The organism is Saccharothrix luteola, assembly GCF_020859565.1.
Taxonomy (GTDB): Bacteria; Actinomycetota; Actinomycetes; order Mycobacteriales; family Pseudonocardiaceae; genus Actinosynnema; species Actinosynnema luteola.
In genome coordinates this window covers 3058-58973 of sequence record NZ_JAJHUO010000035.1, presented here as the reverse complement: position 1 = coordinate 58973, position 55916 = coordinate 3058, and the positions used below count along the sequence as shown (strand labels likewise).

Genomic DNA, 55916 nt, shown 5'->3' with positions numbered 1-55916 from the left:
GATCGTGGCGCTGGTCGGCCTGCGGCTGGAGGTGCTGTCGACCGAGGCTTACACGGTCGTGGTGCTGGTGTCGGTCGTGACGTCGCTGATGGCGCCGCCGACGTTGCGGTACGCGGCACGGCGGATCGCCGTGACCGACGAGGAGCGCGAGCGCGAGAAGGCGTTCGGCGGTGTGCAAGTCCTATCGAGAGTGGAGCCCCGATGAGCAACACCGACCAGCGGCCCCTGCTGCTCGTGGTCGCGACCGGCATGCGGTTGTACCGCGAGTACCTGCTGCGCTCGATCAGCGCGGAGTACCGGGTGCACCTGTTCCTGACCGCCGAGCCCGACTGGGAGAAGGAGTACGTGTCCGGCTGGACCGTGCTGCCCTCCACCACCGACGGGCCGGCCATGGCGGCGGCAGCGGCGGAGATCCACGCCGGCACGCCGTTCTCCGGGGTGCTGTGCTGGGACGAGGTGCGCATCCACGCGACCGCGTTCGTCGCGCGGGCTTTAGGGCTGCGCAACGGCGACCCGGACGTGATCTGGCGCCTGCGCGACAAGGGCGGCACGCGGGCGGCGCTCAAGGCGTCGGGCGTGCCGCAGCCGGAGTCGATCCCCGTGAAGACCGTGGACGAGGCGGTGGCGGCGGCGGCCGAGGTCGGGTACCCGGCGATCCTCAAGCCGCGCGGTCTCGGCGCCAGCCTGGGCGTGGTCAAGGTGCACGACGAGGACGAGGTGCGCGCGAACTTCGCGTTCACCGAGGCGGCGCGCGGGCCGGAGCCGGTGGTGTTCGACACCGACCAGCCGATCCTGGTCGAGGAGTTCGTGTCGGGTGAGGAGATCAGCGTCGACTCGGTGGTGCGCGACGGTGTCGTGACGCCGCTGTTCGTCGGCCGCAAGGTAGTCGGCTACCACCCGTACGCCGAGGAGATCGGCCACTTCGTGGACGCCTCGGACCCGCTGCTGACCGACGACGTGCTGCTCGACGTGGCCCAGCGGACGCACAAGGCGTTGGGCTTCACCGACGGCATCACGCACGCCGAGTACATGCTGACCGCCGAGGGTCCCAAGGTCATCGAGGTCAACGGCCGCCTCGGCGGCGACATGATCCCCTACCTCGGCCTGCTCGCCACGGGCGTCGACCCGGGCCTGGTCGCGGCGGGCGCGGCCACCGGCGGCGCGGTGGACGTCGCGCACGCGCACGACCGCGTGGCGGGCATCCGGTTCTTCTACGTCGAGGAGGAGGACACCACGCTCGGCTCGCTGGCGTTCGACTCCGCCAAGCTGCCCGAGGGCATCGACCGCGTCGTCACGGTCGCACAGCCGGGCGCGGTCGTCTCACCCCCGCCCAAGGGCACGGTGTGGGGCCGCATCGCGTTCGCCATCGCCACCGGCGCCTCGCGCGACGAGGTCGCCGCCCGGCTCGACGCGGCCGACGCCGCGCTGGACGTGACGAGCGCCTGATGACCACCGCGAAGAACACCGACCAGGGCATCTGGCGGACGTTCGTCGAGTCGCCGGCGGCCGTGAAGGCCGTGCTGGCCGGCGTGTTCGTGAACAAGGTCGGTGGGTTCCTCAACATCTTCCTCGTGCTGTTCCTGACCGCCCGGGGGTTCTCCGCGGGCCAGGCGGCGACGGCGTTGGGCGTCTACGGCGTCGGCAACGTCATCGGCGTCCTGGTCGGCGGCGCGCTGGCCGACCGGCTCGGCGCGCGCAACTCCACCGTGCTCAGCATGGGTGGCGCGGCGGTGCGCACCCCCCCGCAGCTCTACCAGCCCGACACGCCCCAACACCCCCCGGGATCTGCTGGGGGGGGGGGGGGCGCCCCCCCCCCCCGCTGCTCTACCTGCCGGACTACGCGCTGCTCGTCGCCGCGGTGGCCGTGCTCGGCGCGGTCTCCCAGGTCTACCGGCCCGCGTCGGCCACCCTGCTGTCCGAGCTCACGCCCGACGACCGGCAGGTCATGGTCTTCGCCATGTACCGGTTCGGCCTGAACCTGGGCACGACCGCCGCGCCGCTGATCGGCTTCGGCCTCTACCAGCTCGGCGGTGACGACTACGGCCTGCTGTTCTGGGGTGAGGCGGCGGTCGCGGCGGCGTACGCGCTGGTCGCCTACCGCGTGCTGCCCGCCAGGACGGGGGCGAGGCAGGCGGCGGGCGACGAGCCGGCGCCCGCGGGCAGCTACGTCGACGTGCTGCGCGACCGGCGCTTCCTGGTGTACCTGGTGGCGACGTTCTTCCACGCCGTGGTCTACGTGCAGTACCTGTCGACGCTGCCGCTGGACGTGCAGGCGTCCGGGGTGCCGATCTTCTGGTACACGTTCGCGGTCGCGGTGAACGGCGGCGCGGTCATCCTGCTCGAACTGGTGGTGACCAAGAAGACGCAGCACATGCGGGCCAACCTGGTCGTCGCGGTCGCGTTCGTCGTGATCGGCGCCGGCTTCGCGCTGTACGCGCTGCCACTGGGCCCGGCGGTGATCGTGGCGGGCACGCTGGTGTGGACGCTGGGCGAGATCATCGGCGGCCCCATGCTGTTCGCCTACCCCGGCATGGCCGGCCCCGCCCACCTCAAGGGCCGCTACATCGGCAGCTTCCAGTTCGTCTACGGCCTCGGCGCCGCCGCCGGTCCGATCGTCGGCGGGTTCCTGTTCCTCCAGCTGGGCCACGGCGCGTGGCCCGTGCTGGCGGTGGTGGAGCTGGGCGCCGCGGTCGCCGTGTACGCGGCCATCCGGAACCGGGCGGGAGGGGCGGACGGTGGGTGACTTCGACTTCCTGACAGGCCGTTGGTCGATCCACAACCGCAGGCTGCGGCGGCGGTTGGTGGGCAGCGACGACTGGGAGGAGTTCGCCTCCTCGTCGGAGGTGCGCCCGATCTTCGGCGGCGCGGGGAACGTGGACGAGATCACGTTCCCCGACGGGACGTCCGGCCTGACCGTGCGGCTGTTCGACGCCGCCACCGGTCGCTGGTCGCTGAACTGGGCGAGCAGCGACTCGGGCGTGTTCTTCCCACCGCTGTTCGGCTCCTTCACCGACGGCGTCGGCACGTTCCACGGCGACGAGGTGCAGGACGGCGTGCCCGTCCGCATCCGCTTCCTGTGGCACCGCATCACCGGTGACTCGGCGCGGTGGGAGCAGGCCATGTCGGCCGACGGCGGGCAGACGTGGGAGACCAACTGGTACATGGACATCACGCGCCGGGCGTGACCCCGTGCGGAAGGCCCCCGTCCCCGGATCTTGAGTTCTAGGGATCGTCGCAACACCCCGAGTGTTCGGGGACGCGATGGACTTCCAGATCCGGGCCGACAGGACGGCGCAGGGGCGCAGGAAGCTCACCCGTGAGCGCGAGGCTTACTTTGCGCTCATGGATCAGGGGCTGAGCAACGGCGAGGCATGTCGCCGTGTCGGAGTGCATCCGAGAACCGGCCGCGAGTGGCGCAACGGGCGGCCGGAACTCGGCGCGAAGAACCGCCGCCCCCGTCCGCCCGCGCTGGTTGTCCGGCACCGGGCGGACGAGGGTCGCGGTCGGTTCCTGTCCCAGGACGAACGCTTGCGGATCGCAGACCTGGTGCGCGGCGGGGCGGGCGTCCGGACCATCGCGCGCGAGCTGGACAGGGCGCCGTCCACGATCAGCCGCGAGCTGCGCCGCAACAGCCACTCCGCCAGCGGCCACTACGGCCCGCACGTGGCGCAGGACCGCGCCGACAAACGCCGCAGACGCCCGAAACCCGGCAAGCTCGCGGCAGCCCCCGAACTGCGCCGGGTCGTCCAGGCCGGACTGGATCGGAGATGGAGCCCGGAGCAGATCGTGCGACGGTTGCGGCGGGACTTCCCCGACCGGCCGGAGATGCACGTGACCCACGAGACGATCTACCAGGCCCTCTACGTCCAGGGCCGCGGCGAACTGCGCCGCGAGCTGACCAGGGCGCTGCGCACCGGGCGCGCGATGCGCCGCCCCCACCGACAGTCCGCCGCGCGCCAACCCCGCATGTCGTCCAACATGGTGATGATCAGCGAGCGGCCCGCCGAGGTCGCAGACCGGGCCGTCCCCGGCCACTGGGAAGGCGACCTGATCATCGGCAGGGAGAGCAAGTCCGCGATCGGCACCCTGGTCGAACGCGCCACCCGCTTCACTCTGCTGGTCCACCTGCCCCACGGCCGCACGCCGGACAAGGTCCGCGACGCCCTGGTCGAGACCATGCGCGGCCTGCCCGTCCACCTGCGTCGGTCGCTGACCTGGGACCAGGGCTCGGAGATGCACCTGCATCACGAGTTCACCCTGGCCACCGACGTCCCGGTGTACTTCTGCGACCCGCGTTCACCCTGGCAGCGAGGTAGCAACGAGAACACGAACGGTCTGCTGCGCCAGTACTTCCCCAAGGCGACCGAACTCTCACCGCACGACCGCGAGCACCTGACCGCCGTCGCGGCGGAACTCAACGGCCGCCCACGCAAAACGCTCGGCTGGGACACCCCAGCCGAGCGCTTCGCTACCCTTCTCGCCACCACCACCTAGCAGCGGTGTTGCGACCACCCCTGGAATTCGCCGATCGAGGACGGGGGCCTTCCCGCGTGATCAGGCCGCGACGGGCTCTTCGGCGTCGACGGCGTTCGGGTCGGGTTGCAGGGCCACCAGGACGACCGCGCCGAGCGTGAGCGCGACGCTGGCCAGGATGACCGGCAAGTAGCTGCCGGCGGCGTCGGCCAGGACCGCGCCGAGCTGGCTGCCGACCGCGACCGCGACCATGTGCAGCGCCCACAGCACGCCGATCGCCGTGCCCTTGCGCCCGCGCGGCAGGATCTTCGCGATCCACATCGTGGTGGCGACGACCGTGACGAGGTAGCTGGCGCCGAACAGCGCGCCGAACACCAGCACGGTGAACTCGGCGGCGAAGAACGGCGCGATCATCATCGACGCGGCGCGCAGCGCGTAACCGCCGATCAGCGTGGCCCGGATGAGGCCCTTGTCGCACAACCGGCCCGCCACCAGCGAGCCGACGATCTCCAGCCCGCCCAGCAGCACGAACGCCGCCGAGCTGGTCACCGGCGCGACGCCGTGGTCGTGCATGTGCGGGAACAGGTGGACGTCGATGAACGCCATCGTCGTGCCGCACGCGAAGAACGGCAGGATGAGGCCGCGCACCCGCTTGTCCGCCAACGCCATCCGGATGCCCGCCCAGAAGCCGTGCTCGGCCGGCGCGGACGGCGCGGCGTTGCGGTTCGAATAGCGAACCAGCAGCAGCGACAGCGGCAGCATCACGACCAGGAACACCACGCCGACGCCGAGCAGGATCTGCTGCCACGACGTGACCGCGCCCAGGAACGTCCACAGCGGCACCAGCACCATGAACCCGACCGCCGCGCCGTTGGTCAGCACCGCGTAGAGGAAACCGGCGTTGCGGCCCTGGAACAGCTGGTCGGCCAGCACGCCCAGCGGCACGAACGACAGCATCGTGCAGCCGATCGCGCCGAGGATGCCGTAGGTCGGCACGAACACCCAGATGTCCTTCGCCAGCGCGCAGACCACGAGCACCACACCGGTGATGCCCGCGCCGATCGCCAGCACCGGCACCGCGCCGATCCGGTCGGCCAGGTGGCCCACCGCCGACGACGCGAGCGCCGTCACGACGGCGAACAGCGTGGTGCCGACCGCGAGCGTGCCGCGGCTGACGTCGAAGTCCTCCGCGATCGGCAGGAACAGCACCTGGACGGTGGACTTCATCGACGAGCCCGCCGTGGAGATGACGAAGCTGACGGTGGTCGCGAACACCGCGAACGCGGTGATGCCGGACGCGACTCTCGGCACGGTGCTCATGGTTCTCCAGATCCTCCCGCGGTAGCCGCCCGCCGGGCCCGTTCATGCTGCCACGCGCCTTGTCCTGCGAAAACACCGCTTCCGCTATCGCAGTTTGCGCCGAACAGCCCAATCCGGGCGGACGTAAGACAGAACACGCGGCACCCGCCCATAGGAAATCCCGATGCCGGCGACCGGAGGCACTCCCGCTGGGCCGGTCGCAGGCATTCGCTTCACCTATCCTGTGGCCGTCACGAGGCCGGTCGACGTGGAGGCTCGGGAGATGTCGAGGATCGTCAAGGCAGTCATCGCCACGGGCAAGGGCGAACCGGTCCGCAGCCACGACATCGTCGTCCCCGATCCCGGCCCCGGCGAGGCGACCGTGCGCGTCCTGGCCTCCGGCGTCTGCCACACCGACCTGCACTACCGCGACGGCGTGATCGGCGACGCCTACCCGTACCTGCTGGGCCACGAGGCGTCCGGCGTCGTCGAGCAGGTCGGCCCCGGCGTGGACAACGTCGCGCCCGGCGACTTCGTGGTGCTGAACTGGCGCGCGGTCTGCGGTCGCTGCCGCGCGTGCCGCCGCGGCCGGCCCGAGGCCTGCGTGGACGACCACACCGCGAAGACCAGGATGACCCTCACCGACGGCACGCCGCTGCAACCGGCGTTGGGCATCGGCGCGTTCGCCGACCTGACGCTGGTGCACGCCGGCCAGTGCACCCCGGTCTCGCCCAAGGCGGACCCGGCCGTCGCCGCCCTCCTGGGCTGCGGCGTCATGTCGGGCCTCGGCGCGGCGATGAACACCGGCGGCGTCACCACCGGCGACACGGTCGCCGTGATCGGCGTGGGCGGTGTGGGCTGCGCGGCCGTCGCGGGCGCCAAGCTGGCCGGCGCCACCACGATCATCGCGGTGGACCTCGACGAGCGGAAGCTGTGCCACGCCCGCGTGCTGGGCGCGACGGACGTGGTCGACGCCCGGCAGACCCCGGACGTGGTGGCCGCCATCCGCGCCCTGACCGACGACCTCGGCGCGGACGTGGTGATCGACGCCGCCGGCACGCCCGAGACGTGGCGGCAGGCGTTCTACGCGAGGGCGCTCGGCGGCACGTTCGTGCTCGTGGCCCGCCCCGACTCCGGGATGCGCCTGGAGATGCCGTTGCTGGACACGTTCCTGCGCAACGGCACCTACCGCACGAGCTGGTACGGCGACTGCCTCCCGTCACGCGACTTCGCGCCGCTGGTCGACCTGCACCTGCAGGGCCGCCTGCCCCTGGACCACTTCGTCACCGAGCGCATCGGCGTGGCCGAGGTGGAGCAGGCGTTCACCGCGATGCGCTCGGGCGACGTGCTGCGCAGCGTCGTGGTCTTCGCCTGAGGACTGATTTAGCTTAGCCTAACCTCCATGCCCCGGTACTCGACGTTGGACCAGTTGCAGCTGAAGGTGCTCACCAAGGCCGTCGGCCTGGTCACGGCGACGCCCAACCAGCGCGACGTGTTCGACCAGTTCGTCATGACGGTCGCCGCAGTCGCCGACCTCGCCCCGCACCTGCGCCGGGTGACGTTCCGGGCGCCGGAGTTCGCCGAGTACCACGTGACCGGCCCGGACGAGTGCTTCGGCCTGATGGTGCCGCCGGCCGACCGGCCGTTGACGATGCCGAGCGCGGACCGCATCAACGTCCGCACGGCGATCCGCGCCCTGCCCGCCGAGGACCAGCCGGACCTGCGCTGGTACACGGTCCGCGCCCACCGGCCCGAGCTGACCGAGGTCGACGTGGACTTCGTCCTGCACGGCGACGCCGGGCCGGGCACCCGCTGGGCGACCCGCGCCGAGGTGGGGCAGTCCGTCGGCTTCCGCGCGGGCAACTCCGGCTACCGCGCCCCGTCCACCGGCACGGTCCTGCTGGCCGCCGACGAGACCGCGCTGCCCGCCCTGTGCGCGATCCTGGAGTCGGGCGTGCCCGCGGACGCCCGGATCTTCGCCGAGGTGCCCGACGGGGACTACCGCGTGGCCGTCGACGCACCCGTCACCTGGCTCCACCGCGGCGCCGACGCACCCGGCTCGCACCTGCTCCGCGCGGTGGCCGACCTGCCCTCCCCCGCGCCGGACTACGCCTGGGTGTGCGGCGAGTCGACCCTGGCCACCACCGTCCGCCGCCACCTGGTGAAGGAACGCGGCGTCGACCGCCGTTCCGTGATGTTCAGCGGCTACTGGAAGCTCGGCGCCGCCCGGCTGTGACCGTGCTACCACCCGCGCCGGGCGCGTCGGTTGCCCACCTGCTCGTCACGGCTGCGGTAGACGATGTAGGGACGGGTCAGGTAGCCCAACGGCATCGAGAACACGTGCACCAGGCGGCTGAACGGCCAGAACGCGAACAGCGCCCACGCCACCAGCGCGTGCAGCTGGAACCCGAGCGGCGCGGCGGCCATCAGCTCCGGCTTCGGCCGGAGGTAGAAGATCGACCGGAACCACGGCGACACCGACTCGCGGTAGTCGTGCGGGTGGTCGGTGAGGTTGCCGAGCACCGTCGTGCCGAGACCCAGCACGATGGCACCGACCAGCAGCACGTACATCACCTTGTCGTTGCGCGTGGTCGCGGAGAACACCGGGCCGACGGTCCGTCGGCGGTAGACCAGGATCGCCGCGCCCGCCAGCGTGCAGGCGCCGGCGAGCACCCCGAGCACGACCGCGACCACGTGGTAGGCGGTGTCGCTGATCCCGATCGCCTCGGTCCACGACTTCGGCACCAGCACGCCGCCGACGTGGCCGAGCACGACGACCAGGATGCCGAAGTGGAACAGCGGGCTGCCCAGCCGCAGCAACCGGCTCTCGTAGAGCTGCGAGGAGCGGGTGGTCCAGCCGAACTTGTCGTAGCGGTAGCGCCAAAAGTGGCCCACGACGAACACCGCGATGGCCACGTACGGCACGACGACCCACAGCATGATGTCGAGCGTGCTCGGCTCGGTCATCGCGGGCCTCCTCGCGGCATGTACTCGGGTGGGGCGAACGGGGCCAGGCCGACCTCCTCCTCGGGAGGTCCCTCCGCGACCAGCCGGGCGATCGCCTCGTGCTCGTGGCGGCCCAGGGGAGGCAGGGTCGCCGACACCGACTCCAGGACGTGCGCCCACGGCGAGCCGGCCTCGCGCAGGCCGAGGCGGATGAGCTCCAGCCCGGCCCGGTGCTCGCACAGCAGCCGCAGCCCGCTCGACGGGTCGCCGGTGGCGGCGAACTCCAGCACCACGGCGAGGTGGTCGGGCAGCTCGCCGTCGTCGAGCTCGAGCCCGGCGGCCCGGTAGGCGTGCTTGAACCGCAGCAGCGCCATGCCGCGCTTGCGCGTGTCGCCGTAGGCGAAGTAGGTCAGGTAAGGGCTGAACCGCTTGCGGTGGTCGAACGTCGCCACGTAGTCGGCGGCGAGGTCGGTCGGCGAGGTGGCCACCACGTGGTCCAGGAACGCGTCCAGCGGCGTCGCGAGCGGCACGGGCACCGTCCGGGTCGCGGCGCGCAGCAACGGCAGCCGGGCGAACGACTGCTCGTCGGGGTAGCCCAGCAGCAACGACTGGACCTGCCACGCGGTGGCTCGCTGCGCGTCGGTGACGGTCACGGCTTCGGCTCCACCTCGCCCGCCGGGTCTCCCCCACCCGGCCGATCATCCGCACCCGGCCGCTCCGCCGGCGGGAACAGCCCGTCCGGGCGGCCCTTGCCGTCCCAGTTGAGCAGGTTGACCCGGTTGCCCTTGTCGACCGGCGCGGCGGGGGTGTCGGACGTCTGCCGGTCGCGCAGCATCCGGAAGTTCTCCACCGCGATCGGCGACGTGCCGCCGGAGCACTCGCCGAACGGGCCGGAGCCGCCCATGCCCGGCCCGCCCTCGTAGTCGAGGCTGCACTCGGTGGCCAGTTCCTCCAGCCCGTGCGCCTGCTCGGCGTGCGCGGGCGGGATGACGTAGCGCTCGTCGTACTTCGCGAGGGCGAGCAGCCGGTACAGGTCGTAGACCTGCTCGCCGGTCATGCCGACCTTCGCCGCGATGGCCTCCTGCGGTTCGCGGCCGAGGTTGATGTCACGCATGTAGCTGCGCATGGCGGCGAGCTTGCGCAGCACGGCGTCCACCGGCTCGACGTCGCCGGCGGTGAACAGCCGGGCCAGGTACTCGACCGGGATGCGCAGCGCCTCGACGGCGGCGAACAGGTTGCCGTGGTCCTCGGCGTCGTGGCCGGTGTCGCGCACGACGTCGACCACGGGCGAGAGCGGTGGGATGTACCAGACCATCGGCATCGTGCGGTACTCCGGGTGCAGCGGCAGCGCGACCTTGAACGTGGTGATCAGCGCGTGGATCGGCGAGCGCTGCGCCGCCTCGATCCAGTCGCGCTGGATGCCGGCGCGCTCGGCCTCGCGGATGACGACGGGGTCGTTCGGGTCGAGGAACACCCGCCGTTGCGCCTCGCACAGGTCCTTGTCGTCGGGTGTCGAGGCCGCTTCCAGCACCTTGTCGGCGTCGTAGAGGACCAGCCCGATGTAGCGCAGACGTCCCACGCACGTCTCCGCGCAGACGGTGGGGATGCCGACCTCGACGCGGGGGAAGCAGAACGTGCACTTCTCGGCCTTGCCGGTGCGGTGGTTGAAGTAGACCTTCTTGTACGGGCAGCCCGACACGCACATCCGCCAGCCGCGGCAGCGGTCCTGGTCGACCAGCACGATGCCGTCCTCGGCGCGCTTGTAGATCGCGCCGGACGGGCACGACGCGGCGCACGAGGGGTTGAGGCAGTGCTCGCAGATGCGCGGCAGGTAGAACATGAACGTCCGCTCGAACTCGAACTTCACCTTGTCGGCGATGCCTTCGAGCATCGGGTCCTTCTCACCGTGGTCGGGCGAGCCGCCGAGGTCGTCGTCCCAGTTCGCCGACCAGGTGATCTTCGTGGGCTCACCGCTGATCAACGACCTCGGCCGGGCGACCGGGGTGTGCTCCTGGAGCGGCGCGCTGGTGAGGTTGTCGTAGTCGTAGGTCCAGGGCTCGTAGTAGTCGTCGAGGCCGGGCATCTTCGGGTTGCTGAAGATGGTGAGCAGCTTGCGCAACCGGCCGCCGCCCTTGAGCTTCAACCGGCCGCGCTTGGTGAGCGCCCAGCCGCCGCGCCAGCGCTCCTGGTCCTCGTAGCGGCGCGGGTAGCCCTGCCCGGGACGGGTCTCGACGTTGTTGAACCAGACGTACTCGACGCCGGAGCGGTTGGTCCAGGCCTGCTTGCACGTCACCGAGCACGTGTGGCAGCCGATGCACTTGTCCAGGTTCATCACCATCGCCAACTGGGCCATCACGCGCATCAGTACCGCACCTCCTGGCCGCGACGGCGGATCACGGTCACCTCGTCGCGCTGGTTGCCCGTCGGGCCGAGGTAGTTGAACGCGAACGACAGCTGGGCGTAGCCGCCGATCAGGTGCGAGGGCTTGATCAACAACCTGGTCAACGAGTTGTGGATGCCACCGCGCTTGCCGGAGGTCTCCGCGCGCGGCACGTCGATCAGCCGGTCCTGGGCGTGGTGCATGTAGACCGTGCCCTCCGGCATCCGGTGCGACACCACCGCCCGCGCGACCACGACGCCGTTGCGGTTGACCGCCTCGATCCAGTCGTTGTCGGCCACGCCGATCTTCGCCGCGTCCTCTTTGGACAGCCAGATGGTCTGCCCGCCGCGCGACAGGCTGAGCATGAACAGGTTGTCCTGGTACTCGGAGTGGATGGACCACTTGGAGTGCGGCGTCAGGTACCGCACGGTGACGCCCAGCTCGCCCCGCTCGCCGACGCGGGGTTCGCCGAACAGGGCGTGCATGTCCAGCGGTGGCCGGAACACCGGCAGCTGCTCGCCCAGCTCGGCCATCCAGTCGTGGTCGAGGTAGAAGTGCTGGCGGCCGGTGAGGGTGTGCCAGGGCTTGAGGCGCTCGACGTTGATCGTGAACGGTGAGTAGCGGCGTCCCCCGGTCTCCGATCCGGACCACTCGGGCGAGGTGATCACCGGCACCGGCGCGGCCTGCGTGTCGGCGAAGGTGATCCGCTTGCCCTCGTGCTCGGCGGCGAGGTCGGCCAGCGGCGTCCCGGTGCGCTGTTCGAGCGTGCGGAAGCCCTGGGTGGCCAGGTGGCCGTTCGTGGTGCCGGACAGGGCGAGGATCGCCTCGCACGCGTGCACGTCGCGCACGAGCGACGGTCGGCCGTCGGCGGGGCCGCCGCGGATGGCGCCGTTCTGCTGCCGCAGGCGCTCCACCTCCCGTTCGACGCGGAAGGTGACGCCCTTCGTGGTGGCGCCGAGCGAGTCGGCCAGCGGGCCGAGCGCGCCCATCTTGGCCCCGATCGCGGTGTAGTCGCGTTCCACCACCGCGAGCTTCGGCATGGTCACGCCGGGGACCGGCTCGCACTCGCCCGCCTTCCAGTCGCGCACCACGCCGTGCGGGGTGGCGAGCTCGTCTGGGGTGTCGTGCATCAGCGGTGTGGCCACGACGTCCCGGCGCACGCCCAGGTGCTCCTGCGCCAGCGTGCTGAAGACCTGCGCGATGGCCTGGAACGCGTCCCAGTCCGTGCGGGTCTGCCACGGCGGTGCGATCGCCGGGTTGAACGAGTGCACGAACGGGTGCATGTCGGTGGTGTTGAGGTCGTGCTTCTCGTACCAGGTCGCGGCGGGCAGCACGACGTCGGAGAACAGGGTGGTGCTGGTCATCCGGAAGTCCAGTGACAGCAGCAGGTCCAGCTTGCCGACCGGCGCCTCGTCGTGCCAGACCACGTCGCGCGGCCGGTGCTCCGGCGGGGTCTCGGTCGCGCGCAGCGAGTGGTCGGCGCCCAGCAGGTGCTTGAGGAAGTACTCGTTGCCCTTGCCGGACGAGCCGAGCAGGTTGGCCCGCCAGATGCTCAGCACGCGCGGGAAGTTCTCCGGCGAGTCGGGGTCCTCGCAGGCGAAGCGCAGCCGGCCGGCCTTCAGCTCCGCGACGACGTGCTCCCCCACCGGCAGCCCGGCCCGCTCGGCGTCGTCGGCCAGGTCGAGGGGGTTGCGGTCGAACGTCGGGTAGGACGGCATCCAGCCCATCCGCGCGGACTGGGCGATCACGTCGGCGGTGGTCCTGCCCGCGAGCCGGCCACCGGTCGTGGCGGAGGCGAGGGTGTCCGCGCCGAACCGGTCGTAGCGGAACTGGTCGGTGTGCAGGTACCAGTACGCGGTCTGGATCATCTGGCGCGGCGGGCGCGACCAGTCCAGCCCGAACGCGAGCTGCGACCACCCGGTGACCGGACGGCACTTCTCCTGCCCGACGTAGTGCGCCCAGCCGCCACCGTTGACGCCCTGGCAGCCGGTGAGCGTCGTCAGCGCCAGGAACGCGCGGTAGATCGTGTCCGAGTGGAACCAGTGGTTGGTCCCGGCGCCCATGATGATCATCGACCGGCCGCGGGTGTCCTCGGCGTTGGCGGCGAACTCCCGGGCGATCCGGGCGGCGGCGCTCGCCGGGACGCCCGTAATCGCCTCCTGCCACGCGGGCGTGCACGGCTGGGTGGCGTCCTCGTAGCCGCTGGGCCAGACGCCGGGGAGGCCGTCGCGGCGCACGCCGTACTGCGCGAGCAGCAGGTCGAACACCGTGGTGACCAGGTGCCCGCCGACGTGCCGCACGGGGACGCCTCGGCGCGCGGTCGTCGCCGCACCACCCGGTGAGTCGAACCGCGGCAGCTCCACCTCCACCGACTCGCCGCCGTGCGCGGACAGCAGCGGGTCGACGTCGCCGAGGTCGAGGTTCCACCGGCCCGCGCCGTGCTCGCCGAAGCGGAAACCGAGCGAACCGCCGGGCACCGCGGGCCCACCGGAGGCCGAGTCGAGCAGGACGGTCTTGAACGCCGCGTGCTCCTGGCCGGCGTGGTCGGGCAGGTCGGCGGCGGTGAGGAACTTCCCGGGCCGGTGGACGTCGCCGTGCCGGTCGAGGCGGACCAGGAACGGCAGGTCGGTGTAGCGCTTGGCGTAGTCGGTGAAGTACGGCACTCGGCGGTCGACGAAGAACTCGCGCAGGATCACGTGGCCCATCGCCATCGCCAGCGCGCCGTCCGTGCCGGGCTGGGCCGCCAGCCACTCGTCGGCGAACTTCACGTTGTCGGCGTAGTCCGGCGACACCGCGACGACCTTCTGCCCCCGGTAGCGCGCCTCGGCCATCCAGTGCGCGTCCGGCGTGCGGGTCACGGGCAGGTTGGAGCCCCACATGACCAGGTAGCCGGCGTCCCACCAATCACCCGATTCAGGGACGTCGGTCTGGTCGCCGAACACCTGCGGCGAGGCCACCGGCAGGTCCGCGTACCAGTCGTAGAACGACAGCATCGCGCCGCCCAGGAGCGACACGAACCGCGCGCCCGAGGCGTGCGACACCATCGACATGGCGGGGATCGGGGAGAAGCCGGCGACCCGGTCCGGCCCGTAGGCCTTGATCGTGTGCACGTGCGCGGCGGCGACCATCTCGGTCGCCTCGTCCCACGACGCGCGCACCAGGCCGCCCCTGCCCCGCGCCGCCTTGTACCGCCGTGCCCGCTCGGGGTCCTCCACGACGTCGGCCCACGCCAGCACGGGATCGCCGGTGCGCGCCTTGGCCTCCCGGTACATCTCCAGCAGCACGCCCCGCACGTACGGGTACCGCACGCGGGTCGGCGAGTAGGTGTACCAGGAGAACGCGGCGCCGCGCGGGCAGCCGCGCGGCTCGTACTCCGGGCGGTCCGGGCCCGCGGACGGGTAGTCGGTCTGCTGCGCCTCCCACGTGATGATCCCGTCCTTGACGTAGACCTTCCACGAGCACGACCCGGTGCAGTTCACCCCATGGGTGGAACGCACCACCTTGTCGTGGCTCCACCGGTCCCGGTAGAACTCGTCCGCCTGCCGCCCGCCGATCTCGTGCAACGTCCGCAGGTCCGGCGAGATGTCGGCGCGGGTGAAGAACCGGCGGGTGCGCACCAGGGCCTCGGCCAGTGCGCCGTCCAGCCCGACGCCGGCCGGAGGCGGTCCGGTCCCGGTGCTCACGTCGTCGCCCCTTCCCCCGGCGTGGCCGCGCGCACGGCACGACGCACGGCGGTCGCGGTGAAGAGGAGCGCGGCCAGGGCGACGACGGCGAGCGCGGCGAGCCCGAGCGCGTACGAGGACAGCGCGCCGTAGAGGGCGCCCATCACCAGCGGCGGCACGAACCCGCCGAGCCCGCCCGCCGCACCGACCACGCCGGTGACCGAGCCGACCTTGTCCGCCGGCGCGAGCAGCGCGACCAGCGCGAACACCGCGCCGCTGCCCGCGCCGAGCGCGGCGGCCATGGCCAGGAACGCGATCGTGCCCAGCGGCACCAGCCCCGGCGTGAACGCCTGCACCGCCGCGCCCGCGGTCACCACGGCCAGGCAGGCGACGAGCACCCGGGCCGGGTCCGACCGGTCCGACAGCCAACCGCCCACCGGGCGCATCACGACCGCGAGCAGCACGAACCCGGCCATCCGGTTGGCCGCGTCCGCCTGCGTCAGGCCGTAGGCGGCGCCGAGGTAGGCGGGCAGGTACACCGAGAACGCGACGAACCCGCCGAACGCCACCGCGTACAGCGCCGACGCCTGCCACGTGAGGGGCAGCCGCGCGGTGGCCAGCATCCGGGCGGCCACCGACCCGGTCGGCACCGTCCGCCCCGGCGCGTCGCGCAGCAGCACGGCCGCGACGACCGCGTAGACCGCCAGCACGACCGCCGTCACCACGAACGGCGTCGCCACGCCCCACCGCTCGACCAGCTTCACCGTGGTCAGGGCGCTGATCGCGGTGCCGCCCATGCCCGCGCCGAAGATCCCGATCGCCAGGCCGCGCCGCTCGGGCGGGAACCACAGGTTGACGAACGGCACGCCGACCGCGAACGCCGTGCCGCCCACGCCCAGGAAGAACCCGCCGACGAGCAGCGCGGCCAGCGACGTGTGCCCGACCAGCCCGAGGAACAGCACCGGCACGATCGTCACCGCCGAGACCAGCGGGAACATCACCCGGCCGCCGAACCGATCGGTGAGCGCGCCGACCGGTATCCGCCCGACCGACCCCACCACCACCGGGACCGCGACCAGCAACGCCTGCTGGAACGCGCTCAGCCCCAGGTCGTCCTTGAACCGCGGTCCCAGCGGGCTCAGCAGCGCCCAGGCCCAGAAGTTCAGCGCGAACCCGACCGTGGCCAGCCCGAGCATCAGCGCCCGCCGACCGGTCGTCGGCGGTCGGTCGTCCGTGGCCGGCACTGCTGACAAGCCCATCACCGAGTCCTCGTCCGTGCGCCTGGTGCGCCCGGCCATCGTCACCTGGACTCGGTGTCGTCGCACTTCGGCGGACTCCGCGGCACCTACCCGGTGGTCACGCCCGCCCGGTGGTCACAGCAGGCCGCGCCGGTAGGCGGCCACCAGTCGGCGCGGCACGGTGAGCCGGCGGCCGTCGAGGGTGGTCACCGGGACGAGGTCCGGCGCGGTGGCCTTCCACCGCGACCGGCGGTGGCGGGTGTTGCTGCGCGAGGTCTTGCGCTTCGGCACGGCCATCAGCGGGCCCTCTTCCCGTAGCGGCGGTTGAACTTCTCCACGCGGCCGGCGGTGTCCATGACCCGCTGGTTGCCGGTCCAGAACGGGTGGGAGTCCGCGGTGATGTCGACGGTGATCAACGGGTAGGTGTTGCCGTCCTCCCAGTCGATCGTGCGGGTCGACGTGGCCGTGGACCGGGTCAGGAACGCCTTCCCGGTCGCCTGGTCCTGGAAGACCACCGGGTGGTAGTCGGGGTGGATGCCCTGCTTCACAGCTCCTCCATCTGGTCGTGCCACTCGGCGAACGGGTCGACGAACTCCAGTTCGTCGCTCAACGCCGACTCCTCGTCGGTCACCAACGCCTCGCGCAGCGCCGCCGTGATCTCGTCCGGCTCGGCGGAGGCGGTGATCACCACCAGCTCCTGCGAGCGGTCACCGTGCTCCGCGTCCCAGCACGCCGCCGCCGTCGCCCGCCGCTCGTCGTCCACTTCGGACCAGTCCTCCACGGCCGCCAACCACGGGCCGAGCATGCCGACGTTCAGCGCGCCGCCGGCGGATTCCAGCCACAGCGCGACGTCCGGCTGACTGGCGACCCAGAACCGGCCGCGGGTGCGCACGACGCCGTCGAGCAGGACGTCCAGGGCGCGGTGCAGCCGCATCGGGTGGAACGGGCGCCGTGCCGTGAAGTGGACGACGGACACGCCGTGCGCGGGCGCCAACGGCGGCTGACCGCGCAGCAACGGCCCGAAGCCGTCGTCGACGCGTCCCCGGCGCGCGCCGGGCGGGATCGCGGCGAGCAGGGCGCGCACCTCCAGCGTGCCGAGGTCGTGGCGCGGCGCGCGCGGTGACACGCGGTCGAGCACGGCGTCCAGCACCTCGCCGCCCCCGACGCCCGTCATCACCAGCGCGTCGGCGAACTCGGCCTGTCCCACCACGACCTGCGCCACGGTGCGCTCGTCGCCCGGAGCCGCGGCCAGGCCGCGCTCGGCCAGCGTGGCGTCCCCGGTCGCGTCGGCCAACCACGTGGTCCGGTCGACCACCGTGATCACGGCCTCGACCCGGACGTCGAGCCCGTGCAGGGCGAAGCACACGGCTTCCGGTTCCAACGCCGGGTCCAGGTGCACCACGACCCGGCCGTCGAGGCTTTGCAGCAGCGGCAGGAGGTCCAGGCGCAACGTGCACGAGACGCAGCCGTGCGCGAGTTCCAGCACGGTCAGCCGACCGTCGACCCAGCGGCGCACCACGCCCTCGGCCAGGCCGCTCAGGTCGTGGCGCACCAGCACCGACCCCGGTGACGCGCGCCAGACCTCGTCGGCGACGTCGTGGTGGGCGAGCCCGGCCACCAGTACCACCTCGGTTCCCATGTGGGGTACGGTAACTGGAAACGATTGTCATTTCAATTCAGGAGGTCGTGTGTCCTCGCGCCACTGCCGGCTGACCGGCCGCAAACCGGGGTTCGGCAAACAGGTCTCGCACTCGAACCGGCGCACGTCGCGCCGGTGGCTGCCCAACACGCAGCGCCGCCGGTACTGGCTGCCCTCGGAGAACCGGCACGTCGTGCTGACCCTGTCCACCAAGGCGATCAAGACGGTGGACCGGCGCGGCATCGAATCGGTGGTCGCGGAACTGCGCGCCCGGGGGGAGAAGGTCTGATGGCCAAGGGCAACGACGTCCGGCCGATCATCAAGCTCCGCTCCACGGCGGGCACCGGCTACACCTACGTCACCCGCAAGAACCGGCGCAACTACCCCGACCGCATGGTGCTGCGCAAGTTCGACCCGGTCGTGCGCAAGCACGTCGACTTCCGCGAGGAGCGCTGATGGCCAAGAAGTCCAAGATCGCCGCGGACCGGCGGCGGCGGGAGGTCGTCGCCCGGCACGCCGAGCGCCGCGCGGAGCTGAAGGAGATCATCCGCACCGACCCCGAGCGCCGCGACGAGGCCCAGCGGGCGTTGCAGGGGTTGCCCCGGGACGCCAGCCCCACCCGGCTGCGCAACCGGGACGCCGTGGACGGCCGCCCCCGCGCGTTCAACCGCGCGTTCGGCCTGTCCCGCATCCGACTGCGCGAGATGGCGCACCGGGGCGAGCTGCCCGGCGTCAGCAAGTCGAGCTGGTGAGCCGGGTGGCCAGGACCGGACGCGCGCCGAAGCGCCGGGTGAACCTGCTGAGCAAGGAGGGCGTGACCACAGTGGACTGGAAGGACGCGACCCTGCTGCGGAAGTTCATCTCCGACCGCGGCAAGATCCGCTCCCGCCGGGTCACCGGCCTCACACCGCAACAACAACGCCAGGTCGCCACCGCCATCAAGAACGCACGGGAGATGGCGCTGCTCCCCTACCCCGGCACGGGGCGGTGACCGGACGGGCCGCCGCCGTCGGGACGGCGACGGCCCGTCCCACTTCTTGACCATCGCTTTACTCACCGGACGCGGTGCCCGATACTGGGGTCGAGGGGAGTACTTCCCAAGTGCCCGGCCGGTCAGTACGGACATCCCGAGAGGTGTCCCCGGTGGGCCGCCCGCCAGGGTGAAGGAGACCTCGGACTGCCACGTTCGAGGAGCCTTGATGCCTGTGCACGTCGCCGTCGCGGCGAACCCCGCCGACTCCGTCGGGTCGCCGGTCCTGTGGTTGATCAGCATCGCCGTCCTGGTCGCGCTGCTGATCGCCGACTTCGTGGTCACCCGCCGTCCGCACGACGTGTCGATGCGCGAAGCCGCGGGGTGGTCGGTGTTCTACCTCACGCTGCCGGTGGTGTTCGGCCTCTGGCTGTGGAGCACGGCCGGCAGCGACCCGGCGCTGGAGTTCATGACCGGGTTCGTGGTCGAGAAGTCCCTGTCGGTGGACAACCTGTTCGTGTTCATGCTGCTGCTCGCGGCCTTCGCGGTCCCCTCCGAGGTGCAGCAGCGCGTGCTGCTCTACGGCATCGTCGGCGCCTTGGTGTTGCGCGGCGTGTTCATCGCGGCCGGCGCGGCGATGCTGTCGGCGGGCACGTGGGCGTTCCTGGTGTTCGGGCTCATCCTGTTCGCCTCGGCGGTGAAGCTGCTCCACGACGCGGTCAGCGGACCCGCCGCCGAGCGTGACGTGTCGCGGATGCGGTCGGTCCGGCTGTTGCGGCGGCTGATGCCCGTCACCGACGACTACCGCGGCACCCGCCTCACCGTGCGCGAGCACGGCCGACGTGCGCTCACGCCGTTGGCCGTCGTGGTGGTCGCGGTCTTCGCCACCGACGTGGTGTTCGCCGTCGACTCGGTGCCGGCGGTCTACGGCATCACCGACGACCCCTACCTGGTGTTCGCCACGAACGCGTTCGCCCTGCTCGGCCTGCGCGCCCTGTACTTCGTGCTGCACACCGCGCTGGCCAAGCTCGTCCACCTCAACCACGGGCTGGCGATCATCCTGGGGTTCATCGGCGCGAAGCTGGTGCTGCACTGGGCGCACGGCATCTGGCCGGGCGTGCCCGAGATCCCCACCCCGGTCTCGCTGGTGGTGATCATCGGCGTGCTCGCCGTCGTCACCGTGACCAGCCTGCGCAGCCGGCGACGCGCCGACGAGGAGGAGGCCGCGTCACCGCCGGGCTGATCGGTCGCGCGCGCCGACGATCCCGGGCACGACGGCCAGTACCAGGACGCCGCCGCCGGCTGCGCCCGAGACGGCGACGGCGACGTCCACCAGGCCCTGGCTCCTGGCGCGGGTGGCGGGCGGCGCCGCGTCGGTGATGATCGCGGTGCCGGCGACCAGGCCGAGGTTCCAGCCGACGCCCAGCAGGGCCAGGGCCACCGCGAACGAGACCGCGGAGCCGGCCGGACAGCGGTGACGACAGGTACATCGCGCCGATGTGGACGGCGATGACGAGCCCGAGGCGGCGGCGCCGTGGCCGTGCATGTGGACCGGCGTCATCGTCATGATCGCGACCATGACGAGCTGGGTGAGCACCATGACGAGCACGCCGACCCGCGCACCGGGCCGGTGGCGTTCGTCCGACCGCCTCGCGCGGCCGGTCGTCCGGCTGGTCGAAGGTGCGGACCGGCAGCAGCGGGTCGGGGCGCAGCCAGGCCGTCAGGACGAGGGCGGCCACCGCGTAGGCGACGCCGGCGAGCAGGAACGGCCCGGTCAGGTGGGGTAGGCCGAGGGCGGTGGCGAGGTCGCCGGTCGGCGCGGCGCGAACAGGGAGACGAACAGCAGGACGGCGTCCCTCAGGACGGCGGCGGCAGCGACGCCCGCGCTGCCCACCGCACCGGCCAGGTACCCGGCCGCCATGCCGGCGCCGCTGAGCACTAGGGCCACGCCCAGGACGACCAGGCTGCGGCGCTGCGCGGCCGTGACGTCCCCGGCCGGCGCGGGCCTCGACCCGGTCAGCCCCGGTCACCCAGGTCGAGGCGGTCGAGCAGCCCGGCGGCGGTGAACGCCTCCACCAGGTCGTCGCGGCCCTCGGTGAAGTGCGCCCAGCTGTCGTAGTGGACGGGCACCACCTGGCGCGCGCCGAGGATCCCGACGGCCTCGGCGGCCTGGGCGCTGTCGAGGACGATGACCGCGCCGTCGAACAGGATCGGGAACCGGGGAGCGCCCGCGAACAGGATGGCGGTGTCCACCGGGCCGAAGCGCTCGGCGACCTGCCGGACCGCGTCGAGCGAGGCGTTGTCGCCGCTGACGTAGACGGTGGGCAGGCCGTCGCCGGTCAGCACGAAGCCGACGACCTGGCCGGTGAGCGGTTCGACCTCGGCGCGGGCCAGCGGACCGTGGATCGCGGGCACGCCGGTCACGGTGACCGTGCCGCCGTCGGGGCGGTCGAGCCGGACCGACTCCCAGTCGGCGAGTCCCCTGGCCCGCCCGCCCAGCCGCTGTGCGCCACCGGGCGTGGTGAGGGTGAGCGGGACGTCCGCGAGCAGCGCCCGGCCGGCGCGGTCGAGGTTGTCCGGGTGCTCGTCGTGGGAGAGCAGGACCACGTCGACGACGCCCAGGTCGGCCGGTGCGGCGGCGGACGGGGCCGTCTTGGTCAGCAGGCCGCGCGGCACGGGGTAGTCGCCCGGCGCGTCGAACGTGGGGTCGGTCAGGAAGCGCAGGCCGCCGTGCTCGAACAGGGCGGTCGGGCCGCCGAAGACGCGGACGGCGAGTCGTTCGCCGGTGGGGCGGGTCATCGTAACCTCACGGATGATCAAGGGGCTATCCGTGAGGGACGGTAGCCCGTTCTCACGGAAAAGCACAACTCGTACCATGAGAGCCATGACGGACGCCCCGGTCGACGACGCCGCGCCGCCGCCCGCCCCCGGCGCGGAGGACTACCTCGCCCTCGACTTCGTCAACAGCGCCGTCGCGCTGCCCGGCGGGCAGTTCACCGACCTCCTCGGCACGCCCGAGGGCACGAACCAGTGGCTCTTCGAACGCGGTCTCGCGCCGGCCGACGCCGGGGTCCGGGAGATCTGCGCGTCGCAGCTGCGCTCGTTGCGCGAGCAGCTCAGGTCGCTCTTCGCCGCCCGCGTCGCCGGGGTGCCCGCCCTGCCGGCGGCCCTGTCCGCCGTCAACGACGCGCTGAGCAAGGCGCCGACGGCCGCGCTGCTGCACTGGGACGAGCGGACCGGCCCGTACCGCGCGACGCCGTGCCCCACCAACGAGATCCTCGACCGCGCGCTCGCGACCCTCGCCGCCAACGCCGCCGACCTCCTCACCGGCCCCGACGCCGACCGGCTGACCCACTGCGGCTCGACCCCGTGCAACCGCTACCTGCTGCGCCACGGCCGCCGCCACTGGTGCTCCACCCGCTGCGGCGACCGCGCCCGCGCCGCTCGCGCCTACGCCCGGCGCACCCGGAAGGGGGGCTGACAGCCCGTCGCCACTACTGTCCTTTGTGGACAACTCAGCGATGGTCCACAGGCTCGTGACCTCCCGGTCGCAAGTGGACGCGTAGGTCGAAACGCGTTGTGACGGAGCGTGTCCGAGCGGCGCGTGTTGTCCCACGTTGGTGGGATTCGGGCCGGCGGCGGGTCTTTTCACACCGGGAAGTGGCACCGTGGTCCCCTGGGGGGAATTCGCGATGAGCACCGAAATGCGCCGGTTCCGGCGGGACCCGCTGGCGTCGATCGAACACCTGCGTCACCGTGCCCCGGCAGCGGTGTTCCGGCTGCCGTGGGGTGACTGGTGCGTGGGCGACGCGGACCTGGCGCGGGCGGTGTTGCGCGAACCGGAGTTCAACGGCGGGATGTCCGCGTTCTTCGGGAGCCTGCTGCCGTCGCGCTCGAACCAGGTGGCGGTCGGCCGCGCGGTGCGGGACCTGCTGCGGGCGCGCGTGCCCGACTTCCGCGACGGGCTGGCCGCGGCGGTGGCCGACCTGCCCGCGACGAGCAGGTGGCCCGCGGCCGGGACCGCGCTGGTGCACCGGTCCTTGGCCGACCTGCTGCTGCACCCGCGCACGCCGTCCCGGCTGCGGCGGACGGTGGAGCAGGCCGCACGCGGCGGCGTGCTGGTCCGCCCGCCGCACGTGTGGCAGCGGGCGTGGGCGGAGGTGCTGCGCGGCAGGTTGCTGACCGGCGTGGCCGAGGAGGTGGCGCAGCGCAGGGCGAGCGGGACCGGCGAGCCGCGCGACGTGCTGGACGCCGTGATCGGGACGTGCCCCGGCGGGATGACCGACCAGGCCGTGGCCGAGCTGTTCGTGGTGCTGTTCCGCGCGATCGTGGCGCCCGTCGGCTGCACGGTGGCGTGGTCGGTGCTGCTGGCCTGCCTGCACGCGCCGGGCTCGCCGTGGCCGTGGCCGGTCGACCGGGTCGTGCGCGAGGCGTTGCGCCACCGCCCGATGGCCTGGATGGTCGTCCGCCCGGCGCCGGCCGGGTTCGGCGACGTCCCCGTGCGGGCCGGCGAGGTGCTGTCGGTCAGCCCCTACCTGGCGCACCACGACGAGCGGCACTGGACCGACCCCGACGCGTTCCGGCCCGACCGCTGGGCCGAACCGGGCGGGCACGGCCCCTACCTGCCGTTCGGCACGGGTCCGTTCACCTGCGCCGGCGCGCTGCCGGCCCAGGTCCTGATCACCGCGACGGTGACCGCGCTGACCGACGGCGCCCGCCTGACCGTCACCGGGGGCGACGAGCGGCCGGTCCTGGCCGACGGCCTCGTCCCCCGTCCTTTCACCCTGCACCGGAGTGCGGAGGAGGTGAACGACCATGACCGCTGCGTTGCGACGCGTCTTCACGAACCAGACCGGCCGTAGGTGGAACTGGGAGTAGGGCTCGGCGGCCCGGGTGACCCGCGTGGTTACCCGGGCCGGCCCGTCAGCGCGGCGTGGGCGGCGTCCACCGCGGCCGTGCGCAGGGCGTCCACCGGCTCGTCGGCGAAGACCAGGACGCAGTCGGCCAAGCCGCCCAGCGCCACCGTCGCCCGGGTCGCGTCCGCCAGCGACGGGTCGTCGCCGACCAGCAGCGCCGCCAGCCGCAGGCGCCAGTCCAGGACGCGGTCGACCAGGCCGAGGTCGGCCAGCGCGACCAGCTCCCGCACCATGAGCGCGACGACCTCGCGGTGCTTGAAGTGGAAGTCGAAATAGCCTTCCAGCAGCGGTCGCGGGCCACCGGGCGGGCGTGACTCCAGTTCCGCCACGAACGCGTCACCGTCCTCGATCAACGGCTGGACAATGCTGCGCACCAGCTCCTCGCGTGACGCGAAGTGGTAGTAGAGCGCCGGTTTGGTGATCCCCAGGCGGTCCGCGATCTCCTGCAGGCTGGTGCCCCGCACGCCCCGCTGGAGGAACAGCTCGCGCGCCACCGCCTGCGCGCGTGCCTTCGTGTCGGAACCCCTGGCCATGCCGCTCAGCTTACCGAGCGTTCAGTAAGGCGTTGCGCGTCGAAGCCCACCGCACTTACCATCCGTTAAGTAAGGAGGGGGTGTCATGGGGGTTCTCATTTCTGGCGCCAGTGTCGCCGGTCCGGTGCTCGCGTACTGGCTGACCAGGCACGGGTTCGAGGTGACGGTGGTCGAACGCGCGCCCGGGCTGCGCAAGGCCGGCGGGCACGCCGTGGACCTGTTCCGGCCCGCGATGGACGTCGTGGAACGGATGGGCGTGCTGCCGAGGGTCGTGGAACGGGTCACCGGCACCGACCGGATGGTGGTGCACAGCCCGGGCAAGCGGTCCGTCGGGCTCGACCTGGGGCGGTTGTTCGACGCCGTGTCGGACCGGCACGTCGAGATCATGCGGGACGACCTCGCCGAGGTGTTCTTCGACGCCACGCGCGCCGACGTGGAGTACGTGTTCGGCGATTCGATCACGTCCGTCTCCGCCGACGGCGTCGTCACGTTCGAGCACGGCGCGACGCGGCGGTTCGACCTGGTGGTCGGCGCGGACGGGTTGCACTCGAACGTGCGGCGGCTGGTGTTCGGCGACGTGCCGGAGCTGTTCATCGGCGCGTACTTGGCGGTGCTGTCGCTGCCGGACCACCTGGGGCTGCAGAACTGCACGGTCGCCCACGCCGACGTCGACCGGATGGCCGCGATCTACACCGCCGAGCACCTGCCGGACGCGCGGGCGGTGTTCCTGTTCCGCTCGGGGCGGCCGCTGGAGTACCACCACCGGGACGTGGCGCGGCAGAAGGAGTTGCTGCGCCAGGCGTACGCGGACATGGGCGGTGAGGTGCAGCGGTGGCTGGCGCACCTCGACGGCACGTTCTACTTCGACTCGATCACGCAGCTGCGGATGGACACGTGGTCGCGCGGCCTGGTCACGTTGGTCGGCGACGCGGGCTTCTGCCCCGGTCCGGCGGTCGGCGGCAGCACGAGCCTCGCGGTGGTCGGCGCGTACGTGCTGGCGGGCGAGCTGGCGGCGGCGGGCGGTGACCCGGCGGTCGCGTTCCCGGCGTACGAGGCGGAGATCGGCGACTACGTGCGGCGCAGCCGGGCGTTCGCGGTGGGCGCGGCGAAGCGGCTGATCCCCGGCAGCAAGCGGGAGCTGTGGGTGATGCGGCAGGCGATCCGGGCGTTCGGCCACTTGCCGCCGCCGCTGGGTCGGGCGTTGGCGCGGATGAACGGCAACGGCGTGCGGCTGCACGATTCCGTGGTGCTGAAGGACTACGCGGCGGTCAGGTGAGCCGGTCGACCACCTCGGCCGGCGACGGCATGGTGGCGATCTCGATCGCGAGGCGGCGGGCGCCCGCACGGGCGGCGTCGTCCACGAGCAGCGCGGCCAGCCCGTCGACCGCCTGCCGCAGCACGTCGGTCGAGGCGGAGGCGGTGCCCAGGGTCAGGTACACGAACGGCCGCGAGCCCCGTTCGGGCACCTCGCCCGGGCCCGACCGGTCGCAGCGGGACGCGGTCGGTGGCGCGGAACTGCGGCGACTGCACCGAGTCCGGGCAGATGTCGACGCCGCGGGTCGGCGGGGGCGTGACGCCGAGTTCGGCGGCGAGCGCGTCGAACGACGCCACCATCGCCTCCGACATCGGCCCCGGCGACACCCGGCCGAACGTGTGCGCGATCGTGGTCACGCCCGCCCCCGCGCCGGCCGGCGCCGCGCCGAGCGTGGCCAGGTCGTGGACCGGCAGGTCCGGCCGGCGGGCGCGCAGCAACGGCGTCAGGTCGAGGAACCACCCGCGCGGCAGCACGTCGCCGATGACGTGGCCGATGCCCCGATCGGTGGGCTCGACCCCGGCGAACGCCTCGGCCATGCCCATCCCGGCGGGCACGGCGCGCAACCCGGCTTCGCGCAACGCGGGCAGGAACGGCTCACCGGCGGCGAACCCCACGTCGTGCCCGGCGTCGCGGGCGGCGAGGGCCGGCGGGATCGAGGGGTAGGTGTGTCCGTGGGCTGCGAGCGCAGCGAACATCAAGCGCACTCTCCAGCCCACCGCCGGAAATCCGCGCGCCGCCGGCGTTCACCACCCGGTGAGGTGACACCCGATAAGATCCGCTCGGGGGCCGGTCGCTTGACACAGGGGGAACCGCGGTGCTCAGAGCTGTGATCTTCATCGTCTCCGGCGTGGCCATGATCGCGTTCGGCGGCTGGCTCGTGCTGGACGACCGGCGCTTGGTCGACGCGCAGGCCGAGGTGGTCAGGGTCGCCAAGGCGGACGGTGGCGACTGGAAGTCGACCGTGCGGTTCACCACGGCCGACGGCGAGGAGGTCACCGAGACCCTCCCGCCGTCCGACCGGAAGCCGGCGCAGGGCGACCGGGTGCAGGTCAGCTACCGGCCGGACAACCCCAGCGCCGCGCACTTCCCCGAGGACGGCCAGAACCTGTACCTGTGGCCCGGTATCGGGCTCGGGCTGGTCGTGGTCGGCGTGGGGTCGATCTTCTGGTTGCGGCGCCGTCCCCGCTGACGCTCGGCTCACCACTGGATGTCGCTCAACGCCTCCAGGGGTGCGCGCTCGTCCAGGGACTCCGGCACGACCAGGGTGTCGGCCGCCGTCAGCGGCGCCGGGAACGTGAAGCCGCAGCGCTCCTCGACCTCGCCCAGCCGCACCTGGAACACGCGGAACTCGTCCAGCTCCAGCGATTCCAGCTGGTTCAGGTTCTGGGTCAGCACGAACGCCCGCGCCTTCAGCGTGCCCGCCGAGGTGAACGCGATCACCTTCCAGTACTCGCGCGGCAGCGCCACGCCGCGGAACACGCGGTCGTCGGACCGGAACACCGGGCCCCCGTAGACACTCACGCGCAGGTCGTCGACATCCACGTCGGACAGCACCGCGTCCTCGAGCCTGCCCCACAGGCCCTGCCGCATGCTCTGGTTGAAGTCGTCCATCTGGGGCGTGATGTTGGTGAAGAAGAACGAGTCGACGTTCGCCTTCTGCGCCACCGCCTTCGGGCCCCACAGCAGGTCGGCGCGCCGGGCCAGGTGGCCGCGGTCGAGCCGGTTGCCCCGGTACAGCTCGTCGCCGACCTGGAACTGCGCCGGCAGCCGCGGGTCGAGCACGAACGGGATGCCGGTGCGGTTGATCGACTTCAGGTCGCCGCCGTCGATGTTCCACGCCACCCAGAACGCGAACCGCCGCGACTTGCTCTGCGCCAGCGAGAAGTGCGTGTAGTCGACCACCACGGACCCGTTCAGCTCGACCGCGTCGGCCCGCGCCGCCTCGCCGAGCTCCGGCACGCCGACCGGCGTGCCGAGGAAGTTCTCGTCGAACCCGACCAGCGCGGCGGCCTCGACCTTGCGCGGCGGCGTGAGCGTGATGCCCAGCTTCTCGAACACCGAGCCGGGCAGGCACGCCAGCGCGTGCTCGTCGGGGCTGTCGCCCGCCTCGCCCGCGAAGTGCAGGCCCGCCAGGGTCTTGCCGGTCTTGCCGTTGGACGCCTTGAACACCCACGCGGAGCCGGAGTCGCCGCCCATGCTGATCTCGCCGTCGGCGGCGGGCCGCGCCGGGTCCGGCCCGATCTCGAAGCAGCCGATCTGCCGCTGACCGACGCCGGGGCCGTAGTCGATCTTGACGAGGGTGTCCACGCGCCGGACCACGCCGTGCGTCACGCCGGTCGTCCGACCGCTCTTGACGACCTTGTCGCCCAGCTCGGGCTCGCCGATCCGGTCCACGCGCACGCCGAGGTCGAGGATCTCCGCCTCGAACCGCCGGTCCTCGATGGTGGCGATGGCGCAGTCGCCCGCCGCGCCGAGGTGCGACCGGACGAGCCGGCCGAGCCGGTTGCGGTCGGTGCGGTTGTCGTCGTGCACGCCGGGCTGCACCATGTCCTCGCCCAGCGCGCCGTTCGGGCCGTGCAGGACGTGCCAGTTGCTCAGCGCGTACGGGGTGCCGTCGACGCGGTCGTAGACGACGCAGCCGAACGTGCCCGCGGAGACGCGCACGTGCCCCACGCTCACGCCCGGCGCCACCGGGTCGACCCGCGTCTTGCGCACGTCGCTGACCGTCTCCTCCACCACGTGGAAGTCGACCCGGTAGTCGCGTTGCAGCACGTCCGTGGGCACGGGCACGCCGTCGACCTCGATCGTCCCGGGCAGCAGCGCGGTGCCGAGCGCGCGCAACGCCTCGGGCTCGGCCTTCTGCCGGACGGTGAACTGGATGGCGATCTCGTCCGTCGGCTTGCCGTCGGCCACCTTGTAGCCGACGCCGATCGAGGACACGTTCGGGTCGCGCAGGTAGTCGGCGCCCTTGGTGCGCACGAACCGCCTCAACGACGCCGGCAGACCGTTCTTCTTCTTGACCATGAGCGCAAACCCCCTGTGTGTGCGCGCCGGTGGCCTTGCTGTCGACGTCACCTGATCCGGTGTTAGCCCGAACCCGCCGCGTTCACCCATTCGGTCTAATGACTGACCACCAAATGCAGTCTGCACCCCCGAGAAGGCTGAAAGTTGACCATCGGACGACTGATCGTTGAACTCTGATCGGACCTGTCGCCGCTCCTGTGCACGTGCTGTGGTTCAAGGACGAGCACGTTCCCCGACGAAACCCTGCTTGTTGGAGGAGCCGTGAAGATCAGACACGTGACGGTGGCGGGCGCGCTGGTGGCCGGCCTCGTCACCCCGACCGCGTACGCCGCACCGGCGCCGTACGCCGCGCCCGTGCTGTACGCCGACCGCACAACGGCCGTGACCGGCAGTTACATCGTGGTGTTGAAGCGGCACGAGGACGTGGCCGCCACCCGGTCCGCCGCACCGAACGTCACGTTCACCTACCGGACGGTCCTGCCCGGGTTCGCGCTGCGCGCGAACGCCTCGGAGGTCGCACGGCTCGCCGCCGACCCCCGCGTCGCCTACATCGCCCAGGACGCACGCGTCCGCCTCACCGCGGAGGACCTCGCCGCGCGGCCGTTCGCCGGGCCGGACATCACGACGCAGGACCTCGTGGTCCAGCCGGACCCGCCGTCGTGGGGCCTGGACCGGATCGACCAGCGCTCCCTGCCGCTGGACAAGAAGTACTTCCACCCGAACACCGCGTCCACCGTGCGGGCGTACATCTTCGGCACCGGCATCCGGTACACGCACCAGGAGTTCGACGGCGCGGCCGTGCCCGGGTTGGACACGGTAGGCGGCGTGACCCCGCCCGGCAACGACTGCAACGGCCACGGCACGCACATGGCGGGCACGGTTGGCGGCCGGACCACCGGTGTGGCGAAAGACGTGACCCTGGTGTCCGTGCGGGTGCTGAACTGCCAGGGCTCCGGCACGTACTCGCAGATCATCGCGGGCATCGACTGGGCTACGCACGACGCGGCGGCCAGCGGCCGGCCGGCGGTCGCGCTGATGACGCTCGGCGGCGGGCTGAACCAGGCGTTCAACGACGCCATCACCAGGTCGATCAACGCGAACGTGCACTACTCGGTGGTGTCCGGCAGCTCCAACGCCAACGCGTGCGGCTACTCGCCCGGCAGCACGCCGTTGGCCACCACCGTCGGCGCGACGGACGCGAACGACGTGAAGGCGAGCTTCTCCAACTTCGGCACGTGCATCGACGTGTGGGCGCCGGGTGTGAACATCACGTCGGCGTGGGGTACCTCGGACACCGCGTACTCGACCATCAGCGGTTCCACGGCGTCGGCGCACGCGGCGGGTGTGGCGGCGCTGTGGCGGCACCGGTTCCCGGGTGACTTGGCGGTGGCGGTGGCGGAGGCGTTGCGGGCCAACGCCACTCCAGGCGTGATCACCAATCCCGGCGTGGGGTCGCCGAACCTGTTGCTGTTCATGGGGATGGTCCCGGTGTAGGTCCTGCGTGGACCTACAGGAGGCCTCGGTCGCGGGCGTAGACGGCGGCCTGCGTGCGGTCGCGCAGGCCGAGCCGTCCGAGGATGCGGGAGACGTGGTTCTTCACCGTGCCCTCGCTGAGGTGCAGGCGTCCGGCGATCTCGCGGTTCGTCCGTCCCCCGGCGACCAGCCGCAGCACGTCCACCTCGCGTTCGGTGAGCCCGTCCGGCCGCTCGGTCCCCAGCGCGGACGCCAGCCGGGCCGCCGCGGCCGGGTCGAACTGCACCACGCCCGAGTGCGCGAGCCGCACCGCCGCCGCCAGTTCGACGGCCGGCCGGTCCTTCAGCAGGTACCCGCTCGCACCCGCCTTCAGCGCCCGGACCACGTACGCCTCGTCGTCGAACGTCGTCAACATGACCACCCGCGCCCGTTCACCACGACGGCGCAGTTCCGCGAGCGCGTCGATGCCGTCCATCACCGGCATCCGCACGTCCATCAGCACCACGTCCGGATCTTCGGCGACCACCAGCTCGACAGCGGCCTCCCCGTCGCGGGCCGTGCCGACGACCGCGATGCCCGGCTGGATGTCGAGCAGGGCGGCGATGCTCTCACGGATGAGCTGCTGGTCGTCCACCACGACCACGCGCACGTCACTCACGCGGTCCCCCTTCACACCGTCCCCCTGGGCACGACCACCGTCAGCCGAGTGCCCGCCCCACCGTCCACCTCGACCGACCCACCGACCAGTCCGATCCGCTCGCGCACCCCGCGCAGGCCGAAGTCCTCCCGTTCCGCCGAGAACCCGGGCCCGTCATCGGCGACGACCAACCGCGCCTGCCGGGGTCCGCAGTGCACGGTCACCGTGACGTCTGAGCCGCCGGCGTGGCGCATCGCGTTGGTGATCCCTTCCTGCGCGGCCCGGTAGAGCGCCAACAGGGTGCCGGGGGCGTAACGGGATTCATCACCCGTGCAGGCGACGGACACCCCCAGCCCACCGGCCAGGCGCGCCAGCGACTCGGCCAACCGGAAGGGCTCGCGCATGGCCCGGACGGACGTGCGCACGTCCTCCAACGCCCGCCTCGCGGACTCCCGCGCGTCCTCGATCGCCTGATCCGCCACCGCCGCGTCCCGTTCCCGGAAGACCGACGCCTTCTCCAGCAACACCGACACCGCGGTCAGGTGGTGCCCGAGCCCGTCGTGCACGTCCCGCGCCACCCGATTCCGCTCAGCGGCGGCCGAGAGCTCGGCCATCGCCAACGCCAGCACGAGCCCGATCCCGAACATCAACAGGTCGGACACGTGCTCGACCGACCGCGTCCACCCCGGCTCGGTGAGCTGGAACGCGACCACCAGGAAGACCGCCGTGCCGACCCCGACCCCGACCGCCACCACCCGCCCGAACGCGAAGTACGCGCCGAACGGCAACAGCAAGAACAACACCCGCGCCATGCCCGACCCGTCGGCGAACGCGACCACCACCACCAGCCCCGCCTGAACCGCCAACACGACGCCCGCCCGAACCCGAGACCCGACCACTGAGAACCGGGAATCGACCGCCGACGGTCGCGACCCGAGCGCCGGATACCGCGACCCGAGCACGTCGACCAGCACGAGCGCGACGAGACCGGCGACGAACGGCAGCCACCGCGTCTCCCCGAGCCCCGCCAGCCCCGCGTAGCCACCGGCCACCATCACCACACCGCACAGCAGCGGCGATAACCACGACAGAGGACGCACCCCCGCAGGCTACGTCGCACGCCCCGACTTCCGCGCCTGCCGCCGGAGGCCGGTGCCGAGGGGCGACGGTGATGGGCTGCTTCAGCCCGGTCCGCCCGCGACGGGCTGCCGGGGGGCCGGAAGCCGCCAGTGGCGGGTGCCGCGAGCCCGTGCCGCCCGCGGTGGAGCTGCCGGCGGCCGGAGCAACCGGTGGTTGGTAGAGCGCCACAGCCCCGAGCCTCCAGTGGTGGATGCCGCAGGCCCAACCCGCCGGTGGTCGGGGCGCAGGCTCCGGTGGTTGAGGGCGGCCTCTTTGTTCAACCGACGTTCGAGGGCTTCGGAAACGGCGTTTTGGTTGATGCGCATTTTCAGGTTCACCCGATAGTGGCGGTCGGCGGCACGTGCCGATCGACACCCCCGACACTGGCCGCCCGGCACTCCCGGCGCCCCGACCTGCGGCAATACCGTCCCCAGCATGACGTTCCTGCTGCGATTCGGCGCCTTCTGCGGCACGCTCTCGGGCCTCTTCATCGCCCTACCGGGAGCGATCGAGGCGTTCACCGGCGAAACGACCGCCACCAGCCTCGTGCTCGGCGTCTCCCCCGCCCTGGCCGCGCCGCTCGTCACCGCCCTCCACCTCAAACAACCCCGCACCACCCTCGGCTCGGTCGGCTACGCGGCGAACATCGTCGGCCTCGGCCTGTTCGGCGCGGCGGCCTACACGGTGAACATCGCCCTGTTCCACCTCGACCAGCCGACGCTCGCCGCACCCACCACCGCGGTCCTCACCGCCAGCGCCCTGATCTTCGCCCTCGGCACGATCACGTTCGCGATCAGCATGATCAAGAGCCGCGTCCACCCGCCCATCCCGGTGTGGACCTACGCCATCGCCCTGCCCGTCTTCACCTTCGCCACCCGCCTGCCCGACTCCCTGTTCACCAGCGCCCTGCACGTCGTCGTCGGCGGCGCGCTCGTCTGGCTCGCACGTTCGGTCTACCCGGCCAACCGCCCGGCCACCACCAGCAGCAGCACGATCACCGCGAGCGCCGCATAGGGCACGTAGACCCTGGGCCGGCCGTGGGTGCCCGCCCACGTCCACACCGCCGACACCGCCCACACCAACGCGGTGCCACCCGCGGCCACGATCATCGGCACCCGACCGTACGAACACACACCCGACACCGAGTAGTCGCAACTACCCGTCGGAGTGAACGCCATCAACCCGTACACCATGGCGATCGGCGCGAGAACGCACAGCAGCACCGTGCCGAGCACGGCGAACCCTTTCATGGACCCGCACGGTAGCAGCACCACCGTGCGGGTCCACAAAGGACTACGGAGCCCAGGGCGCGATCACGGCCCAGCTCACGTCCGCGTCGTACGACGTCGGGTTGTCGTACGCGTGAGCACCGCCGTTCACCGCCACCCACACCTCCTCCGCGTAGTGCCGCACGCTCGCGCCCAACTCGTTCACCGACGCCAGCCGCACGCCACCGGCACCGGGCTGAGCGCAGAACGTCGCGTCCCGCCGGAACAGGTCGCTCCCGTCCGACGCCCCCAACCGCACCCGGAACGCCGCGTGCCGCAGGTACTGCCCCGGGTAGTTGCGCGACTCGAACGAGTAGCACGACGGCTCCGCCAGCCCACGCCGCACGACGAACGTCGCGTCACCCTTCAGCAACGCCGAACTGCCCGCGTTCACCACGTCGGTCCGCGCCAAGCCGTCCTGGTGCCGCAGGTACCGGTCGGTGAAGCCGGCCGTCGTCACCCGGAACGACCGCGCCTGGTCCAGCGGGAGGTCCGCCCCGCTGCGCCAGAGCGGCACGACCGCCGCCCACGTCGTGTCCGCCGCGAAGCTCGTCGCGCTGTCCCACGGGTTCGTCCCGCCGGACCGCGCCAGGTACACGCCCTCCTGGTAGTGCCGGATGAACTGGCCGGGCAGGTTACGCGACTCCAGCACCGTGCCGCCCGCCCCGGCCCGCGCGCAGAACGTCGCGTCACCGGCGAAGGCCGCCGACCCGTCGTTGGCGTCCGACCGCACGCGCGACGCGGAGTGCCGCAGGAACCGCCCCGGGAAGTTGCGCGACTCGAACGACAGGCACGCCGCGTCCGACAACCCCGGCCTGGCCCAGAACGTGGCGTCCAGCCGTCCCGTGTCGTCGGAGATCACGTCGGTGCGCGCCAGGCCGTCCCGGTGCCGCAGGTGCCGGTCGGTGTAGCCGGGTGTGGTCACCCGCAACGAGATCACCTCGCCGCGCCCGACCTCGGTGCCGTTCGCCAGTGCCAGCACCCGCCGGTTGACGTCGCGCACCCGTGCCTCGGACATCTTCAGCACCTGGCGGTCGTAGGTGTAGAAGCCGTTGACCTCGTTCTCGACGTCGTACGGCTCGGTGTACACGGATGCCGACAGCCCGCGCGTGTGCACGAACCGACCGACCTCCTTGGTGATCTCCACGTACCGCCCGGTCAACGACGCCTCGTCCGGGAACAACTCGCCGTACGCGAACCCGGCGCCCGGCTGCCACTCGTGGCCGACGACCCGCCGGCCCAGCCCGCCGAACTCGCCCAGCACCGCGACCCGGTTGGCGTCGGGCAGGCGCGTCGCGCTCGACATCTGGTACGCGTGGTCGTCGATGACGTCGCCGTTGCCCGGGTCGGGGTCGGAGACGCAGCAGTTCGAACCCGAGTTGTGGTTGATCAGCCGGGTGTTGTCGATCGACCGGACCAGGTCCACGATCCGGCCCGCGTCGTACTCGCCCCAGCCCTCGTTGAACGGCACCCACTGCACGATCGACGTGATGCCCCTGAGCTGGTCGACGATCCGCCGCAGCTCGGACTCGAAGTGCGCGCGCCCGTTGGGCACGTCGTCCACCGCGTCCAGCGACGGCATGTCCTGCCACACCATCAGCCCGAGCCGGTCGGCGTGGTAGAACCAGCGGGCGGGCTCGACCTTGATGTGCTTGCGCACCATGTTGAAGCCGAGCGCCTTCTGCCGCTCCAGGTCGAACCGCAGGGCGGCGTCGGTGGGCGCGGTGTAGATGCCGTCGGGCCAGTAGCCCTGGTCGAGGGTGCCGAGCTGGAACACGAACTTGCCGTTGAGCAGCGGTCGCATCACGCCGCCGACCACCGCCTTGCCCAGCGACCTCATGCCGAAGTACCCGGTGACGACGTCGCTGCCCAAGGTGACCCGCAGGTCGTAGAGGAACGGGTCGTCCGGCGACCACAACCTCGCGTTCGGCACGGGGACGCGCAGGTGAGCGCCCACCGTGCCGCTCGCCGTGCCGACGACCTGCCCGCCCGACAGCACCTCGGCGCGCACCGGCTGGCCCGCCGTGCCCTGCACGACGAGGTCGAGCACGCCCGCCGGCACGTCCGGCGTGGTGTCCAGGCGCGTGATGTGGTTGGCCGCGACCGGCTCCAGCCACACCGTCTGCCAGATGCCGGACGCCGCCGTGTAGAAGATGCCGCTGGGGTCGCGGCGCTGCTTGCCGATCGGGTACTGGCTGCCGTCGACGGTGGACCGCACGCCGACGATCACCTCGTTCGCGCCCGTGCGCAGCGCGGGCGTGATGTCGAACGAGAACGCGTCGAACCCGCCGGTGTGGGTGCCGACGTTGACGCCGTTGACCCAGACGCGGGTCTCCCAGGTGACCGCGCCGAAGTTCAGCTTCACGCGGCGGCCGTTCCACCCGGCCGGTGTGGTGAACGTGCGGCGGTAGAACATGTGGTCCTCGTGCCGCTTGATGCCCGACAGCGCGGACTCGATCGGGTAGGGCACCAGGACGCCCTCGGCGAGCGTGCGGCCGAACGGCGGCGAGGACAGGTTCGGCGCGCCGGCGAACTCCCACACGCCGTTGAGGTTGAGCCAGTCCGACCGGACCAGCTGCGGGCGCGGGTACTCGGGCAACGCGTTGGTCGGCGACACCTGCCCCGTCCACGGGGTGGTGAGCGGCGCCGGTTTGGGCTGCCAGACGGCCGCGGCGGCGGTGCCGGGCAGCGCGACGAGGAAGGTGCTGAGGACCAGCAGTCCGGTCAGGCCGGACGACAGCTTGCGCATGGGTGGCTCCACGATCGGCAGGGTGCTGGTGACGTGGGTGCTCGTGACCTGGGTCACTTGAGTTCTTACATCGTTGATACAACGTTGTAAAGCGGCTGACCGGCCGGCTACGATCCCGGTCGTTCCCGAGAGTCCCCGTTGAAGACCCCGACCCGAGAGCACCGGAGGCACCGCTTGGCCACGCTCAAAGACGTCGCCGCGCTGGCCGGCGTGTCGGTGAAGACGGTGTCGAACGTCGTCAACGGCTACGCGTTCGTGAAACCGGAGAACCGCCGCCGGGTCGAGGAGGCGCTCACCGCCACCGGCTACCGGCCCAACATCGGCGCGCGCAACCTGCGCCGCGGCCGGACCGGGTTCGTGGCCCTCGTGCTGCCGGAGCTGGTGGTGCCGTACTTCGCGGAGCTGGCCGGGCTGGTGCTCGGCGCGGCGCAGGAGGAGGAGTGGAACGTGCTGATCGAGCAGACCCTGGGCACCCGCGAGGGTGAACGGGACACGCTGGCCTCGCTCGGCCCGCACATGATCGACGGCGCGATCGTGAGCCCGGAGGCGCTCCAGGCGCGCGACTTCGGCGAGCTGGCGCCTGGCATACCGGTGGTGATGCTCGGCGAGCACTCGGTGGACCTGCCGATCGACCACGTGGGCATCGACAACGTGGAAGCGGCACGGGTCGCCGTGGCGCACCTGGTCGGCCTCGGCCGCACCCGGATCGCGGCGATCGGCGCGCACCCCCACCGCGGCACGGCGGCGCAGCGCCTGGAGGGCTACCGGCTCGGGCTGGCCGAGGCGGGTCTGCCGGTGCGCGACGAGCTGGTGGCGACGGCGTTGAACTACCACCGCCGCGACGGCGCGGAGGCGATGGCGCGCCTGCTCGCCGCCGACGAGCCGCCGGACGCGGTGTTCTGCTTCAACGACCTGCTCGCGGTGGGCGCGGTGCGCGCCGCGGCCGAACGCGGCGTGCGGGTGCCCGCCGACGTCGCGGTGGTCGGGTTCGACAACACCGAGGAAGGCACGTACAGCCTGCCGACGCTGACCACGGTCGCGCCGGACAAGGCCGCGATCGCCCGGGCGGCGGTCGACCTGCTGCGGCGGCGCGTCGACGACCCGGGACGGCCGCCGGAGCACGTGCGGACGCCGTTCTCGTTGGAGGTCCGGGAGAGCACGAGGGGTGGGGCATGACGCGCGACGGGGTCTTCGAGGCGCCGGGTCGGATCAACTTGATCGGCGAGCACACCGACTACAACGACGGTTTCGTGCTGCCCATCGCGTTGCCGCACGTCGTGCGGATCACGGCGGCGCGGCGGGACGACGGCGTGCTGCGGTTGTCGTCCCGGCAGGCGTCGGGCGTGACCGAGATCCGCGTGGTCGACCTCGTGCCGGGTGCGGTGACCGGGTGGGCGGCCTACGTGGCGGGCGTGGTGTGGGCGTTGCGCGAGGAGGGTCACCCGATCGGTGGGTTCGGCCTGCTCGTGGACGGTCAGGTGCCGTTGGGCGCGGGGTTGTCGTCGTCGGCGGCGCTGGAGAGCGCGACCGCGTTGGCGGTGACCGAGCTGTCCGGTGTGTCGCTGGACCGGCGGTCGTTGGCGCGGATCGCGCAGCGGGCGGAGAACGAGTTCGTCGGCATGCCGTGCGGGATCATGGACCAGTCGGCGTCCCTGCTGGCGCGGGAGCGGCACGCGTTGCTGCTCGACACGCGCTCGATGGAGACCGAGCACATCCCGTTCGACCTCGCGCCTGCCGGGCTCACGTTGCTGGTGGTGGACACGAAGGCGCCGCACCGGTTGGTGGACGGCGAGTACGCGGCGCGGCGGCGGGACTGCCACCGTGCGGCGGAGTTGCTCGGGGTGCCCGCGTTGCGGGATTGGGATGGCGGCTTGGATGGTCTGGGGCAGGACCTGCCGGAGCGGCTCGGGCGGCGGGTGCGGCACGTGGTGACGGAGAACGCGCGGGTGGCGCGGGTGGCGGACCTGCTGCGCGCCGGGCGGATCCGCGAGATCGGGCCGTTGTTGACCGAGTCGCACGTGTCGTTGCGCGATGATTACGAGGTGACCGTGCCGGAGCTGGACGTCGCGGTGGAGGCGTTGGTGGCGGCGGGCGCGTTGGGGGCGCGGATGACCGGTGGTGGGTTCGGTGGTTGTGTGATCGCGTTGGTGGAGGAGATGGCGGTGCAGGAGTGCACGACGGCGGTTCTGGAGGCGTTCGCCGGGCGTGGGTTCGCGAGGCCGGACTGCTGGACGGCGGTGGCGGCGGCAGGTGCGCGTCGAGCGGACCACGTGCCGGTGGTGTGAGCGGGTCGGTGGTGTGAGCGGGCTGGGTCGGCTATTGCCCGGTGTCGGTGTCGTGGAGCGTTCTGCTGCCGTCGACGGCCGCGCGCAGGAAGCTGTCGCGCTCGGTCGACCCCAGGCGCGGTCCGAGCGCGTCGGCCAGGTCTCGCACCGTCGCCACCATCAGGCCCCGGGTGGTGCCGGCCTCCAACCGCTGCACGGTGCGCACGCCTACGGCGGCTCGTTCGGCCAACGTTTCTTGCGTCAGGGCCTTCCGCTTTCGCGCCTGTCGGAGCAGCGCGCCGAACTCCGCGGCTGCCGACCCGTCGTCCTCCGATGAGGTCACTTGCCTGTCGGCTCCGCTACCCGGCCTGTCGCTCGGCTGCCCGGATCACGGTGGAGGACAGGCCACGAACCGGCCGACCATGGCGGGTTGGCCGATTTTTTCGAGCAGAGCCGGTTCTCCCCGGCTGCCCGCCCGCCTCTCGGGCATCGCCATCCACCCGGCGGTGCCGCCGGCGACCAGTGCGTGCAGGACGGTCATGGTGAGCTGCAGCGGAGTCGGATGACCGTCGAACCCGGCGACGATCCGGGATGCGCCGGCGACCGCGAACAAGGCCACCACCGTGGCCGGGTGCGGCCGTCGGACGCGCATGGGACCAGCGTGCTGAGTCGATCATCGGTGCGCCAGGCGTACCGGTCGGCGATGCCACCGGTCATGGGAATTCCCGATCGGCTGGGACCCGAGGTATTTGGCAGGTTCTTTGGTAACCAATACAGCTCATAGTTGGACACCCATTCACCTGCACTGTCGTCCTTCGGCCCCCTCGCACGGCCCTCGACAACGCTTCGGCCACTCCACCGGGCGTACACGTCGGGGATGGCCACTGATCACCTTCGGCGTGTACGCAGTACCGGAACGCGTTCTTCCCGGCCCTGCACCGAAGGAGAGCTGTGTCCCCACTGACCCGACGAACGCTCATCGCCGGCGGCATCGCGAGCGCCGGCGCGACGGTCCTCGCCCCCACCACGGCGAACGCCATCTCCTACCCGTTCACGCTGGGCGTCGCCTCCGGTGAGCCCGTCGCGGACGGCTTCGTCATCTGGACGCGCCTCGCGCCCAGCCCGCTCAACGCCGACGGGCTCGGGGGCATGGGCAGCGCCTCGGTCGCGGTGGAGTGGCAGGTCGCGACGGACCAGCGGTTCACCCAGATCGCGCGCAGCGGCACGGCGACCGCGACGCAGTCGTGGGCGCACAGCGTGCACGTCGAGGTGTCCGGCCTGCAACCCGGCCGCGAGTACTTCTACCGGTTCCGCGCCGCCGGGCACATCTCACCGGTCGGGCGCGGCGTCACCGCGCCCGCGGTCGGCACGAGCCCGTCGCTGACCATGCTCTTCGCCTCCTGCTCGCACTACGAGGAGGGCTACTTCACCGCGTACCGGCGGATGGCCGAGGAGAACCCGCACCTCATCCTGCACCTGGGCGACTACATCTACGAGGGCGCGGCCACGACCACGAAGGTGCGCAAGTTCGCGCCCGGCGTGGAGATCGCGGGCCTGGCCGACTACCGGGTGCGGCACGCGCAGTACAAGACGGACGTCGACCTCCAGGCCGCGCACGCCGCCGCGCCGTGGCTGGTCGTGTGGGACGACCACGAGGTCGAGAACAACTACGCGGACCTGGTGCGCGCCAACACCTCCCCCGCCGGCGACTTCAAGGTGCGACGCGCGGCGGCGTACAAGGCGTACTACGAGCACATGCCGCTGCGGGCGGCGCAGGCCCCGGTCGCGGAGAACATGCAGCTGTACCGCCGGGTCCGCTGGGGCAGCCTGGCCACGTTCCACATGCTCGACACCCGCCAGTACCGCGACGACCAGGCGTGCGGCGACGGCACGAAGGTGTGCGCGGAGGCCGACGACCCGGCGCGCACGCTGCTCGGCGGCACGCAGGAGACGTGGCTGCTCGACGGCATGCGGCAGAAGCTCGGCACCTGGGACTTCCTCGGCCAGCAGGTGTTCTTCGCGCAGAAGCTGGCCTCGGCCGACGGCGCGAAGTCGATGGACTCGTGGGACGGCTACAGCGCCAACCGCGGTCGGCTTCAGCGCGGCTGGGACGCGGCGGGCCTGCGCAACACCGTCGTGCTGACCGGTGACGTGCACCGGTCGTGGGCCGCCAACCTGATGAACGACTACGCCGCGCAGGACCGGATCGTCGGCACGGAGCTGGTGACCACGTCGATCACGTCCAGCGGCGACGGCAACGCCACCGACACGGGCCTGTCGAGCCTCAACCCGCACGTGAAGTTCTACAAGAACCTGCGCGGCTACGTCCGCACCGTCACCACACCGTCCCAGATGAACGTCGACTTCCGCTTCCTGGACCGGGTCACCGTTCGCGACTACCCGGTCCGGACCTTGCAGAGCTACGTCGTCCAGGCGGGCAACCCCGGATTGCAGGCGCCATGAACAAGCTGACCGTGATGGTGGTGGCGCCGTTGATCGCGGCGCCCATGCTGCTGGGTGCGGGCACCGCGTCCGCGGCGGTGTCGTGGATCGCGGCGAACAGCACCGCCACCGGCGACCAGGACAACGCCGCCGTGGCCGCGGTGCGCAACGGCTGGACCGCCGTGGTGTGGGAGGACGACCGCGACGACGCCACGCCCACCGACCCCGTGCACAGCGACGTGTGGATCCGCCTGTTCAAGGACGGCGTGTCCCGGTACGAGAAGAAGCTGTCCACCAGCGGTACGGGCAACTGGCGGCACGTCCAGCCGGACGTCGCGGTGCACGACAACGGCACCGCGGTCGTCGTGTGGGCCGACGACGGCGAGGGCAACGGCTACTACAACATCCAGGTGCGGGAGCTGAACACGAGCGGGACGGTGACCGGATCGGCGCGGGCCAACGCCAACACCGACGGCCAGCAGCTGAACCCCGCCGTGGCCGCCGATCCCGACGGCACCGGTTTCGCGGTGGCGTGGGAGGACAAGCAGAGCACCACCAACCCCACGGTGCGCGTCGCCGGTTTCGCGTCCGTGACGTCGAAGACCTACGAGGCGCAGGTGCACGCGGCGGGCGGCACGCACCAGCGGCCGGACGTGGCCATGGGCGCGGCGGGCAACGCCATCGTGGTGTGGGACGAGGACGGTGACGGCAACGGCTTCTTCAACATCGGCCGGAAGATCCTGACGCCGTCGGGTGGGGTGAAGGTCGCGCAGGGGGCGGTGAACGCCGGCGGCGACGGCCAGCAACGACGGGCCGTCGTGGCGGCGAACTTCAACGGCGATCACGCGGTGGCTTGGGAGACGGACCACGCCGGCACGGCGCAGGTGGGTGTTCGGTCGTTCGCTGCTGGTGGTGGGGCGCGGACGGTTGCGGACACGGTGGTGGCGGGTGTGGACCCTCAGGTCGGTATCGACGACCAGTTGAACGTCGTGGTGTCGTCGGTTGAGGGGCAGGACGTGGTGACGCAGGGGCTCAACCCGGATGGCACGGTCGCGGGTCGGCTGCCGCGCCAGGTGACGGTGTCGACGGTGACGGGCAGGCAGGACGAGCCCGCGGTCGGGGTGGATGCTTGGGGGCAGATCACGGTGGTGTACACCGATGACAATGATGGGAATGGGTTCGATCAGGTCTATTTGGGGACTGGGATGGTGAACAGCACCTGGTGAGGGTGGTGTTGGTCGCTGGAGATCAAAAGCTGTCCTCGCCGGACGGGCAGATCAGCAGGATGACGGCCGGTTCGGTGGTTCTGTTCCGGGTCCGTTGTCGGCCGGGGTTCGTGTCATCCCACCGACCTCCCTACGGGCTACCACACGTATCAAGGGGCGGTTCCAGCCCATCGTTCCTGTTGGGGTGGGACCGCCCCCTTGACATGCGCGGCAGGGCGGAGCCAGGTCGGCGGGATGACACGAAGCCCTTCCTTTGGGGAAGGGCGGTGTCAGTGGACGGGAAGGGTGTGGTGGTGGCGGGGGTGATGGTGGCGGGGTTGCTCAGTGGTCGGACTCGTATTGCTTTGCGAGGCGTTTCGGGGCGCGGGTCAGCCAGGCTTCGGTCAGTAGTTCGGTTAGTTCGTCGAGGTCGATCTCGGCCAGCCGGACCAGGATGGCGGAGTAGCCGTCGAAGTGCGGGGTCGTGAAGTAGACGGTTGGGTTGTCGGCGAGAAGGGCTTCCTTTGCGCCCAGGTCGGGCACGCTCGCGGCAAGAACCGGGCCGTCTGGGGCGGTGGGGCCCAAGGCGGCCAGGTCGCTCTTGCGAAGGGGTCGGTCCCAGGCGAAGGCCTTGTCCTTTACCCGCCACGCCGGTCGTTGGTCGTACGACGGGCGTTCGGTTACCTCGGGCAGCGCCATGGCGATGCGCTGCACGTCATCCCAGGTGGCCATGGGCTCACGATAGACGCCGTTGGTCGTTGGCGTTGCCAACGAAGTTGGTATATCGTCGGGCTTACCAACATTGGTGAGACCAACGGAGTGATGATGATCAAGCCTTTTGTCCTCGACGTGCCGCAGGCCGAGTTGGACGACTTGGCCGACCGGTTGGCGCGGACGCGGTGGCCCGAGGAGTTGCCGGACGCCGGGTTCGACTACGGGTTCCCCGTGGCGCGGGTTCGCGCGTTGGTGGATCGCTGGATGAACGGGTACGACTGGCGGCGGCACGAGGCGGAGTTGAACGCGTTGCCGCAGTTCACGACCGAGGTCGACGGACAGCGCGTGCACTTCCTGCACGTCCGGTCGGCCAAGGCGGACGCCTTGCCGTTGGTGCTGGTCCACGGCTGGCCGGGGTCGGTGCTGGAGTTCTTGGACGTCATCGAGCCGCTGTCGCAGGACTTCCACCTGGTCATCCCCTCGATCCCCGGGTTCGGGTTGTCCGGGCCGACGACGTCGCGCGGGTGGGACGTCGACCGCGTGGCGCGGGCGTTCACGGAGGTGATGAACCGGCTCGGGTACCGGCGGTACGGCACGCAGGGTGGCGATTGGGGTTCCGGGATCGCGAAGGCGATGGCTGCCGCCGCGCCCGACAACGTGGTGGCGGTGCACGTGAACTACCTGCCCACGCCGCCGGTCGAGGGGGTTGAGCTGTCCGGAGAGGACAGTCGGCGGTTGGAGCGGATCAAGGGGATGATGCGCAGTCGGCCCGGGTACCAGGTGCTGCACGCGACGCGACCGCAGACGGTGTCCTACGCGTTGACGGACTCGCCGGTCGGGCAGTTGGCGTGGATCGCGGAGAAGTTCACCGAGTGGGTCGATCCGGCCTCGGAGATCGACGTCGACCGGGTGCTGACGAACGTGATGCTGTACTGGCTCACCGGGACGGCGGGGTCGTCGGCGCGGTTGGCGAAGGAGACGGGGATCGTGTCCAACGCCTGCCCCGCGCCGTTGGGTGTGGCCGTGTTCGCGCACGACATCGTGTTGTCGGTGCGGCCGTTGGCGGAGTTGGCGTACCGGATCGAGCACTGGAGCGAGTTCGACCGGGGCGGGCACTTCGCGGCGATGGAGGTGCCCGAACTGCTCGTCGGGGACATCAAGGAGTTCTTCGCCGGCCGCGCGTGAACGCTCGGGCGTGGGTCACGACTCGGCTCTGAGCTGGCGTCGGTGCTAGAGGACGAGGGAGATCCCGGTGGCGGTGACCACGACGGCGACCGCGGCGTCCAGGAGCCGCCAGGCGGAGGGGCGGGTGAAGGCGCTCGACAGCCAGCGCGCACCGAACCCGAGCGCGCTGAACCACAGCACGCTGCCCGTGATGGCGCCGGCCGCGAACCACCACCGGTCGTCGCCGAACCCGGTGGACGCCGTGCCCAGCAGCAGCACGGTGTCCAGGTACACGTGCGGGTTGAGCCAGGTCAGCGCCAGGCAGGTGACGATCACGGCGGCGCCGGCCTTCGCCGCGCCGTCGAGCTCCAACGCCGACGGCCGCAGCACCCGCCGTGCCGCCAGCACGCCGTAGCCGATCAAGAACGCCGCGCCGACCCACCGCACCACCGCCAACGCCGACGGCCACGACGTGAACACCGCGCCGACACCGCCGACGCCGAGCGCGATGAGCAGCGCGTCCGAGCCCGCGCAGATGGCCACGATCGCGGGCACCTGCCGGCGCAGCACGCCCTGGCGCAGCACCAAGGCGTTCTGGGCGCCGATCACGACGATGAGGGACAGTCCGGTGCCGAGCCCGGCGAGCAGCGCGTAGGTCACGACAGCGACGGTAGGAAGCGGAGGTGGTTAAGGCCAGCTATCTTTTCTTACGTATCATTAGCGATCGTGATGCTCGATCCGGAGTGCGTGCGGACGCTGTTGGCGGTGGTGGACGAGGGGACGTTCGATGCCGCCGCGAAGGTGCTGCACGTCACGCCGTCGGCGGTGAGCCAGCGGATCAAGCTGTTGGAGCAGCGCACCGGCCGGGTGTTGCTGGTCCGGTCGAAGCCCGCGCGGCTCACCGACTCCGGGGCCGTGATCGCCCGGTACGGGCGCCAGCAGGCGTTGCTGGACCGCGACGCGCGCGAAGCGCTCGGCCTGGTCGAGGACCCGACGCCGATCCCGGTCGCGGTCAACGCCGACTCGCTCGGCACCTGGTTCCGCCGCGTGGTCAGGGAACTGGCCACCGACGAGGGCTTGGTGCTGACGGTGCGGCGCGACGACCAGGACCACACCGCCGAACTGCTGCGCCAGGGCCTCGTCGTGGGCGCCGTCACGTCCTCGCCCCAGCCGGTGCAGGGCTGCGTCGTCCGTCCACTCGGGAGCATCCGCTACCACGCCGTGGCCACCAAGGGGTTCACCCGGCGCTGGCTCGCCGACGGGCAGCCGCTGCACGACGCGCCGGTGATCGTGTTCGACGAGAAGGACGACCTGCAGGACCGGTTCTGCCGCGAGCTCTCCGGCCACAACGCCTCCGCGCGCCGCCACCACCTGCCCGACGGCCACGTGTTCGAGGACGCCGTGGGCGCGGGCGCGGGGTGGGCGCTGCTGACCGAGCACCAGATCGCCGCGCACCGCAGGCTCGTGCACCTGGCCCCCGACCGGCCCGTGGACGTGCTGCTGCACTGGCAGCAGTGGAAGCTCGACTCGCCGCCGCTGGCCCGCGTCGCCGCCGCCGTGTTCCGCGCGGCGGCGGCAGAGCTCCACTGAGGGCCGGGGTGCTCCCGGCCGGATACACCCATCAGTGATGTACGTGTGAGCGGTTCGCCGGTCGTTCACCGGCCGGCCGCCCGACCATCACCACACAGTGTCCGCACGTCCCTACTGTCTGCGAAGCCCTCATTGCCGTCGTTCGAAGAACGAAGGGTTTCGCATGTCAGGACGCAGAGCTCCCCTCGCCCTGCTCGCCGTCGGCGTCGTCACCGCCGCCGCCCTCACCGCCATCGCCAACTCCGGACACGTGCCGACGGCCTCGGCCGCCACCACGACGTTCACCCCCACCGCCGACACCCACGTCGACAACTCCGTCACCGGCACGAACTACGGGACCTCCGGCCAGCTCGGCGTGGACGGCTCGCCGATCAAGCGGATGTTCCTCAAGTTCACCGTCTCCGGCGTCTCGGGCACGGTCGGCAGCGCCACGCTGCGCCTGCACACCGACGACGTCTCCGGCTCGACCAGCCCGGCCGGTGGCACGTTCCGCGCCATGACGAACACCACCTGGTCCGAGACCGGCGTGACCTGGAACAACCAGCCCGCCATCGACGGCGCCACGCTCGACACCCTCGGCTCCGTCGCCCGCAACGCCTGGTACGAGGTCGACGTGACCGCGCACGTGCGGGCCAACGGCACGTTCAGCTTCGGCGTCACCTCCACCAGCACCGACGGCGCCGACTACGACTCGCGGGAGACCGGCGCGACCGCGCCGCAGCTCGTGGTCACCACCGGCACCACCACCACGACCACCACCGCCCCGCCCAGCGGCGACCCCGTGCTGGTCGGCGTAGGCGACATCTCGAACTCCGGCTCCGGCGACAGCGCCACCGCCGCGCTGCTCGACACCATCCCCGGCACGGTCTTCACCACCGGTGACAACGTCTACAACAGCGGCACCGCCTCGGAGTTCGCGAACTACTACGACCCGACCTGGGGCAGGCACAAGGCCCGCACCCGGCCCTCGCCCGGCAACCACGACTACGGCACCAGCGGCGCGACCGGCTACTACGACTACTTCGGCGCGCAGGCGGGCCCGTCCGGGCGCGGCTACTACTCCTACGACCTCGGCAACTGGCACGTCGTGTCGCTGAACTCCAACATCAGCATGGCGGCGGGCTCCGCGCAGGAGCAGTGGCTGCGCGCCGACCTGGCCGCGAGCACCAAGCCGTGCACGGCGGCGTACTGGCACCACCCGCTGTTCACCTCGGGCGCCAACCACTCGCCGTCCACGGCGACGCGCCCGCTGTTCCAGGCGCTGTACGACCACAACGCCGACGTGGTGCTGTTCGGCCACAACCACCAGTACGAGCGGTTCGCGCCGCAGAACCCCAACGGCGGCCTCGACAACGCCCGCGGCATCCGCACGTTCGTCGCGGGCATGGGTGGCGCCAGCCACTACGGCTTCGGCACGATCCGCGCCAACAGCGAGGTCCGCAACAGCACCGCGTACGGCGTGCTGAAGCTGACCTTGCACAGCACCAGCTTCGACTGGCAGTTCGTGCCCGTGGCGGGCCAGACGTTCACCGACAGCGGCACCACCGCCTGTCACTGACCCCCACCGACCGCCGCGCCCGGCCGTCCCCCGACCGGGCGCGGCGCCTGCCGTCCCCGGAGGTGCGCCGTGTACCTGTCCACGATCACCCGCCCCAAGACCGCCGGCTGGAAGGGCATCAGCGCCAACGTCTTCGCGCTCGGCGCGGTCAGCCTCGTCACCGACGTCTCGTCCGAGATGGTCACCGCCGTCCTGCCGCTCTACCTCGTCGTCGGGCTCCAGCTCAGCCCCGCCGCCTACGGCGTCATCGACGGCGTCTACACCGGGGCCACCACCCTGCTCCGACTCGTCGGCGGCTACCTCGCCGACCGGACCGACCGGCGCAAGGGCGTGGCCGGGTTCGGCTACGCCCTGTCGGCCGTGGCCAAGCTCGGGTTGTTGCTGGCGGGCAGCTCCACCGCCGCGCTCGGCGCGGTGATCACGCTCGACCGGGCGGGCAAGGGACTGCGCACCGCACCGCGGGACGCGCTGATCACGTTGTCGACGCCCGCCGGCGACCTCGGCCGGGCGTTCGGCGTGCACCGGGCGATGGACGGGATGGGCGCGTTCGCCGGGCCGCTGGTCGCCCTGGCCGTGCTGGCGCTGGCCGGTGAGTCGTTCGACTCGGTGTTCATGACCAGTTTCTGCATCGCCGCGCTGGGTGTGGTGATCCTGCTGCTGTTCGTGCGCGACCACCGGTCGGCCGTGGCGTCGCAACCGGTGCGGGTCAAGGCGATCGGCGGGTTGTGGCGCGACGCCGGCGTGCGACGGGTCGTGCTCGCCGCCTCGCTGCTGGGCTTGGCCACGATCGGCGACGGGTTCGTGTACCTGTTGCTGCAGAAGCGCGAAGGCTTGTCGATCGGCTGGTTCCCGCTGCTCGCCGTCGGCACGAGCCTGGTCTACCTGCTGCTGGCCGCGCCGCTGGGCGCGGTGGCCGACCGGGTCGGCCGGCTGCCGGTGATGCTGGGCGGGTACGTGGCGCTGGGCGCGGTGTACCTGCTGGTGTTCGGGCCGTTCGGCGGGTGGGGGTTGGTCGTGCTGGTGGTCGCGCTGTACGGGGTGTTCTACGCGGCCACGGACGGCGTGCTGATGGCGTTGGCCGGTCCGTTGCTGCCGGAGCGGCTGCGCACGACCGGCATCGCGTTGATCCAAAGTGGACAGGCTTTGGCGTACCTCGGCTCGTCCGTGCTGTTCGGCCTGGCCTGGCAGTTCTGGGGTCCGGAGGCCGCCACCCGCCTGGCCGCCGCGGGCGTCGCGCTCACGTTGGCCGCCACCGTCGCACTCCTGGGACGCCGTTCATGACCACTCGGGCACGTCTTCTGATCACCGCGCTGGTCGCCGTGCTGCTGGCGGGTGTCGCGGTCGGGTACGCCGCGTGGTCCGGCTCGGGGTCCGACGAGGTGGCGTCCACCTCGGTCGACGGGCCGCGGTTGGTGGTGTTGACCAACGGCAGGCTGTCCACGGTGTCGCGGTCCGATCCGAGCGGGCCGCGCGAAGTGACCGAGCAGCGGTGCGACCGCGTCTACAGCGCCGGCGGGACCACCTCGTGCCTGCGGCCGGTCGGCGCGTTCAAGGCGGGTGAGCTGGCGGTGCTGGACGCGGGGTCGAAGGAGGTGCGGACGGTGCCGCTGACCGGGTTCCCCAACCGCACGCGCGTGTCGCCGAGCGGCCGGATGGTGGCGTGGACGTTGTTCGTGGACGGTCACTCGTACGCGGCCAACGGCTTCTCCACGAGCACCGGGATCCTGGACACGGCCACCGGCGCCCTCGTCACCTCGCTGGAGGAGTTCACCGCCACCGTGGACGGCACGCCCGCCACCGCCGTCGACCGCAACTTCTGGGGCGTCACCTTCACCGCCGACGACAACCGCTTCTACGCCACCATGTCCACCGGCGGGCACCGCTACCTGGTGGAAGGCGACTTCGCCGCACGCACCCTCCGGTCGATCGCGGACAACGTGGAGTGCCCGTCCCTCTCCCCCGACGGGAAGCTCATCGCCTACAAAGCGGCGGTGAACGGCGACCCGCAGCAGGGCTGGCGCCTGTCGACGATGGACCTGGGGACCTTGACCGCCACGCCGCTCGCGGAGACCCGCAGCGTGGACGACCAGCCGACCTGGATCGACCAGACGACCGTCGCCTACGGCATCCAGCGCGACGACGGCGTCAACGACGTGTGGGCGGTGCCGGCGGACGGCTCCGGCACACCGAGGATCCTGGTCCCGGAAGCCAACTCCCCCGCGCCGATCGGCTGACGAACGGACCACCGGGCGGCGTTCGGGTCGGCACGCGGTCGGTTGCGCCACCATGACGTCATGAGCGAGCAACCCTTACAGGTGAGCCGGGCCGTCCTCGGTTTCCGCCGGGGACCGCGACTGCGGCACGGGCTGGCGGCGGCGTCCCTCATCGCCGCGGTCGTGAGCCTGGCGCCCCGGTGGTGGGCGCAGGCGGCGGTGGCAGGTGGCCAGTGGGTCGGGCGGCACTGGGCGGTGTGGGTCTTCGCCCTGGTGGCTGCGGCGATCTCGGCGGCGATGCCGCTGCTCGTTCACGGGACCCTGCTGCTGGCGGCGGCCGCGGCGGGAGTGGGGGTGGTCCTGTGGGCGTGCTGGGACGACCGACCGGTGTCCAGGAGCGGCTCGACGCCGTGAAGGTCGTGCTGACCGTGGTCGGCGGCGTCGGCGCGGTCGTGGCGTTGACGGTCGCCTACCGGAGGCAGCGCCTCAACGAGGTCGACTCCCACCGCGAGGACGCGAAGGTGCTGCTCGACCGCTACGCCAAAGCGGCCGAGCTGCTGGGCGCGCCCGACGCCTCGGTGCGCGTCGCCGGTGTCTACGCGTTCGCGGCACTGGCGAACGACGCGCCGGAAGCGCGCCAGGGCTGCATCGACGTGCTCTGCGCCTACCTGCGCCAGCCCTACGGCACCGCCGACGCCGCGCAGCGGGACCCCGGTCAGGAGCGCCACGTCCGGCTCACCGTCATCCGGCTCATCCGCGACAACCTGCACCTCGCCGACGACGACCCGCGCACCTGGCGCGGCCACGACTTCGACTTCACCGGCGCGGTCTTCGACGGCGGTGACTTCTCCGGCGCGACGTTCACCGACGCCGGCCGGGTCACCTTCGCCGACGCCACGATCACCGGCCGCCTGTCGTTCGCCGCGGCCGCGTTCGCCGGCGGGGTCGTCGACCTCTCCGGGGTCGACCTCTCCGGGGTCGACCCCGAGTCGGCGGTCGAGCTGTGGCCGGCCGGCGTTTCGGTGCCTCAGGGCTTGCGGCTGCCAGACGCGGTGCGAGGGTGATTGGTTTTTGTCTACACTGAAACTATAAAGGCTTTCGCATTCAGTGAGCGTGTCCGGTGGACAACACCGGCCCAGCGCCGTTCCCCCGCGCAGCGGGTTCCTGGTCTGGACCTCCGATGGGAGAATCAAGGCCTGACAACGTTGTCAGGCCTCCTACCCCTGCCGGAGGTTCAGATGCGTCTCCGCTCCGCGGCTGTCGCCGCGCTCACCCTCGCCGCGCTCGCCGTCCCGGTCCACGCCGGCACGGCGCACGCCATCACCGATCCCGCGCAGCACGTCAACCCGTTCGTCGGCACCAAGCCCGGCGGCCCCGACTTCGGGCACGGCGGCGGCGCGGGCAACACCTTCCCCGGCGCCGTCGCGCCGTTCGGCATGCTCCAGTGGAGCCCCGACACGGTGACCCACCAGCACGGCGGCTACCACTACGACGACAACCGGATCCGCGGCTTCAGCCTCACGCACCTGTCGGGCCCGGGGTGCAGCGACTTCGGCACCGTGCCGTTCATGCCGTCCCTCGGCACGACGCCCACGGCCTACTCCACGTTCACCCACGCCGACGAGCAGGCGTCACCGGGCTACTACTCGGTCCGCTTCGACAACGGCATCCGCAGCGAGCTGACCGCCAATCAGCGGTCGGGCGTGGCCCGCTTCACCTACCCGGCCGGCCGGCGCGCCTCGCTCAGCGTCGACGCCGCCCGTGCGTTCAACTCGGCCACCGGCTCGATCACCATCGGGACCGACAGCCTGTCCGGCTACACCGACAGCGGCGGGTTCTGCGGCGCGGGCAACCGGTACCGGCTGCACTTCCACGTGACCTTCGACCAGCCGTTCGCCTCCACCGCCACGATCGCGAACGGCCTGGTCACGCCGGACGGCCGTGCGGTCGAGGGCAGCAGCCCCGGCAGCGTCCCGGCCTCGCCCAAGACCGCCGGGACGCAGCACGTGCCCGCGCCGTCCGCCACCGCGCAGGACGTGCGGCCGCTCGCCGCGTCGGCGTTCGTTTCGTTCAACGCCACGACGGTCACCGCCCGGGTCGGCATCTCGTTCGTGAGCCTGGACAACGCCAAGGCCAACCTCGCGGCCGAGACCGGCACGCGGTCGTTCGACGACGTCCGCACCGCCGCGCGCGCCGCGTGGAACTCCTGGCTCGGCCGGATCGACGTCACCGGCGGCACGTCGACCCAGCTCCGCGCGCTCTACACCGCGCTGTACCACTCCCTGTTGCACCCCAACGTGTTCAGCGACGTCAACGGGCAGTACACCGGTTTCGACCGGCAGACGCACACGACCGCGAGGACGCAGTACGCGAACTTCTCCGGCTGGGACGTCTACCGGTCCCAGATCGCGCTGATCGCGCTGCTGGGACCGGCGGAAGCCGCCGACATCGCGCGATCCGCGGTGAACCAGGCCGCCCAGGGCGGGTACTTCGACCGCTGGACGGTCGCCAACGGCGGCACGGGCGTGATGAACGGCGACCCGATGGCGATCATCGTGTCGACCGCGCACGCGTTCGGCGGCACGGGCTTCGACACGGCGGACGCGTTGCGCCGCATGGTGGCCGGGGTGAACGACATCCGCCAGCGCCCGGGGTGGTTGCAGTTCAACGACTACGGCTACGTGCCGACGGGCCTGGGCGACGTGTGGGGCTCGGCCGCGACCACGTTGGAGTACACCAGCGCGGACTTCGCCATCTCCCAGTTCGCGGCTCGGCTGGGCGACGCGGGCACCGCCGAGACCTTCCTCCGGCGGGCGCAGAACTGGCGCAGCCTGTTCCACTCGGGCAGCAAGTACCTGCAACCGCGCAACACCGACCTGACGTGGCCGGGGTTCAGCCCGACGCAGGAGAACGAGTACGTCGAGGGCAACGCCGCCCAGTACACCTGGATGGTGCCGTACAACCACCGCGGGCTGTTCGACGCCATGGGCGGCAACGCGGCCGTCACCGCACGGCTGGACACCTTCTTCACCGAGCTGAACGCCGGGCCGAAGAAGCCGTACGCGTACCTGGGCAACGAACCGACGCTCAACACGCCCTGGGCCTACGCCTACGCCGGCGCGCCGCACAAGACCCAGGACGTGGTGCGGCGGGCGTTGACGTCCCTCTTCCCGCCCACACCCGAGGGCATCGTGGGCAACGACGACCTGGGCGAGATGTCGTCGTGGGCGGTGTGGGCGGCGCTGGGCCTGTACCCGCAGGCGCCGGGACGGGCCGAGCTGGTGCTGGCCAGCCCGCAGTTCCCGACCACGACCATCCGACGCGGCAACGGCGCCACGATCGCGATCACGGCCCCGAACGCCTCGGACACCGTCAAGTACGTCCAGTCGTTGCGGGTCGACGGTGTGGCGTCCACCAAGCCGTGGCTGCCCGCGTCCTTCGTCGCGTCGGGCGGCGCGCTGGACTTCAGCCTGGGCGCGACGGCCTCGACCTGGGGCAGCGCCCCGGCCGACGCGCCGCCGTCGTTCGACGTCGGTCCGAACCCGGCGCGATCCGGCGCCGTGGTCGGCCTGGCGGGCAAGTGCGTGGACGGCGAGCCGGCGGGCCCGACCGACGGCGCGCCCGTGCGGCTGTGGGACTGCAACTCCTCGGCCGCCCAGCAGTGGACCCTCGCCCCGGACGGCACGGTGCGGGCGCTCGGGCGGTGCCTGGACGTCAGCGGCAGTTCGCGGACCAACGGCGCCAAGGTGCAGCTGTGGACGTGCAACGGGACGGGCGCGCAGCAGTGGTGGCCCAAGGGGTCGACGCTGGTGAACCCGCCGTCCGGGAAGTGCCTGGACGTGCCGAACAGCAACGCCGTCAACGGCGTCCAGCTGCAGATCCACGACTGCAACGGCACCGGCGCCCAGCAGTGGCGCCTCCCCTGACCGGGTCATCACCCGGCAGGGCAGTTAATTGGCCGGTCGCCACGGCTCTCCCATCACGTGGCGACCGGCCGTTGACACCGCCAGGCGGCTACTTGACGCCACCTGCGGTCAAGCCTGCGATGATCCTCCGCTGGAACAGCAGCACCACCACGACCAGCGGCACGGTCACGATCACGCCGGCGGCCATCTGCGTGCCGAACGGCTGGTCGAAACCGTACGCCCCGGTGAACCGGGAGATCGCGACGGTAGCAGTTTGCATCGTGCTGTCGTTGACCATCGACAAAGCGATGATGAACTCGTTCCACGCCGCGATGAACGTGATGATCGCGGTGGTGAAGATGCCGGGCGCGGCCAGCGGCAGGATGACCTTGCGGAACGCCTGGGCACGCGTGCAGCCGTCGATCATGGCCGCCTGCTCCAACTCCTCCGGCATCTGCCGGAAGAACGCGGTCAGGTTCCACACCGCCAGCGGCAGCGCGAACGACAGGCTGGGCACGATCATCGACTGGTAGGTGTTGATCCACCCGATGTCGGTGAACAACGCCAGCAGCGGCACCAGCAGGGAGATGCCGGGGAACATCGAGGTGGCGATGATCAGCGCCGCGACCGCGTTCTTGAACCGGAAGTGCAGCCGGGCCAGCGCGTACGCGGCCGACACGCCGATGATCAGCGTGAGGATCGTGGTGACGCCCGCGACGACCAGGCTGTTGAGCAGCGACCGGCCGAACCCGACGGCGGGCGAGAAGACCGCGGTCAGGTTGTCGAGCGAGAACGGCATCGGCAGCGCCGTCAGCTCGAACTGGTCGGACGGGCGGCGGAACGCCGACACCGCCATCCAGTAGAACGGCGCCAGGCAGTAGACCAGGATCAGCCCGAGCCCGCCGAACGTCAGCACCCGCTTCCACAGCGTGCCGTTGCCGCTGGTCTGGGTCGTGGCGCTCATTTTCGCGACCTTTCCCGAGCGGCGCCGATGACGTCCGCGCCGAGCAACCGCACGAACACCAGGGCCGTGACGGCCACGTAGACGAACAATATCGTCGCGTACGCGGCGGCGGGGCCGAACCTGAGGCTCGACGCCTCGTCGAAGGCCACCATGGACAGCGTCTCCACCGATTCCTTGCGGCTGCCGATGAGCACGAACGGCAGGTCGAACATGCGCAGCGCGTCCAGCACCCGGAACAGCACGGCCACCAGGAGCGCCGGCTTCACCAGCGGGAGCGTGATCTGCCAGAACTGCCGCCACGCCGACGCGCCGTCGACGCGTGCGGCCTCGTAGACGTCGTTCGGGATGATCTGCAGCCCCGCGAGCACCAGCAGGCCGACGAACGGCGCGGTCTTCCACACGTCCGCGAGGATGACCGCGAACTTCGCCTGCCAGCCCTCGGTGGTCCACAGGACCTGCTGCCCGATCAACGCGTTCGCCACGCCGTCGGCCTGGAAGATCCAGCGCCACAGCAGCGCCGAGACCGCGGTGGGCACGGCCCACGGCACCAGGATGCTGGCCCGCACTATGCCGCGCCAGCGGATCGCGTGGTGCATCACCAGCGCCATGCCGACGCCGAGCAGCACCTCCAGGGCGACCGTGATGACGGTGAACACCGTGGTGTTGCCGAACGCGTTCCAGAACCGGGCGGCGGACTCGCCGACGAAGATCGCGGTGTAGTTGTCGACACCGACGAAACGCGCGCCCTCGACGATGAAGCCGCTCTCGTCGAGGTCGGTCCCCTCCCGGAACACCGACTCGCGCAGCGCCGCCACCAGCGGGTACCCGACCACGAGGCCGAGCACGATGAACGTCGGTGACAAGAGCGCCGCGGCGAGTCGCCCCGCGCCCGAGGTCGCGCCCCGGGCGCGGCGAGCGACCGCCGTCACTCGGTCTCCTGGGTACGACCAGGGTCTGCGCTTCGGCGAGGAATTCGCCCGCCTGGGTCGCCCCAGTAACGCGAAAACGGTTCAGATGGGCGGCGCGCAGGCCGACCAACCGGATTCGCACTCATCGTTACTCCTTCAGTGTGCTGATCTGCGTGCGAACGGCGTACCGATGCCGCGCCTATCCGACTCCAGAGCAGGCCGCGATGCTGAACCGGACGTTCGGCTGTGTGCGCCTCGTGTGGCACAAGGCCCTGGCCGAACGCGACCGCCGTTGCCGCGTCGAGGGCAAGCGAACGTCGTACCGGGAGACCGACGCCCTGCTGACGGCGTGGAAGCAGACCGAGGGTCTGGCGTTCCTGTCCGAGGTGTCGTCGGTGCCGTTGCAACAGACCCTCCGTCACCAGCATGTGGCGTTCCGGAACTTCTTCGCCGGCCCGGCCAAGACGTCCGCGCCATCGGACTCCACCTGGTCCTTCGACCAAGTGGACGTCACCGCTCTGCACCCCACGATGGCGGTGGTCTCCCGTGACCCGGACGGCCGCTGGTACGTGACCTTCGCCGTCGACACCGACGAGGCGAAATCGCTGCCTGCCACCGGGCACGACGTGGGCGCGGACCTCGGTTTGCGGTACTTCCTGGTGACCAGCGACGGAGACCGGGTCGCCAACCAGCGTCACCTGGATCGCAAGGCGCGGAACCTCGCCCGCCACCAGCGCAGACTCGCCCGCTCTCAACGGGAGTCGAACAACCGGCGCAAGGCCAAGGCCAAGGTCGCCCGTGCCCACCGGAAGGTGCGCAACGCCCGGCACGACTTCCTGCACCGCACCAGCACCAACCTGGTGCGGTCGGCAGACCTGATCGCGATCGAGGATCTGGCGGTCGGGACCATGGTCCGCAACCGCAGGTTGGCACGCGCCATCGCTGACGCGGGTTGGGGCGGGTTCCGCCGCCAACTCGAGCACGAGGCCGCCCACGCCGGGCGCACCCTCGCGGTGATCTACCGCTGGTACCCGTCGACCAAGCGATGCTCGACTTGCGGGGAAGTGCTCGCCGAACCGGAACTGCCTGTCCTGCACTGGACGTGTCATGCCTGCCGCACCCATCACGATCGGGACCTCAACGCGGCGAAGAACATCCTCGCGGCTGGTCGAGTCGCAGCTCGGGGCGACTCGGGCGATGCCTGCGGAGCTGATGTCAGACGGCAAGGGCCCTCCCTTCCGCGATCGGCGACGAAACAGGAAACCCGCACCCGTGGGGGGGGGGGGGGGGGGGCCCCCCCCCCCCGGCCCGGGCCCCGTCGGCAGAACCACCCAAGCGGGGGGGGGCA

The 55916-nt window shown here is 71.6% G+C and carries 59 protein-coding genes (1 of these 59 running past the window's edge); 34 read left to right on the top strand and 25 right to left on the bottom strand.

Annotated features, from left to right (window positions below; translation table 11 throughout):
- From LNK82_RS38470 to LNK82_RS38450, 6 genes are all read left to right on the top strand, one after another.
- A protein-coding gene (locus LNK82_RS38470) for a cation:proton antiporter (RefSeq protein ID WP_230571784.1) crosses the window boundary here: on the top strand, positions 1 to 205 show its final stretch. 1112 nt of this gene lie to the left of the window's left edge; the window shows 205 of its 1317 coding nt (coding positions 1113–1317); its start codon lies beyond the left edge, outside the window; its stop codon occupies positions 203 to 205.
- Positions 202 to 1446, top strand: a complete 1245-nt coding sequence (locus LNK82_RS38465) for an ATP-grasp domain-containing protein (protein WP_230571783.1) — start codon at positions 202 to 204, stop codon at positions 1444 to 1446. Before LNK82_RS38470 ends, LNK82_RS38465 begins: the two co-directional genes overlap by 4 nt.
- Positions 1446 to 1976, top strand: coding sequence for an MFS transporter (locus LNK82_RS48475; RefSeq protein ID WP_372470761.1), 531 nt, complete (start codon positions 1446 to 1448; stop codon positions 1974 to 1976). The genes LNK82_RS38465 and LNK82_RS48475 overlap by 1 nt, the downstream gene beginning before the upstream one ends.
- Positions 1859 to 2743 (top strand): MFS transporter, encoded by an 885-nt coding sequence (locus tag LNK82_RS48020; protein WP_230571782.1) that lies wholly within the window; start codon positions 1859 to 1861, stop codon positions 2741 to 2743. The genes LNK82_RS48475 and LNK82_RS48020 overlap by 118 nt, the downstream gene beginning before the upstream one ends.
- Positions 2736 to 3185: a hypothetical protein gene (locus LNK82_RS38455; protein WP_230571781.1), complete on the top strand. Its 450-nt coding sequence runs from the start codon at positions 2736 to 2738 to the stop codon at positions 3183 to 3185. The genes LNK82_RS48020 and LNK82_RS38455 overlap by 8 nt, the downstream gene beginning before the upstream one ends.
- 169 nt (positions 3186 to 3354) lie before the next feature.
- The gene (locus LNK82_RS38450; protein WP_372470765.1) at positions 3355 to 4494 is read left to right on the top strand and encodes an IS30 family transposase; all 1140 of its coding nucleotides are present in this window, start codon (positions 3355 to 3357) and stop codon (positions 4492 to 4494) included.
- A 60-nt stretch (positions 4495 to 4554) separates the two neighbouring features.
- Here LNK82_RS38450 and LNK82_RS38445 read toward each other — a convergent pair whose 3' ends face one another.
- On the bottom strand, positions 4555 to 5793 hold the full coding sequence (locus LNK82_RS38445; protein WP_230571780.1) for an MFS transporter: 1239 nt from the start codon (positions 5791 to 5793) through the stop codon (positions 4555 to 4557).
- A 262-nt stretch (positions 5794 to 6055) separates the two neighbouring features.
- On the opposite strand from LNK82_RS38445, the gene LNK82_RS38440 reads away from it, so the two are divergent.
- Positions 6056 to 7147, top strand: coding sequence for an S-(hydroxymethyl)mycothiol dehydrogenase (locus LNK82_RS38440; RefSeq protein WP_230571779.1), 1092 nt, complete (start codon positions 6056 to 6058; stop codon positions 7145 to 7147).
- A gap of 27 nt (positions 7148 to 7174) precedes the next feature.
- On the top strand, positions 7175 to 8008 hold the full coding sequence (locus LNK82_RS38435) for a siderophore-interacting protein (RefSeq protein ID WP_230571778.1): 834 nt from the start codon (positions 7175 to 7177) through the stop codon (positions 8006 to 8008).
- 5 nt (positions 8009 to 8013) lie between these two features.
- Here LNK82_RS38435 and narI read toward each other — a convergent pair whose 3' ends face one another.
- From narI to mrf, 8 genes are all read right to left on the bottom strand, one after another.
- On the bottom strand, positions 8014 to 8739 hold the full coding sequence (gene narI, locus LNK82_RS38430; RefSeq protein WP_230571777.1) for a respiratory nitrate reductase subunit gamma: 726 nt from the start codon (positions 8737 to 8739) through the stop codon (positions 8014 to 8016).
- Complete coding sequence (gene narJ, locus LNK82_RS38425) at positions 8736 to 9371, bottom strand: nitrate reductase molybdenum cofactor assembly chaperone (RefSeq protein WP_230571776.1); 636 nt, start codon at positions 9369 to 9371, stop codon at positions 8736 to 8738. Before narJ ends, narI begins: the two co-directional genes overlap by 4 nt.
- The gene (gene narH, locus LNK82_RS38420) at positions 9368 to 11080 is read right to left on the bottom strand and encodes a nitrate reductase subunit beta (RefSeq protein WP_230571775.1); all 1713 of its coding nucleotides are present in this window, start codon (positions 11078 to 11080) and stop codon (positions 9368 to 9370) included. Before narH ends, narJ begins: the two co-directional genes overlap by 4 nt.
- Positions 11080 to 14781: a nitrate reductase subunit alpha gene (locus LNK82_RS38415; RefSeq protein ID WP_230571774.1), complete on the bottom strand. Its 3702-nt coding sequence runs from the start codon at positions 14779 to 14781 to the stop codon at positions 11080 to 11082. Before LNK82_RS38415 ends, narH begins: the two co-directional genes overlap by 1 nt.
- Complete coding sequence (locus LNK82_RS38410; RefSeq protein WP_230571773.1) at positions 14778 to 16019, bottom strand: MFS transporter; 1242 nt, start codon at positions 16017 to 16019, stop codon at positions 14778 to 14780. The genes LNK82_RS38415 and LNK82_RS38410 overlap by 4 nt, the downstream gene beginning before the upstream one ends.
- Before the next feature lie 114 nt (positions 16020 to 16133).
- Positions 16134 to 16295, bottom strand: a complete 162-nt coding sequence (gene rpmF, locus LNK82_RS38405; RefSeq protein ID WP_230571772.1) for a 50S ribosomal protein L32 — start codon at positions 16293 to 16295, stop codon at positions 16134 to 16136.
- Positions 16295 to 16546 (bottom strand): type B 50S ribosomal protein L31, encoded by a 252-nt coding sequence (locus tag LNK82_RS38400; RefSeq protein WP_230571771.1) that lies wholly within the window; start codon positions 16544 to 16546, stop codon positions 16295 to 16297. Before LNK82_RS38400 ends, rpmF begins: the two co-directional genes overlap by 1 nt.
- Positions 16543 to 17637: a ribosome hibernation factor-recruiting GTPase MRF gene (gene mrf / locus LNK82_RS38395; protein ID WP_230571770.1), complete on the bottom strand. Its 1095-nt coding sequence runs from the start codon at positions 17635 to 17637 to the stop codon at positions 16543 to 16545. The genes LNK82_RS38400 and mrf overlap by 4 nt, the downstream gene beginning before the upstream one ends.
- A gap of 49 nt (positions 17638 to 17686) precedes the next feature.
- Between mrf and rpmB the strand changes: the two genes are divergently transcribed.
- The 5 genes from rpmB to LNK82_RS38370 all read left to right on the top strand — a co-directional run bounded on the left by rpmB (position 17687) and on the right by LNK82_RS38370 (position 19850).
- The gene (rpmB, locus tag LNK82_RS38390; RefSeq protein WP_230571769.1) at positions 17687 to 17926 is read left to right on the top strand and encodes a 50S ribosomal protein L28; all 240 of its coding nucleotides are present in this window, start codon (positions 17687 to 17689) and stop codon (positions 17924 to 17926) included.
- Positions 17926 to 18093: a 50S ribosomal protein L33 gene (gene rpmG, locus LNK82_RS38385; RefSeq protein ID WP_230571768.1), complete on the top strand. Its 168-nt coding sequence runs from the start codon at positions 17926 to 17928 to the stop codon at positions 18091 to 18093. Before rpmB ends, rpmG begins: the two co-directional genes overlap by 1 nt.
- A complete protein-coding gene (gene rpsN, locus LNK82_RS38380; RefSeq protein WP_230571767.1) occupies positions 18093 to 18389 on the top strand; it encodes a 30S ribosomal protein S14 in 297 nt (98 codons plus the stop codon). The genes rpmG and rpsN overlap by 1 nt, the downstream gene beginning before the upstream one ends.
- A 5-nt stretch (positions 18390 to 18394) precedes the next feature.
- The gene (gene rpsR, locus LNK82_RS38375) at positions 18395 to 18628 is read left to right on the top strand and encodes a 30S ribosomal protein S18 (RefSeq protein WP_230571766.1); all 234 of its coding nucleotides are present in this window, start codon (positions 18395 to 18397) and stop codon (positions 18626 to 18628) included.
- A 208-nt stretch (positions 18629 to 18836) separates the two neighbouring features.
- Entirely contained in the window at positions 18837 to 19850 is a 1014-nt protein-coding gene (locus LNK82_RS38370; protein ID WP_230571765.1) for a TerC/Alx family metal homeostasis membrane protein, read from the top strand.
- Here the strand turns inward: LNK82_RS38370 and LNK82_RS38365 are convergent.
- Positions 19836 to 20186 (bottom strand): hypothetical protein, encoded by a 351-nt coding sequence (locus tag LNK82_RS38365; RefSeq protein WP_230571764.1) that lies wholly within the window; start codon positions 20184 to 20186, stop codon positions 19836 to 19838. The two genes, LNK82_RS38370 and LNK82_RS38365, sit on opposite strands and share 15 nt — an antisense overlap.
- Here LNK82_RS38365 and LNK82_RS38360 point away from each other — a divergent pair.
- Complete coding sequence (locus tag LNK82_RS38360) at positions 20185 to 20394, top strand: hypothetical protein (protein ID WP_230571763.1); 210 nt, start codon at positions 20185 to 20187, stop codon at positions 20392 to 20394. The genes LNK82_RS38365 and LNK82_RS38360 overlap by 2 nt on opposite strands.
- On the opposite strand, the gene LNK82_RS38355 is transcribed toward LNK82_RS38360, so the two are convergent.
- Both LNK82_RS38355 and LNK82_RS38350 read right to left on the bottom strand, forming a co-directional pair.
- Positions 20382 to 20555, bottom strand: a complete 174-nt coding sequence (locus tag LNK82_RS38355) for a hypothetical protein (RefSeq protein WP_230571762.1) — start codon at positions 20553 to 20555, stop codon at positions 20382 to 20384. The genes LNK82_RS38360 and LNK82_RS38355 overlap by 13 nt on opposite strands.
- A 68-nt stretch (positions 20556 to 20623) precedes the next feature.
- On the bottom strand, positions 20624 to 21406 hold the full coding sequence (locus tag LNK82_RS38350; RefSeq protein WP_230571761.1) for an MBL fold metallo-hydrolase: 783 nt from the start codon (positions 21404 to 21406) through the stop codon (positions 20624 to 20626).
- Positions 21407 to 21491: 85 nt separating this feature from the next.
- Between LNK82_RS38350 and LNK82_RS38345 the strand changes: the two genes are divergently transcribed.
- On the top strand, positions 21492 to 22088 hold the full coding sequence (locus LNK82_RS38345; RefSeq protein ID WP_230571760.1) for a CGNR zinc finger domain-containing protein: 597 nt from the start codon (positions 21492 to 21494) through the stop codon (positions 22086 to 22088).
- Positions 22089 to 22299: 211 nt separating this feature from the next.
- A complete protein-coding gene (locus LNK82_RS38340; RefSeq protein WP_230571759.1) occupies positions 22300 to 23469 on the top strand; it encodes a cytochrome P450 in 1170 nt (389 codons plus the stop codon).
- Positions 23470 to 23513: 44 nt separating this feature from the next.
- Here LNK82_RS38340 and LNK82_RS38335 read toward each other — a convergent pair whose 3' ends face one another.
- Positions 23514 to 24056, bottom strand: a complete 543-nt coding sequence (locus LNK82_RS38335) for a TetR/AcrR family transcriptional regulator (protein ID WP_230571758.1) — start codon at positions 24054 to 24056, stop codon at positions 23514 to 23516.
- An 85-nt stretch (positions 24057 to 24141) separates the two neighbouring features.
- Here LNK82_RS38335 and LNK82_RS38330 point away from each other — a divergent pair, with 85 nt between their 5' ends.
- The gene (locus LNK82_RS38330) at positions 24142 to 25332 is read left to right on the top strand and encodes an FAD-dependent monooxygenase (RefSeq protein WP_230571757.1); all 1191 of its coding nucleotides are present in this window, start codon (positions 24142 to 24144) and stop codon (positions 25330 to 25332) included.
- Here LNK82_RS38330 and LNK82_RS38325 read toward each other — a convergent pair.
- Entirely contained in the window at positions 25325 to 25522 is a 198-nt protein-coding gene (locus LNK82_RS38325; protein ID WP_230571756.1) for a hypothetical protein, read from the bottom strand. The two genes, LNK82_RS38330 and LNK82_RS38325, sit on opposite strands and share 8 nt — an antisense overlap.
- 38 nt (positions 25523 to 25560) lie before the next feature.
- Here LNK82_RS38325 and LNK82_RS38320 point away from each other — a divergent pair, with 38 nt between their 5' ends.
- Together LNK82_RS38320 and LNK82_RS38315 are read left to right on the top strand one after the other, a co-directional pair.
- On the top strand, positions 25561 to 26034 hold the full coding sequence (locus LNK82_RS38320; RefSeq protein WP_230571755.1) for a hypothetical protein: 474 nt from the start codon (positions 25561 to 25563) through the stop codon (positions 26032 to 26034).
- A gap of 151 nt (positions 26035 to 26185) precedes the next feature.
- Positions 26186 to 26560, top strand: coding sequence for a DUF3592 domain-containing protein (locus tag LNK82_RS38315; protein WP_230571754.1), 375 nt, complete (start codon positions 26186 to 26188; stop codon positions 26558 to 26560).
- Positions 26561 to 26568: 8 nt separating this feature from the next.
- Here LNK82_RS38315 and LNK82_RS38310 read toward each other — a convergent pair whose 3' ends face one another.
- Positions 26569 to 28395 (bottom strand): DNA/RNA non-specific endonuclease, encoded by a 1827-nt coding sequence (locus LNK82_RS38310; protein WP_230571753.1) that lies wholly within the window; start codon positions 28393 to 28395, stop codon positions 26569 to 26571.
- A gap of 261 nt (positions 28396 to 28656) precedes the next feature.
- Here LNK82_RS38310 and LNK82_RS38305 point away from each other — a divergent pair, with 261 nt between their 5' ends.
- Positions 28657 to 29889 (top strand): S8 family peptidase, encoded by a 1233-nt coding sequence (locus LNK82_RS38305; protein ID WP_230571752.1) that lies wholly within the window; start codon positions 28657 to 28659, stop codon positions 29887 to 29889.
- Positions 29890 to 29902: 13 nt separating this feature from the next.
- Here LNK82_RS38305 and LNK82_RS38300 read toward each other — a convergent pair whose 3' ends face one another.
- Together LNK82_RS38300 and LNK82_RS38295 are read right to left on the bottom strand one after the other, a co-directional pair.
- Positions 29903 to 30526 (bottom strand): response regulator, encoded by a 624-nt coding sequence (locus LNK82_RS38300; protein WP_230571751.1) that lies wholly within the window; start codon positions 30524 to 30526, stop codon positions 29903 to 29905.
- Between the two features lie 11 nt (positions 30527 to 30537).
- Complete coding sequence (locus LNK82_RS38295) at positions 30538 to 31605, bottom strand: sensor histidine kinase (RefSeq protein WP_230571750.1); 1068 nt, start codon at positions 31603 to 31605, stop codon at positions 30538 to 30540.
- A 454-nt stretch (positions 31606 to 32059) separates the two neighbouring features.
- On the opposite strand from LNK82_RS38295, the gene LNK82_RS38290 reads away from it, so the two are divergent.
- Positions 32060 to 32638, top strand: coding sequence for a hypothetical protein (locus LNK82_RS38290; RefSeq protein ID WP_230571749.1), 579 nt, complete (start codon positions 32060 to 32062; stop codon positions 32636 to 32638).
- Here the strand turns inward: LNK82_RS38290 and LNK82_RS38285 are convergent.
- Complete coding sequence (locus LNK82_RS38285) at positions 32578 to 32874, bottom strand: hypothetical protein (protein WP_230571748.1); 297 nt, start codon at positions 32872 to 32874, stop codon at positions 32578 to 32580. The genes LNK82_RS38290 and LNK82_RS38285 overlap by 61 nt on opposite strands.
- A gap of 43 nt (positions 32875 to 32917) precedes the next feature.
- Entirely contained in the window at positions 32918 to 35698 is a 2781-nt protein-coding gene (locus LNK82_RS38280; RefSeq protein WP_230571747.1) for an AbfB domain-containing protein, read from the bottom strand.
- Between the two features lie 117 nt (positions 35699 to 35815).
- Here LNK82_RS38280 and LNK82_RS38275 point away from each other — a divergent pair, with 117 nt between their 5' ends.
- Positions 35816 to 36817, top strand: coding sequence for a LacI family DNA-binding transcriptional regulator (locus LNK82_RS38275; RefSeq protein ID WP_230571746.1), 1002 nt, complete (start codon positions 35816 to 35818; stop codon positions 36815 to 36817).
- Positions 36814 to 37926, top strand: a complete 1113-nt coding sequence (galK, locus tag LNK82_RS38270; protein ID WP_230571745.1) for a galactokinase — start codon at positions 36814 to 36816, stop codon at positions 37924 to 37926. Before LNK82_RS38275 ends, galK begins: the two co-directional genes overlap by 4 nt.
- Before the next feature lie 31 nt (positions 37927 to 37957).
- Here galK and LNK82_RS38265 read toward each other — a convergent pair whose 3' ends face one another.
- Positions 37958 to 38248 (bottom strand): helix-turn-helix domain-containing protein, encoded by a 291-nt coding sequence (locus tag LNK82_RS38265; RefSeq protein ID WP_230571744.1) that lies wholly within the window; start codon positions 38246 to 38248, stop codon positions 37958 to 37960.
- A 45-nt stretch (positions 38249 to 38293) separates the two neighbouring features.
- Positions 38294 to 38557 (bottom strand): hypothetical protein, encoded by a 264-nt coding sequence (locus tag LNK82_RS38260; protein ID WP_230571743.1) that lies wholly within the window; start codon positions 38555 to 38557, stop codon positions 38294 to 38296.
- A gap of 299 nt (positions 38558 to 38856) precedes the next feature.
- Between LNK82_RS38260 and LNK82_RS38255 the strand changes: the two genes are divergently transcribed.
- The gene (locus tag LNK82_RS38255; protein WP_230571742.1) at positions 38857 to 40368 is read left to right on the top strand and encodes an alkaline phosphatase D family protein; all 1512 of its coding nucleotides are present in this window, start codon (positions 38857 to 38859) and stop codon (positions 40366 to 40368) included.
- Positions 40365 to 41573, top strand: a complete 1209-nt coding sequence (locus LNK82_RS38250) for a hypothetical protein (protein WP_230571741.1) — start codon at positions 40365 to 40367, stop codon at positions 41571 to 41573. The genes LNK82_RS38255 and LNK82_RS38250 overlap by 4 nt, the downstream gene beginning before the upstream one ends.
- Positions 41574 to 41894: 321 nt before the next feature.
- On the opposite strand, the gene LNK82_RS38245 is transcribed toward LNK82_RS38250, so the two are convergent.
- Positions 41895 to 42284: an MmcQ/YjbR family DNA-binding protein gene (locus LNK82_RS38245; RefSeq protein WP_230571740.1), complete on the bottom strand. Its 390-nt coding sequence runs from the start codon at positions 42282 to 42284 to the stop codon at positions 41895 to 41897.
- 93 nt (positions 42285 to 42377) lie between these two features.
- Between LNK82_RS38245 and LNK82_RS38240 the strand changes: the two genes are divergently transcribed.
- Positions 42378 to 43451 (top strand): epoxide hydrolase family protein, encoded by a 1074-nt coding sequence (locus tag LNK82_RS38240; protein ID WP_230571739.1) that lies wholly within the window; start codon positions 42378 to 42380, stop codon positions 43449 to 43451.
- Between the two features lie 45 nt (positions 43452 to 43496).
- Here LNK82_RS38240 and LNK82_RS38235 read toward each other — a convergent pair whose 3' ends face one another.
- Positions 43497 to 44090 (bottom strand): LysE/ArgO family amino acid transporter, encoded by a 594-nt coding sequence (locus LNK82_RS38235; RefSeq protein WP_230571738.1) that lies wholly within the window; start codon positions 44088 to 44090, stop codon positions 43497 to 43499.
- 69 nt (positions 44091 to 44159) lie between these two features.
- On the opposite strand from LNK82_RS38235, the gene LNK82_RS38230 reads away from it, so the two are divergent.
- The 7 genes from LNK82_RS38230 to LNK82_RS38200 all read left to right on the top strand — a co-directional run bounded on the left by LNK82_RS38230 (position 44160) and on the right by LNK82_RS38200 (position 52717).
- The gene (locus LNK82_RS38230) at positions 44160 to 45020 is read left to right on the top strand and encodes a LysR family transcriptional regulator ArgP (protein ID WP_230571811.1); all 861 of its coding nucleotides are present in this window, start codon (positions 44160 to 44162) and stop codon (positions 45018 to 45020) included.
- Positions 45021 to 45183: 163 nt separating this feature from the next.
- Positions 45184 to 46578, top strand: a complete 1395-nt coding sequence (locus LNK82_RS38225) for a CBM96 family carbohydrate-binding protein (protein ID WP_230571737.1) — start codon at positions 45184 to 45186, stop codon at positions 46576 to 46578.
- Positions 46579 to 46647: 69 nt separating this feature from the next.
- Positions 46648 to 47859, top strand: a complete 1212-nt coding sequence (locus LNK82_RS38220; protein WP_230571736.1) for an MFS transporter — start codon at positions 46648 to 46650, stop codon at positions 47857 to 47859.
- Positions 47856 to 48812, top strand: coding sequence for a TolB-like translocation protein (locus LNK82_RS38215; RefSeq protein WP_230571735.1), 957 nt, complete (start codon positions 47856 to 47858; stop codon positions 48810 to 48812). The genes LNK82_RS38220 and LNK82_RS38215 overlap by 4 nt, the downstream gene beginning before the upstream one ends.
- Before the next feature lie 60 nt (positions 48813 to 48872).
- Positions 48873 to 49205, top strand: a complete 333-nt coding sequence (locus LNK82_RS38210) for a hypothetical protein (protein ID WP_230571734.1) — start codon at positions 48873 to 48875, stop codon at positions 49203 to 49205.
- The gene (locus LNK82_RS38205; RefSeq protein ID WP_230571733.1) at positions 49160 to 49855 is read left to right on the top strand and encodes a pentapeptide repeat-containing protein; all 696 of its coding nucleotides are present in this window, start codon (positions 49160 to 49162) and stop codon (positions 49853 to 49855) included. The genes LNK82_RS38210 and LNK82_RS38205 overlap by 46 nt, the downstream gene beginning before the upstream one ends.
- A 174-nt stretch (positions 49856 to 50029) precedes the next feature.
- Positions 50030 to 52717: a lectin gene (locus tag LNK82_RS38200; RefSeq protein WP_230571732.1), complete on the top strand. Its 2688-nt coding sequence runs from the start codon at positions 50030 to 50032 to the stop codon at positions 52715 to 52717.
- An 88-nt stretch (positions 52718 to 52805) separates the two neighbouring features.
- Here LNK82_RS38200 and LNK82_RS38195 read toward each other — a convergent pair whose 3' ends face one another.
- Together LNK82_RS38195 and LNK82_RS38190 are read right to left on the bottom strand one after the other, a co-directional pair.
- Positions 52806 to 53660: a carbohydrate ABC transporter permease gene (locus LNK82_RS38195; protein WP_230571731.1), complete on the bottom strand. Its 855-nt coding sequence runs from the start codon at positions 53658 to 53660 to the stop codon at positions 52806 to 52808.
- The gene (locus LNK82_RS38190) at positions 53657 to 54589 is read right to left on the bottom strand and encodes a carbohydrate ABC transporter permease (protein WP_230571730.1); all 933 of its coding nucleotides are present in this window, start codon (positions 54587 to 54589) and stop codon (positions 53657 to 53659) included. Before LNK82_RS38190 ends, LNK82_RS38195 begins: the two co-directional genes overlap by 4 nt.
- A 203-nt stretch (positions 54590 to 54792) precedes the next feature.
- Here LNK82_RS38190 and LNK82_RS38185 point away from each other — a divergent pair.
- Positions 54793 to 55916, top strand: a 1124-nt coding sequence (locus LNK82_RS38185) for an RNA-guided endonuclease InsQ/TnpB family protein (protein ID WP_230571729.1), incomplete at its 3' end; no start/stop codon positions are given.

Excerpts from the sequence above, each read along its gene's own strand:
- LNK82_RS38445 (WP_230571780.1), bottom strand. The coding sequence starts at position 5,793 with ATGAGCACCGTGCCGAGAGTCGCGTCCGGCATCACCGCGTTCGCGGTG.
- LNK82_RS38250 (WP_230571741.1), top strand. The coding sequence starts at position 40,365 with ATGAACAAGCTGACCGTGATGGTGGTGGCGCCGTTGATCGCGGCGCCC.
- LNK82_RS38410 (WP_230571773.1), bottom strand. The coding sequence starts at position 16,019 with ATGGGCTTGTCAGCAGTGCCGGCCACGGACGACCGACCGCCGACGACC.
- LNK82_RS48475 (WP_372470761.1), top strand. The coding sequence starts at position 1,446 with ATGACCACCGCGAAGAACACCGACCAGGGCATCTGGCGGACGTTCGTC.
- narI (WP_230571777.1), bottom strand. The coding sequence starts at position 8,739 with ATGACCGAGCCGAGCACGCTCGACATCATGCTGTGGGTCGTCGTGCCG.
- rpsN (WP_230571767.1), top strand. The coding sequence starts at position 18,093 with ATGGCCAAGAAGTCCAAGATCGCCGCGGACCGGCGGCGGCGGGAGGTC.
- LNK82_RS38285 (WP_230571748.1), bottom strand. The coding sequence starts at position 32,874 with ATGAAAGGGTTCGCCGTGCTCGGCACGGTGCTGCTGTGCGTTCTCGCG.
- LNK82_RS38210 (WP_230571734.1), top strand. The coding sequence starts at position 48,873 with ATGAGCGAGCAACCCTTACAGGTGAGCCGGGCCGTCCTCGGTTTCCGC.
- LNK82_RS38435 (WP_230571778.1), top strand. The coding sequence starts at position 7,175 with ATGCCCCGGTACTCGACGTTGGACCAGTTGCAGCTGAAGGTGCTCACC.
- galK (WP_230571745.1), top strand. The coding sequence starts at position 36,814 with ATGACGCGCGACGGGGTCTTCGAGGCGCCGGGTCGGATCAACTTGATC.
- LNK82_RS38240 (WP_230571739.1), top strand. The coding sequence starts at position 42,378 with ATGATCAAGCCTTTTGTCCTCGACGTGCCGCAGGCCGAGTTGGACGAC.
- LNK82_RS38360 (WP_230571763.1), top strand. The coding sequence starts at position 20,185 with ATGACGAGCTGGGTGAGCACCATGACGAGCACGCCGACCCGCGCACCG.
- LNK82_RS38230 (WP_230571811.1), top strand. The coding sequence starts at position 44,160 with ATGCTCGATCCGGAGTGCGTGCGGACGCTGTTGGCGGTGGTGGACGAG.
- LNK82_RS38370 (WP_230571765.1), top strand. The coding sequence starts at position 18,837 with ATGCCTGTGCACGTCGCCGTCGCGGCGAACCCCGCCGACTCCGTCGGG.
- LNK82_RS38195 (WP_230571731.1), bottom strand. The coding sequence starts at position 53,660 with ATGAGCGCCACGACCCAGACCAGCGGCAACGGCACGCTGTGGAAGCGG.
- mrf (WP_230571770.1), bottom strand. The coding sequence starts at position 17,637 with ATGGGAACCGAGGTGGTACTGGTGGCCGGGCTCGCCCACCACGACGTC.
- LNK82_RS38225 (WP_230571737.1), top strand. The coding sequence starts at position 45,184 with ATGTCAGGACGCAGAGCTCCCCTCGCCCTGCTCGCCGTCGGCGTCGTC.
- LNK82_RS38345 (WP_230571760.1), top strand. The coding sequence starts at position 21,492 with ATGACGGACGCCCCGGTCGACGACGCCGCGCCGCCGCCCGCCCCCGGC.
- LNK82_RS38200 (WP_230571732.1), top strand. The coding sequence starts at position 50,030 with ATGCGTCTCCGCTCCGCGGCTGTCGCCGCGCTCACCCTCGCCGCGCTC.
- LNK82_RS38330 (WP_230571757.1), top strand. The coding sequence starts at position 24,142 with ATGGGGGTTCTCATTTCTGGCGCCAGTGTCGCCGGTCCGGTGCTCGCG.
- LNK82_RS38260 (WP_230571743.1), bottom strand. The coding sequence starts at position 38,557 with ATGCGCGTCCGACGGCCGCACCCGGCCACGGTGGTGGCCTTGTTCGCG.
- LNK82_RS38245 (WP_230571740.1), bottom strand. The coding sequence starts at position 42,284 with ATGGCCACCTGGGATGACGTGCAGCGCATCGCCATGGCGCTGCCCGAG.
- LNK82_RS38215 (WP_230571735.1), top strand. The coding sequence starts at position 47,856 with ATGACCACTCGGGCACGTCTTCTGATCACCGCGCTGGTCGCCGTGCTG.
- LNK82_RS38290 (WP_230571749.1), top strand. The coding sequence starts at position 32,060 with ATGACGTTCCTGCTGCGATTCGGCGCCTTCTGCGGCACGCTCTCGGGC.
- LNK82_RS38310 (WP_230571753.1), bottom strand. The coding sequence starts at position 28,395 with ATGGTCAAGAAGAAGAACGGTCTGCCGGCGTCGTTGAGGCGGTTCGTG.
- LNK82_RS38335 (WP_230571758.1), bottom strand. The coding sequence starts at position 24,056 with ATGGCCAGGGGTTCCGACACGAAGGCACGCGCGCAGGCGGTGGCGCGC.
- LNK82_RS38440 (WP_230571779.1), top strand. The coding sequence starts at position 6,056 with ATGTCGAGGATCGTCAAGGCAGTCATCGCCACGGGCAAGGGCGAACCG.
- rpmF (WP_230571772.1), bottom strand. The coding sequence starts at position 16,295 with ATGGCCGTGCCGAAGCGCAAGACCTCGCGCAGCAACACCCGCCACCGC.
- LNK82_RS38340 (WP_230571759.1), top strand. The coding sequence starts at position 22,300 with ATGAGCACCGAAATGCGCCGGTTCCGGCGGGACCCGCTGGCGTCGATC.
- LNK82_RS38465 (WP_230571783.1), top strand. The coding sequence starts at position 202 with ATGAGCAACACCGACCAGCGGCCCCTGCTGCTCGTGGTCGCGACCGGC.
- LNK82_RS38350 (WP_230571761.1), bottom strand. The coding sequence starts at position 21,406 with ATGACCCGCCCCACCGGCGAACGACTCGCCGTCCGCGTCTTCGGCGGC.
- narH (WP_230571775.1), bottom strand. The coding sequence starts at position 11,080 with ATGCGCGTGATGGCCCAGTTGGCGATGGTGATGAACCTGGACAAGTGC.
- rpmG (WP_230571768.1), top strand. The coding sequence starts at position 17,926 with ATGGCCAAGGGCAACGACGTCCGGCCGATCATCAAGCTCCGCTCCACG.
- LNK82_RS38365 (WP_230571764.1), bottom strand. The coding sequence starts at position 20,186 with ATGGTCGCGATCATGACGATGACGCCGGTCCACATGCACGGCCACGGC.